Here is a 57,671-nt window from a genome sequence, read left to right on the forward strand (position 1 = left end):
TAGAAATCCAGCGAATAGCTTTTCGGAATCTTCTTTTCCAAGCGTCAGCCTTCGAATAAGCATTCAACTCTTCTTCGCTCAGTTTGTTCCAGCTAATCGTTGTTCCTTTATCATATTGATCTAATCTGGTTAAATATTTTTTTAATATACTTCTTCTTATTCATCTAATCCCTCCTTTTCTAGTATAATAGTCTTCGTATGTATTTTTTCGTTACCTTGTATCATTTTCCGCAAAAAAAGCTGACCATTATCTGGTCAGCTTTGGTTTTTTATTCAATTTCATGGTAAGCCGCGTAAACTTCACGTTTTGGCAGATTGCGTTCCTTGGCCACTTGTTTGATTGCATCTTTCGAACTGATGCCATTACGCGTAATCAACTTTTCCACATGTTCTCGGGCAGAAAGTTCTTGCCACCAAGCCGCTTCTTCATCGACTTCTTCCACACCGCTTCCCGCAACAACAAGACAAAATTCGCCGCGAACATTCTCTTCCTTGCTCCACGCCAGCGCTTCTTCCACTGTCCCGCGCAAATACTCCTCATAAACCTTCGTAAGCTCGCGACAAAGCGTAATCCCGCGTTCTGGACCTACTGCCTTCAAAATCGCCTTGAGCGTTTCCTTCAGCCTGTGCGGTGATTCATACAAAACCCAAGTTTCTTTGCGCTTTCCAAGCTTTGCAAGAGTTTCGTCACGTTCCTTAGAACTGCGAGGTAAAAACCCATGGAAATAAAACGGTTGGGGAAGCTGACCTGATGCGATCAGGGCTGTAAGAGCCGCATTTGCCCCTGGCAACGCCACAACGGGTACCCTTTCTTGCAAGGCTTTTGCGACAAGTTCGTAACCGGGGTCCGAGATGGCTGGCATGCCTGCATCGCTCACAAGCGCAATCGTTTCTCCATTTTGCAGTTGTTCGACAAGCTCGTTTTCGCGTTCTCGCTCGCTATACTGGTGGTAACTCACCATCTTCGTATGAATTTCAAAGTGGTTGAGCAGCTTGATCGTATTTCGCGTATCTTCTGCGGCGATCAAATCCACTTCCTTGAGCATTCTGACAGCGCGAAACGTCATATCTTCCAGGTTACCAATCGGAGTTGGCACCAAATAAAGCGTCCCTGCATCTTGATTTTGGAAACTCTTTTGACTTTGCATCTTCACTCCGCCTTCCCTTTCAGATAACTTTCTTTCGCCCTGCGTGACAAGCTTTTAAATGCCGCTTCCGCCTTCATTGCTTCACTTCTCGTTTCAAACTTCTCAAAGTGAATCACATGAACCGGCCGGCGTGTCTTCGTATATTTGCAGCGGATCCCCGCATTGTGCTCCTCTTCGCGCCGTGATACATCCGTCGTATAACCCCCATAAAATGTGCCATCCGCGCACTTTAGCACATAGAAAAAATGTTCATTCGACTTTGCCATATAAAATCTCCTTCACCTCTGCTGTATACTCGCCGTCTTCTTGATGAACCACAATCGGCGGCAAATAGCGAACGCCAGGCCTGGCATCTTTTGTTCCCTCAACGAGCACCATATTGGCATCACGCCCTTCTAGTGGGTGCACGAACTGAATTCGCTTGGGTTCTAATCGGTACTTCTGCATCAACTGCGTTAATTCAAGCAAGCGTTCCGGCCTGTGAACAAAACTTGCTTTCCCACCCTGCTTAAGGAGCTCTGAACTGACCCGAACAGCATCTTCAAGCGTACACATCACTTCATGGCGCGCAATCCGAAAGTGCTCATTCTCATTAAATTTGCTCGTTTCAAGGCTCGCAAAATAAGGTGGATTACAAGTAACTAGCGAATGCTTCTCTTTTTGAAGCGCTGGCGCTGTATTCCGAATATCCGCTTCAAGTACCGTGATCTGGTCTTCTAATTTATTGTAGGCTACACTTCGTCGTGCCATATCTGCAAGTCGCGGCTGGATTTCAACCGCCGTAATCGGGGCTTCTGTATGTTTACTTAACAAAAGCGGAATAATCCCGTTTCCGCTACAAAGGTCAACAATACTCCCTTTGCGCACAGGTAGATAAGTAAAATGTGCCAATAAAACAGCATCTAGCGAAAACGAAAACACTGTTGGACTTTGAATGATCCGCATGTTTTCTGCCAGTAGATAATCCAGTCTTTCGTCACCCTTTAACATCTTTCTCTCACCTTTAAAAAAGCGCCTCTCTCCTTGAGCAAAACTTGAGAGAGGCGTTCTGTTTATTTTTTATTTAACAAAGATAAGCAAAACAAACAATCTTCATCATTTGTCCGCGGACTGCCAAAGTGAATATTGCAAACATGAAAACCTTCTTGGTAGAGCTTGACTAAATTATCGTGTCCTTCGCCCCGCTCAATCATTTGCTGCATGGCTTCCTTGCGTTCTTCTGCCATGACACCTTCGCTCTCGCCTTCCGTTCCCGCAACACTTTCCTCACCTAAACGCCGTCTTAAATAGTCATTTTCAATTTGCAAGCGGCTATTTTCTTCAAGCATACTCCCTAAATTGGTCTTTAATTCGCCAAGCTGCTGGTAAAGTTCTCCAATTTGTTCCTCCATATTGCTTACTGAATCAAACAATGCTTTTTTTATCCACTTTCTTCACCTCAAGACTTTACCTTCTCAGCTAGAAATTCATTATATGGACGCAATTCATCTAATTCGTATTCGAGTGCAAGTTCTTCATCTGGAAGACGCACTTGTAAAACACGCTTCAGCAAATTGATTCCTGTCACTTTTCCTTCTTCTCCGTCTGGTGTCATCACTTTTGTGCCAACATCTGGCATTTCACGTTTCGCCGCTTCGTATTCATCATTTTCATATTTCAAGCAGCACATCAGCCGCCCACAAAGTCCAGAAATCTTCGTTGGATTGAGCGACAAGTTTTGATCCTTCGCCATCTTAATCGAAACCGGCTCAAAATCTCCAAGAAACGTTGAACAGCAAAGCATCCGTCCGCAAGGTCCAATTCCGCCAAGCAGCTTCGCTTCATCACGCACACCAATTTGCCGAAGTTCAATTCGTGTCCGAAAAACGGACGCAAGATCCTTTACAAGCTCACGAAAATCGACACGACCTTCTGCTGTAAAGTAGAAAATAATTTTATTGCGGTCAAATGTATAATCGACATCCACCAAGTTCATCTCGATTTCATGTTCCCGAATTTTTTCGTCACAAAGCAAAAACGCTTTTTCGCAAGAAATATTGTTTTCCTTGACCGATTGATAATCCTCTTTTGTCGCGATACGAATAACATTTTTGAGTGGTAACACAACATCTTCTTCGTCTACCATACGCGGTTCGATAACCGCTCTTCCAAATTCAATTCCTTGTGCGTTTTCAACGATCACCCCTTGATCTTGTTCGATCTCTAGATCGCCAGGCGAAAAATAATATATTTTACCAGCATCCTTAAAACGGACGCCTACGACTTTAAGCAAATAAATGACCCCCTTTAAGCTTTAATACCAGCTCTTCCATCAAAAGCTGTTGATTCATATTGGAATCGAGTTTTCTCTTGGCTTCTAAAACTGTTTCCATATCTTGCGTGATCGCTTGAAGCGAAAATCGAAGCGCATCGCGCCGTAAAAGTTCGGCTTGTCCTGCTGAAATCGGCTCATAACTTTCCCCGAGCATCAAATGAAAGACATCCCGGTAAAGCAGTAACAGCAAATCAAGGCCTACAGCAAGAGCTACCTTATCTTTAAAAAAGCGGCATCCACGTTTCTTGTATAAAAATCAGTGGTTCCGGCCCGTCGTGGTGTAATCCTTCATATAATTTCACAGACGCATTTCGCGCTTCTTGAAAAAATTCATCTTCATTAAGCCGTTTTGCTTCCTGAATACTTCCTGTTAAGCTCGCAAAAATACGTGCTTTTTGCTGACTGATGCCAACTTGCTCTAACTTTTTCACGAGCTGCTCGAAAGGAAGTTCCCGAAAAGCAACCGGTTGAAGCCTTGAAGCAATCGTTGGCAAAATTTTCGCTGGATTAGTCGTTAAAAAAAGTAAGAGCGTTCCAGCATCCGGCTCTTCTATGAATTTGAGCAGACTGTTAGCCGATTGAACGGTCATTTTATCTGCTTCATCTATAATCAAAACTTTTTGATTGGATTCCATACCTTGCTTCATGAGTTCCGAACGTATTTCACGAACTTGATCAATCTTAATGCTCGCACCATCCGGCTTAAGCCAGTGAACGTCGGGGTGGTTGTCATTTGCAATTCGCGTGCAGTTTACACAATGTGAACAAACTTGAACTTCATCCGTTTGTTCTAAACAAAATAAACTTTGTGCAAGCCAAAGCGCCAAACGCTTTTTCCCAACGCCATTTGGGCCATGGAAAAGATAACCATGCGATAAGCGATTTTCGCGCTTACTGCGTTTGAACAGATTCATAACAACGGGTTGCAGTTCCTCTAATTCAGCTTGTAGTCCCACAAAAAACTTCCTTTCCCATTCATTCTTTCCTATTATAACACGACTTATAAATCTCGTCGGTATTTTTAGCAAAAAAACAAAATTGTTACTTTCTTGTCTTTTTTACGCTTAAAACGTAGACAGTTGCTCCATTTCAGCATAAAATGGTGAGGAGCGTAGTGGAAAAGCGAGAACAGAACAAGAAAGGTAGGGGCGTAAAATGAAAGAAATGCAAAAATATATTAGTCAACATTTATTAGAAAATATGGATGATATCATTGAAAAATGGCTAGATTCCATCTACTCTATGAAAACTCCGTATACTAGCCCAGTCTACGAGCCACTTTATAAGGCAGAATTACAAGCTGATAGCAAACAAACCGTGTGCCTAGTCACCTATTTTTTCTCGGATGACCAAGAAAAATTCAATACTGCTTTACACAACTGGCTAGAACATATGTATCAGCGTCGTATAAAAAATGATGTCCCATTGCCTGAAGTCATTATGACACTTGACAAATTGAGACAGCAGGTACTAAATGCTATCGCTGATTTAGCCATTAAACAAGCTGAGATCACAAAGGAAAATTTTGCCAAAACTATTCGTCAAGCTAATCGCGCTTTTGATAAAATCATCGGTGACTTCACGACGATGTATTATACACAAATCGTCGAGTACATTGAAAGCCAGCGTTCATTCATTGATGAAATCAGCGCACCTGTTATCTCCATCACGGATAACATTGCTATTTTACCTGTTGTGGGACGAGTAGATAGAGAGCGTGCTCAACATTTGATGGAAAGTGCGATCAAGCGTTGCAATGAACTTTCGATCGACAGCCTCTGCTTAGATCTTTCAGCGAGTACCACTTTTGATACCGCACTTGCTGAAATGCTCTTCCAATTAAGCAGCGTGACTAAGTTGTCTGGAATCGAACTGGTACTTTCTGGAATCAAGCCGAAGATGGCGCAAGAAATGATTCGCGTCAATATGGATGTCGATATTCCTGCCTATCACTCCTTAAAAGAATTTTTAAAAAATCAATTGTAAAAAAGCTCAACCACATAGGGTTGAGCTTTTTACTAATATCCATTATTTCCCGATCACTAATCTTCTTGTATAAACCGCTTGTCCAGAGTGCATCACTGCATCATCAATCGCCGAAACTAGACGAGCCTGACGTGTCACAGCAGGTGTCCAACTTCTATCAATAATTTCTTCAAGTGAAGATTCTTCTACATTTTCCAAGTATCCTTTTACAAATTGCACACTTGCTTCCAGATAATCAATCAACAAATTTTTATCCGAAACGACCACTTTAGCCGCTTCCTCCGGCGTATGTTGCCAGTCTTGCGTATCATCTGGTAAATCTAAAGAAAATTTATCCGTCCACCCTGCGCTCAGCCATAAGGGTTCCTGGTTTGCAAGAGCAGAAACTTGATAATCGAGCTCACGTGCTGTATGCCAAATCAACCAGGTGACCGATTTAATGAGTGGCTTTGGCATCGTGTTTGCTTCATCTATATTCATTTGTTCTAAAGTATCCAAAAAACGTTCTTGCGCCCGGTCTAAAGTTTCAATAGATAGTTGAGTGATTTTCATAATTGTTCTCCTCCTAGTTTGTTTTCTTTTACAATCTTTTACCACTCTTTATTCTTCCCTCTATTCTAAGAATGAATCATGATTTTCTAAACCCTAATCCGTTTTTTTTACGCTATTTTTCCCATTTAAAAAAACGCTTATCTCTACATCTTTATTTAGAGATAAGCGTTTTTTTGAGTTCTAAGTTACAGCTAAATGATTACAAATTATTTTTTCGATTAACCCACTCAGTCGATAAAGTCATTGCCGCGCGTGCAGCTTTTGTTTGATCTAACGAATTGACCATCACAAAATCGTGAATCATTCCTTGGAATCTTGTTTGAGTCACTTCTACACCCGCATCTCGCAATTTCCGAGCATATGCTTCCCCTTCATCACGTAAAACATCGGCTTCTCCATTTAAAATCATTGCAGCTGGTAAATCTTTCAATTCATCAATAGTAGCTCTTAGTGGAGAAGCTGTAATTTGTGCGCGTTCTTCCTCATTCGTTGTATACTGATTCCAAAACCATTGCATACCTTCTTTAGTGAGGAAATAATTTTCCGCAAATTCATTATACGATTCCGTATCAAAGTTAGCATCCGTTACCGGGTAGTAAAGTAGTTGTTGTTTAATAGGTAACCCCGCACGTTGTTTTGTCATAATAGTCATTACAGTAGCCATATTTCCTCCAACAGAATCTCCAGCAACTGTTAGACGACTAACATCCATTTTCTTAGATTCCGCAATGGCAGATAGTTGTTGTAAAATCGCATAATTTTGTTCAATCGCTGTTGGATATTTTGCTTCTGGAGACAAAGTATATTCTGGAAAAACAACAACGGAATTTGTTCTAACAGCAAGTTCTCGAACTAGCTTATCATGTGTTTTTGCACTACCAAATACCCAGCCAGCGCCGTGTATGTAAAATATAACTGGTAGTACCGCATAATTTCCAGCAGGACGAATGAATCGAACATTAATCGAACCATATTCCCCAGTGTCCATTAACTGATCTTCAATATCCACATTGTACTTATTTACCGGCGATTCTTGTACTTGTTCAAGCAATGCTCTTCCATCTTTTGGGTCTAATTCATAAATACGTGGATGAGGCGCATTTGCCTCACTGAATTCAATTGCCTCTTTTTCTAATGAAATTCTCTTTGTCATAATTAACCACTCCTTTAAATTTATAAACTTATTTTAATCGCACACGATTAAATCGTCAAGGATTTAAACTTGTGTGATTATTTTTTTTGTTCTACACTATAGAAAAATGCTAGAAATGGAGCCATATCTTATGAATTCTAAAAAGAAATTACCGCCTTTAAGCGACCATCTTTGTTTCTCACTTTACGCTACATCACGCGCTATTCAGCGTCTTTATCATCCTACTTTAGAAAAAAACGGCCTAACTTATCCTCAATATTTAATCCTTGTAACACTGTATGATTTGAAAACCGTCTCACTGAAAGAATTAGGAGAAAAATTGGACTTATCCAGCAATACTTTAACTCCTCTTTTAAAAAGAATGGAACAACATGGTTTGGTCGAACGTTTGCGGAGCAAGGAAGACGAGCGTGTTGTTAGGATTACTATTACAGACCTAGGTAAATCCAAGCGGGAAGAATCTTATAATCTCCCTGATATTCTTTTGAATCGCTCTAGTTTAACTCCTGAGGAAATGAATGAACTCATTCGACTGATCGGCCGTTTATATGAAGATACTCGAAAATGATTTATCTGTAGACTCATATATCCTTGTATTCATGTCATATTTAACCGTGAAGAAACAAGTTACAAACTATACCAACAAATATGAATCTTGGAGAGAACTCAAAAAAGAACAGAATTGCTATAGATTCCATTTTATATGTGGATTCACTAAGCGGTTTCTGTTCTTTTAATTTGATCAATTATTCTTATTCCAACTTTTCCCATATCCATAGAAAGCAAAACATTCTTTTAGCCATAAAAATCACAAAAAAGTTCAATCAAAACTTCCAGTTTCTCACTAAGTGCTTGTAATACCATTGTTTCGCTCATCTGTATTCCAGATTATAAGATCTATCTCTATGTACTAGCTTCCTAAAAGAAACAAGAAGTAAAAATCCTATTTTTTGTTTTTACAAGCAGTGTGCTTACGAAGAGTGTGGCGTAAGATAGCGAGTATTGCATTGAGGTTTTTTACTTGATAAATCACGAATTGAATTTCTACAGACTTTTTTTTCGCTGTATTTCTTGATGCTCTCTTCGCTCATAACGATGATACGAATGCTTACGATTCCGAAAAAGTTCTAAGGCTCTCCTTGTTAAAATAACAGAGTAAGGGACTCCTGCTCCATTGTAAACAACCGTTAAAAATCCGTGTCGATTCAAGCGTTTCAAATTATGGTAGTGCGCTTTTAGATAGCCTCGATCTTTTTCTACGTGACTTTCATAAAGATAAATCAATGTCTGATAATCTATTTCCTGTAATCTTTTCACCTTTCCATCTCCTGTGTATTTTTTCACGAAAAATTATACGCTTTTTATAAAAAAATATAATTTATTACATATATAGGTCATAATTTACAGAAAAAAGAAAGTTAATACAAAAAAAAGTCCAGAACTCTAAATTCCAGACCAAAAACTTTATCATTTATTAACTCTGCCCTTAAAAACCCCAAGTTCGAAGCGCATGTGCCACACCGTCTTCATTATTGGTTTTCGTAATGTAACGCGCCAAGCTTTTTATTTTCTCTGTCGCATTTCCCATCGCAACTGGCACTCCTGCAAATTCGAACATTGACACATCGTTTTCGGCATCGCCAAGACACATCACTTCGCTTGGCAAAATCTCCCATTTTTCACTAAGAGCTTGTAACGCCGCTCCTTTACTTACATTTTTATGCAGAAATTCCAAATTATAGGGCACACTGCGGACAATATAATAACGCTCCTTGAGCTCACCCGTAAGCGCCACCATCACTTCTTCAATTTTTTCCGGCTCATCAAGTAGCATCACTTTTGGAATTCGAATCGCCTCACTCGCTTCGCTTACGAGTTGCGAATAAAGCGGCATATTCAAAAGTAAAGAGTCACGCGCCGTCAATATTGAAATTTCGCGGTGTGGTACATACATTTTTTCCGCATCAAAATACGTCACATGGGCCGAATGCGCATCGCAAAACTCAAAAATTTCTTCTAACTCTGTTTTGTTAAGCGCTTGATCTGCCACAACTCGCTTCGTTTTCGTTTCAAGCGTCATCGCACCATTCATCGTGACCGCTACATCTCCTTCACGAAGCAAACCAAGTTCCGCAAGACTTTGGTGAATCCCGTCAAGCGGTCGCCCCGTGCAAAGCACAATCTTGATATCTCGTTTTTTTGCTTCTCCAATCGCCCGCTTTACTTCCTCCGTGATCTCATGCTGGTCGTTCAAAAGCGTTCCGTCAATATCAATTGCCACTAGTCTAATCATTCTTCTCCGCCTGCTCCTCTCCAGAAAAACCGTCCCCTAAAGTGTACGCGAAGTTCCAAAAGCGTGCAAGTTCCCGTTCTAAAACCTTTGGGCTAGAAACGGACTTCCAGTTTTGCCAGTGCCTCGGAAATTCGCTTACGTAGCGCGGCTCATTAAACCGCTGATCAATTAAAAGCACGATGCCGCGATCTTGTTCGCCTCGAATCACTCGCCCCGCCGCTTGAAGCACCTTGTTCATCCCAGGAATCTGATAAGCATAACGATACCCAGATGCCATCTCGCGTTCATCAAAATAAGCCTTCACAAGGTCAAGCGCTCGGTTTGGCTGCGCCAAACCGACACTCACAATGGCCGCCCCGATCAGCCTTGTGCCCTTTAAATCCACACCTTCCGAAAAAACACCGCCTAAAATGGCAAATCCTGCTACAGCGTGCCCTTCCTGAAAAGCCTCCACAAATTCTGTTCGCGCTTCTTCTGGCATGTTAGGCTCCTGGATACGTGTTTCCACATCTGGATGGGCATCCGAAAAGCGTCTGTAAACCTCATCCATGTAGGCATACGACGGGAAGAAAAATAAATAGTTGCCACGCTTAGCTTCAACCATCTTAAAAAGCGTTTCAGCAATTGAAGCGTAGCTTGATGCCCGTCCTTTAAAGCGGGTATCGATATAGGATAGCGTTAAAACTTGTAAGTGTTCCATCCGAAATGGCGAAGGGAAGCTCAATCGACTCGTATCCGTTTTTCCGCCAAGTAATTTTGTATAGTAGTCGAGCGGGGAAAAAAGTAGCCGAAAATAGGATGCTTCCCGTTCCAAGTTCCATTCGTTCCGCGAGCAACTTCGACGGATCCAAGCAAAGCTGTTTGATTTGGGTATCTTTTTTTGCTTCCACGAGTGTTTGATAGTGTTCATCGTAAAATTCAGCAATCTTGCCGTAAGACCGTGCTTCAAAAAACAATTCCAACACTGCTTGATGCGTATCAGTTGAGATTTCTTTTCCAAGCCATTCTTGCGCGACTTCCTGAAATGCATAAACTTTTTCATTAAATGATTTGAGCGCCTCTTTTTGCACCCATTCCCCTGTCTCTGATGTTACTTCTTTACTGATTTCTAGCATTTTTTTTATTCAGCTGATCAAGCGCCCGGTGAAGTTTTTTATCCTGTTTAGGGACTTTCCGCAACACATCCAAAACTTGCCGTTTAGAAAGCGCCGCCGAGTACATTTCTTTTGCTCGGTCAACGAGATTATGCGCTTCATCGATCAAAAACGTATAACGACCATTCGTATCTGCAAAAAAGCGTCGCAAATAAACGGTTGGATCGAAAACATAGTTGTAATCACAAATAATTAAATCTGAAAAAAGCGCAGCATCAAGCGATAATTCAAACGGACAAACTGTGTGCTTCCGCGCATACACTTCAATGACTTCTCTTGAAAGCGTATCTTCATGTTTTAACAAGTCAAATAAAGCTAAATTGATACGATCAAAATAGCCGCGCGCAAATTCGCAATCCTCAGGGTTACAGCGGCGTTCTGTTAAAAAGCAAATTTTATCTTTCGCCGTAATCGTCGTGCTTTTAAGACGCATTTTTTGTCGTTTCAATTCCTGCACGGCATCTTCTGCCACTTGACGGGTTGCCGTTTTGGCAGTCAAATAGAAGATTTTCTCAGTCTTCTCTTCACCAATCGCTTTAATGGCTGGAAAAAGTGTCGAGATAGTCTTTCCAATGCCTGTTGGTGCTTCACAAAAAAGTTTTTCTTCCGCAGCAATCGTTCTGTAAACTGCAATCGAAAGTTCGCGTTGCCCTTTGCGATAATCTGGATAGGGAAACTCAATGTGCTTAATCGTTTCCTTGCGCTCTTCCCGAAAATCATGCATCAATTTGGCAAATTCAGCAAATTCCTCAATTAGCTCCTTGAAAAATTGCTCCATTTCAGCAAGTGTCATCGTACGTTCAAATCGTGAAATAGCCTCTTCTTCAAGATGAAAATAAGTCAGCCGCAAGCGAATACTTTCTTTTTTTTCTTGGACTGCATAAAAATAGCCATATAAAATCACTTGCGCCCAGTGAACCTCGCCTCCTTCACCTTCAAAATCTATCGTCGCCACATGGGTTGTTTTGATTTCATCAATCAGTTCGCCGTCCACAATCCCGTCAGCACGACCATGGATGCAAAACTGGATCCCTTTTTCTTCACATTCAAAGGCAAGTGGAACTTCACTTTCATAGCCCTCACCCGCTTCTTTTTGAAGTTTTTTGTGGATTTTCGTTCCTAAAACCGCCCGGTCTGGCTCACTCATCCGACTATCAATGCTGCCAGATTTTTTCACAAACTCCACTAAATGCCGCACCGAAATTCGCACCTCTGCCACATTAACCACTCGTTCCGTTTTCTACAAGTTTATCACAAGAACATTCGTTCGTAAACTAGAAACGGGGAGTTTGGCTAGCCCACCTTAAGCGGCTTGACCGAACTCCCCGTTTCTTGCCTTACCAATTTATTTTCTCTTCTCCTAACTCCTCAAGCATGGCATTAATCTGGCTGAATGGCTTGCTGCCAAAAAAGCCACGATTCGCCGAAAGTGGGCTTGGATGGACGCCCATCAAAATTTTGTGCTGCGAGTTCGTTACAAGCGCAGCCTTTTTTTTCGCGTCATTTCCCCAAAACACAAAAATGACAGGTTGCGCTCGGTCGTTTAAACTGCTAATGATTTGATCGGTGAAGGTTTCCCAGCCTTTCTTGCGATGTGATCCTGCTTTTTTAACGCCATCAACGGTCAAAACGGTATTAAGTAACAAAACGCCTTGCTCTGCCCAATCCGTTAAATCGCGTTTCGTACGCTTAATGCCGAGGTCACTTTCAAGTTCTTTGAACATATTTCGAAGAGATGGCGGAAATTTGGCTTTGTCTGAGGCTACCGAAAAGCTCAAACCGTGTGCCTGTGATTCGCCGTGGTACGGGTCTTGCCCGAGCAAAACTACCTTTACGTCCTCATAAGGCGTTAGCTCAAGAGCCCTGTAAATATCCTCTTTCGCAGGATAAACCGTTTCTGTTTGATAAGCTTGCTCTACAAATGCCATTAGTTCCTGAAAATAAGGTTTTTGTTTTTCTGTATTTATCAGTTCTTGCCAGTTCATCACTCTTGCCTCCTCGTCTTTTCTAGTATAGCGAATCAAAAAGCTCACGCCAAATAAAAACAGATATTCACACATTGGACATTGTTTTCTTTGATAATCGTTACTTAGTTCCGGTTTAGTTAGGCGAATTTGTTCTAATCTCAAGTAGGTAGTCAATAAAGGAGGAAATATCATGCAATCATTAAACTGGCAAAGAATTATGCAAATCATCGTTGTCTTTCTATTTGGTTTTTTTGCGACATTTGTCTTTTTGGGGAATCTGATGGACTTCAATTCCAATTATGAATTTGTCCGCCACGTTCTTTCAATGGATACAACGTTCAAGGGGAACGATTTAATGTGGCGCTCAATCAATAATCACACAATCTGGCTCATCGCTTACTGGGGGATTATCATCGCAGAAGGTGTTGTCGCTTTCCTTGGTTGGTTCACAGCCATCAATCTCTTGCGGGCTTACAAAAAACCAGCAGCTGTATTCAAATCCCGAAAATGGTCTGGCTACTTGATGTTCATCCTCATTTTCCTAATCTGGTATGTTGGTTTTGTCGTAATCGGCTCCGAATGGTTCGCCATGTGGCAATCCGAGTCGTGGAATGGTAAAGAAACCGCAATGGGAATCACACAAGTCGCACTCGGAATGCTGATCGTGTTTATGTTTCCGGAAAAGGATTCCGCCGAATAAAAATCAAAAATAGAAACCGCAATGACTCGCCTAAATAAAAGGCAAATCATTGCGGTTTTTGTTTTTTTAGACTTTCTCCCACCTGAAGCAATCGTGTTTTTCGTAATAATGATATAGTCTTTTCCGGGAACCAAAATGAGCATGATAACTAAAAGTAAAAAACCATAATAATCGATCATTTGCACCCCCACTTTCTTGGTTGGTGTTTTCCTAGTAACATAATGATTTTACGGATTTAAATGCTTTTTTGTTTTCTTCTCTGAAAATCAAGCGAAGGCATTGACATTATGCCCGGTTACTGGAATAATGAAAGTATTTAAAACTTAAAAAGGAGTGTTTTGCTTTGGCATTTTATTTTAGTGAACCGTCTCGTACGTTTAGTGAATTTTTACTCGTTCCTGGGTATTCCTCTTCCGAATGTATTCCAACAAAGGTGGATCTTAAGACACCGATTGTAAAGTTTAAAAGAGGTGAAGAACCTGAGCTTACGATGAATATCCCGTTAGTCTCTGCAATCATGCAAGCTGTTTCGGGCGATGAGATGGGAATTGCACTTGCTAAAGAAGGCGGCGTTTCGTTCATTTATGGCTCGCAATCCATTGAAAGCGAAGCAAAAATGGTTGCACGTGTTAAAAATCATAAAGCTGGTTTTGTTGCGAGCGACTCCAATATCCGTCCTGATCAAACACTGCAAGATGTTCTTGACTTGAAAGAAAAGACAGGACACTCCACAATGGCTGTAACAGAAGACGGCAGCCCCAACGGAAAATTGCTCGGCGTTGTCACAAGCCGTGATTACCGCGTAACGCGCATGAGTCCAGACGAATTAGTTCGTGACTTCATGACACCGTTTGAAAAACTAATCACCGCACAAGCAACAACAACGCTAAAAGAAGCCAACAATATCATCTGGGACAACAAACTGAACGCACTCCCACTAGTAGATGAAAATGATCATTTAGCTTATTTCGTTTTCCGCAAAGACTACGATTCCAATAAAGAAAACCAGCTTGAACTGCTCGATAAAAACAAAAGTTACGTTGTTGGCGCAGGAATCAACACACGTGACTATGAGGAACGTGTGCCCGCACTCGTTGAAGCAGGTGCTGATATTCTTTGCATCGACTCGTCAGAAGGATTCACTGAGTGGCAAAAGCGCACGCTAGACTGGATTCGCGGCAAATACGGCGATACAGTAAAAGTTGGTGCAGGAAATGTTGTAGATCGTGATGGTTTCCGCTTCCTCGCTGAAGCAGGTGCCGATTTCGTAAAAGTTGGTGTTGGCGGCGGTTCAATCTGTATCACGCGTGAACAAAAAGGAATTGGACGTGGACAAGCAACTGCTGTCATTGATGTTGCTAAAGCGCGCGATGAGTACTTTGAAGAAACCGGTATCTACATTCCGATTTGTTCCGATGGCGGGATTGTTTATGATTACCACATGACGCTCGCACTTGCAATGGGTGCAGATTTCATCATGCTAGGACGTTACTTCTCAAGATTTGATGAAAGCCCAACAAACAAAGTCAACTTAAACGGCACGTACATGAAAGAATATTGGGGTGAAGGCGCTAATCGCGCACGCAACTGGCAACGTTATGACATGGGCGGCGATAAGAAGCTTTCATTTGAAGAAGGCGTGGATTCTTACGTTCCTTATGCCGGTTCGCTAAAAGACAATGTGGCCATCAGCTTAAATAAAGTTCGTTCCACAATGTGTAACTGCGGCGCGCTCACGATTCCTGAATTACAACAAAAAGCGAAAATCACACTCGTTTCGGCGACTTCAATCGTTGAAGGTGGCGCTCACGATGTTGTTGTAAAAGACGCTTCAAACCAAACTATGAATTAAACGCAAAAGAAGGCGAATCAACTGATTCGCCTTCTTTTTTATTCTGGCGCGTTAGCAAGCGACCAAGTGAGTGTACTTGTATAAGAACCTACTTTATTTCCTGCAGGAATCGTTAAGGAAACTGAGTTAGCTCCTTCACTCGTTTTAAATTTCCCCTTCCATGTCCCCATTCCTTCATCTACGCCCGACCGTAATAAGGTCTTAGCTGATGTATCACTCACACCGTAAGTTTGAGCAGAAGGGGTTGGCGCAGCTGATGTATTTGTTTCATCCGCTGCTTCTGGGGTGATTTGTCCGATGCTTAAAACAGTGCCCGATAGTTGTTTCGTTTCATCTTCATTATTTTTAAAAGGTGTCGCGCTAAGTTTAAGCGTCCAACCTGCACCGCTTCCTCGATTGTCCGTCACTTGAACAAGTGGATTAGAATTTAAATCTGGTAAAGTAAGGGTTGAACCAGAAATTTCAACTTCTCCAAACAGAAAATTAGGTACATAGTCGATACTTAGCGGCCCTGCATTACCTGTTTCTGTCCCGTCTTCCGGCTTTACTGTTTCTTCCGGATCTAACGGAGTTACTCCCCCTGTTGGGCTAATAAGTTTTACTGTTCCAGAAGTTGTTGCTCCCTCTACATCTTCCGCAAAGACCTGGACGCCTCCGCTTGTTAGTACCACACATCCTACTAAACTAGCTATCAATAATTCTTTTTTCAAATTCTTTCTCTCCTTTTTACTCGTTTTAAGGCGCTTCAATCAGCTGCCACTCAATTGTTGCTTGATATGTTTCAGCATGTAGCCAAGGAGCAAGTTCTAAATAAAATCCTGCCTCTCCTGCTTGATTTACCTGCGTTATTTCCTGCGAATCAGTCTGCAACAACTCTATCCCCACTTCATCAATCACACTTTGTTCATGAGCCCCATTCTGATATATAAAAGCATCACTAGGAAGCTTGTGTCCTGCGGCGCTATTAAATCCGGCCTTTGTTCCATCCGCCGAATCAATCAACCGGGCACGAAGCGCAATATTAGATTTTTGAATTCGCTTATCTTCAATTTGAATCGGACTAAGGGCTGTCTTTACTTTCATTTTTTTCTCAGGAAGAGCAGTTTCTAACGTAAAATCTTGTGGAGCCGCACTAAACGAAACTTTACCATCCACTAAAAAAGTAAGATGAGCTTTTTGAGACGTAATACCCTCGCTATCTATCGCATAAAGTACAACGTCGTGTTCACCAATCGCGAGTTCATTTGTACTTAAGCTCCATTCGAAATTTTGCGATGAACCCGGCGCTGAATTTTCTTTAGTACCAAGCTCAACAGGCTCGCCACCATCTAATTGATAGAAAAACTGTACATGATTGCTATCTTCATCCCGCCAAGTCACTTGGAAGTTTGCATCACCTCCTTTAAAAATCGTTTCTGCTTCATTGACAAGCGAAAAATTTTCGATAACGGGAACGTTTTTTTTTTGGTGAGGACAGACTGAATGGTTGCACTTTGGCTGACGAGATTCGTCGCTGTCACTTTAAACTCATGCTCGCCACTTGCTAGCGCTGCAATTTGCTCAGCTGAAAGCTCTAGGCTCCACGCCCCGCTCCCTGTCGAGCTGTCTACTTTTTCTTGATGAATTTGTTCCCCATCCAAGTAGTATTCCAAGTTTAAGCTTCCCTTGTTAAGATCCTCAAAGCTTCCCGAAATAGCTTTTGCTTTGTCCGTATCTAGCACTTGCCAGTCTTGATCCTCAGAAAAAGCAAGTTTCGGCGCGACATTTGTTACTGGAATCATTGTAAATTCTGGGGCAGAAACAAGTGCGTTTTCACCATTATATTGTGAAGTTAACGTAACCGGATCACCTGAGATATCAGACGTGAAATGCCCCTTATAAGAAATCACCATCTTGGAAGGTAAATCACCTCCAAGTCCTAAAGTCGGGCCAGTTGTCCCCTCTACCGGAAAGTTTAAAATGCCATCTACAAGTATTGAATCATCAAGCGAATAACTTTGAGCTTGTCCACCTATAAATGCAGTGGCAGTAATACTACCCGGTTCTAGTACAAAATTAGGATCCCCTGTGAAAATCGCCTTTACTTTTTCCCAGTTCTGCTTTCCACCGAGATATTCCACCGAATAGTCGAAACGTAAAGTTTCATTTGTATGGACCTCATCCCCATCCAAAACTTCTTGGGTACGCGATTCGTTATAAACTTCAATCTTCGGATCTACTTCGACTAAATTGGGGACCTCTTGAAAAACAACTTTCTGTGGTGCCGCATAGGTACCCGTTGAACCTGTAAATCCCCAGTATACTTGCGTATTTGTTGCTAACACACGATTATACAACTCTTCATAAGGTACGTTGACAACAGTTGAGTTATCGATAACATATTGAAATTGCTTGCTCTCTACATCCCAATCCACATCTAACCGAATCCATTTATCGTCTGTTAAAAGATAACTAAGCGGATCATGATGAGCAATCGCGCGCTGAGTGTTGAACCAAGCCCACCAGCTTGTATATTCTGTTAAGTCACCTGGCCAAGTATAAGCAATATGTTGTCCCTTATTTGTGGTCGGCAAATTTTGATCAAACCAGCCATCGTTATCAGTTATATTGCTAAATAAATCAAATTCAATCGCCAAACTATTTAAAATCCCAACAGAATTCTCATTGCGTTGCTCTCCTAAATAACCAATAGATGAAGCATTTGATGTAAACCAGGTCGGCGAATCTGTTACAGCTTGAAAAACGAGTGCCATCCCATCTCCAACATTCGCGACATTTTCGCCAAAATATAGATAGGTGGACAAATGAAAACTTTTGGTAAAATCCAACAAATTGTTATTCGTGCTCCAAATAGAACCGATGGAATTACTAGTATTCGGCGTGATAGTTACAATTCCGTTTTCATCAACAGAAGAAGTCGAACCTTCTTTTATTTCAAAGATTCCATCCATTTTCTTAATGTGCGCAGGTGGTTCAGCCGCTGCTTGCACTTTAATTCCAGATGCAGTCACACTCCCTAAAACAAAGCCTAAACAAGCCAACCATTTAACTGCCTTCTTCATTTTTCCTTCTCCTTTTCAGTAAGACAAAGATAAGGATGGCAAGAAGCAAGAGAACCGCAATACCAATAATCAAGACATTCAGAAAATTACTCTCGTGTTTTTCTTCATCTGTTTGCACCTGCTTAATTTGATCGCCTGAGATCGTGAAATCCTTTTTCAAATGCCAGACTTCATTTTCGCCTTTGACGGTCAAAGCATAGCTGTATTTTCCGCTTGGAAAGTCATCTAGACTAACCTTTTCAATTAATTGATAAACGGAATCTGGCGCCATTGAAAATGTCCGCTTCTTGATTTCTTGAATTTTCTTGCCCGAGTGATTTCGGATCTCTCCTTGCAATTCATATTGCGAGAGTATCCGCGAAGCCTCATTCGTTAGTCCAACACTTATAGCGGGGAGATCGTTCCATTTTGTTAATTTCGGCGTTTTTAAAGCGAATTGTTGCTCTTCTTCTTCTTCGTCCACACGCACTTTACAGCCAATAACATAGGCATATTGATTTTTTATCGAAACGCCTTCTTTTTTATCATCCACTTGCTTCGCTTGATTTTTTTCATGAATATAAAACCCACCAAGTAACACGCCACTAAATGCTTTTTTAGGAACTTTTAGCGTAAATGAAACAGTCCGTGTTTCATTTGGCTTAAGCGTTACTTGCTCCTCACCTTCCAGCAATTCTTCTATTGAATAAGGTAAACTTGTGGCAAGCGAACTCTTATCGTCTCCACTGTAATCAATGTCCCCACCTGTCCCAGTCCGAGCAGTATGCGGCTTAATTTCAAGCGTTAGCTCCTCACTTCTAGCATTATGCACCCGAAGTTGCAAGGTTTGCCATTCCCCCGGTTTCACCAAAAGATCAAAGTAAGTTTTCGCTTGATCTATTTGGTTATCTGGAATGATAGCTTCAACGTAATAGGCCATATCGGAACTTGTATTTTTCGCTAACGTTTGTGCTGGATATATTAAACAGAATGCTATTAAACAAACTACGATATAAAATATTTTTTTCATTCGATTCTTTATCCCCTTATACTAAATACTAATTTGCATGCGTTATTTAAAAATCAGAAAAATATACATATATGTTTTATGCAACTTTCAATTGTACAGGTTTGCTAAAGCCTTGTAATTAATTTGCCATGGCATATTTTCTTGTGTAATAATATCTTTATCTTTCAAATTTTGGATGCTCCTTGAGGCCATATTGCGTGAACAACCACTTAATTTGGCAAGCGTAACGATTTTAATCCATTTAGGTAAAATAACTATTCCTTGTGCAATTTCCTTTCCAAACTGTTCAACCAGTTCTTGTAAAACGGAAATCACTCGCTCTTCTGCTGAAATTAATACTCGCTTCGTTTGCCTGTACGACCATTTTTGCGCCTTGCCTAGCTCCTGCAAAAAGAAGTTACTAAGAAGATGTTTTTGCTCCAAGTAATTTAGAAATTCACGTGCATCATATTCACGCAAAGTTGTTTGTTCTGCTGCTTCAAGTGCCATTTCTCCTATTTGATTATCCTGCGGATCAATCGCATAGATATAATCATCCATTTTAAAACAGCGAAGAAAAGTACTTTCATTACATAAGATGAGAGCACCCCGATCAATCAGTAAAATTCGATCTTTTTCAAGAGGCATTCGATCACCTTTTTGAAAGTGACGTTTTTTACCAGTCAATTCTTGGCGCACCATATTTTCGATAAACTTGTCTTTTTTCAGTATCCGATAGTAATCCAAATATTCCATTTTTACACCCCAATACTTTTTTTTCAATTTTATTGTGGGTTAGCACTTGGATAGTATTGTTTTCGAAGAATTTCTTTGTTATATTAAAGTATAATTGTAATTTTCCTACGTGTTTATATGCAACAAAGTAAACTTTTGTGCAAAACCCTAGTCATTTATGGCGATTTTATGTCAAAATATAAATAAAATATTTTACATTTCTTATTTTAATGATAGTATGTTTTTTATCTCGCTGAAGAACATTGCAACCATGATTTTGCACTTATTGTCATTTTTTGAGGTGATCAAATTGAGGCTATTCATCATAGAAGATAATTTTTTACAAAAAGACTATTTGGAAAAGACACTTACTACATTTTTAGAAAAGCGACCGATTACAGTTGAAATCGAATCGTTCTTAAATGCAGATGAATTTCTGAAAGTGCACAAAATTGACAGTATTAAACGCACAGATGCTTTTTTGCTTGATATTGATTTTAAAACGCGGATGGATGGAATTGATTTGGCTGAAGCGATTCGTGACAAAAATGCTTATTGCTCCATTTATTTTGTCACTGGGGATGAGCGTAAAGCAGAAGAAATTATCAATCGCGGAATCCTCCCTTCAGGTTATGTCATTAAAAATCCAGAGCGGATTGAAACAGTGGAAGAACAACTGATTGAAATTGCTCAAAAGCTGATTTCGGATGCTCAGTCACATTCAAGCGTTTTTGAAATCAAACAAGGGAATTTGTCACGTTTTATTGATATGAATGAAATCATTCTAGTTGAAAGCATTCCACACCAACGAGGTTACCTGAGACTACACACGCTAAAGGAAAATATTATTTTTCGATCGTCCATTAGTCAGCTAGCCCCTCAACTAAATACACCTTTTATGATGACTAATCTAAAGTCCTACATTCTTAATCTCAACCAAATTCAATCAATCGATAAAAAATCGGGTTATGTGCAGTTTCGTTCTGGCTATGAAATTGTCGTCAGTAAACGGATCATAAAAAAAAATCCTAGATGCTTTCGATGAGCTCTATTAATGTTCATCGTTCTAGAAAAAGGGAGTGGTTTGCTTGTTTATTATTGCAATTAATTACTCGTTGAATCTACTCTTCATTATCTTTTTTCTAAGTTACAAACTTCTTTTGAATAAACGGCAGACAACGATAATGCTTTTTTCCATTGTTGTCCTTTTTGCTATTCTCTATTTTTTCGGTGACTTTTTCTCGATCAGCTTCGATCTTGCATTTATGTTTTTACTTATCTTCACATACTTCTATCTATTTACCAAAAAATGGCTATTATCTGCTATTTTATTGATCACTGTATACACTCTAAACGGTTTTGTTTGGTTTTTAACTTTTGATTTTTCACGTTTGTTTTGGACAGAGCCTCCACTGGTTTTAGCGGTGATTAACTTTCTTCTCACCGTGCTGTTTGCATTCATTCTTCGCCAACTACTCAAAAAATTTAACTTTTATGCGATGTTTGATCATCTTGTAAAAAAATACTATTTGTTTTCATTTATTTTAATCACGGGGCTTTTCATCGTAAACGCTATTCACTTTTTCTATCCTTGGCCAACTACTTTTGGAAATCTCTATAGTTCTCTTATTATTTTTCTTTATTCAACAAACGGTATCATCTTTACCGCTTTTTTCATTCGAAGTGAACTAAGCCAAGAAAAATTAAATCATTTAGCTAGCCAATCGGATTACTATAATATACAATCCGAAAACTTGCATGACTTTAAACATGATTACAACAACATTTTGCTTTCGCTTGCGCTCCACATTAAAAAAAAATGAAAACGAGGAAGCTCTGCGCCTGATTAAAGATCAAACACGCTATTTTAATGATAATATTTTCGATCAAAATGAAACGGCACTACTCAAAATTGGTGTTCCACCCGTCCAAGGTTTATTGAAACTTTATACAGATAAATTAACGCAAGAAAGCGTCCCTTATTCGCTCGTCGTTCCTGATACGATTAATTACGTTGGGATTGATTTAATCGACTTTATTCGGAGCTTTACAATTCTTTTAGACAATGCGTTCGAGGCTTCAAAAAGCGCTCCAAGCCCCTTTATTGAAATCAAATTGGTGCATTCGGATGGAAATTTGGTAGTTACTGTCGAGAATCAAATTGACCCAAATGTTTCGATTGATACGGATAAGATTACGAAAAAAAAGTTTTACGACGAAGCCTAATCACAAAGGACGCGGTCTCGGCATTTTGTTTAAAATTATGGATCGTTATGATTATACGGAAGCGTCTATTCAAGTGGACAAGACAACATTTATTGCTAGATTTCACATTTATTCGTTGTAGGCTTTTTAACAGTTTCTTGAAAAAGGTTTAATCTTATTTACGTAACTTTCACTTGTTTCTTGTTGTTATTCCCTTTCGGCTTTGCTAAAATGTAGCTGAACGTTTGTTGTTAAGCGTTTACAAAAAGGGGAAAGGGAGAGTATGCTTGTGAAAAACTGGAAGAAAAAAAATGGCACATTTAGTACTCGCAACAAGTTTGATTTTGGGAATGGCTTTACCATTTAACGGGGGTAAAGCAGTTGCAGCTGAACCGCTTGTTCCGGTTCAATTTTTAGGGATTAATGATTTTCACGGAGCGCTTGATACGGCTTCTAAGGATGCTTCTGGAAATGCGATTGGTGGAGCGGACTTTCTTTCTGCTAACTTAGATCTTGCGCAAGCTGACTTTTTGGCTCAAAATCCGGGGGCTGATGCGGGAAACTCAATTCGTGTTCAAGCTGGAGATATGGTTGGCGCAAGCCCCGCTGTTTCAGGGCTACTTCAAGATGAGCCCACGATGAAGGCACTTGATGCGATGGACTTTAAAGTTGGGACTCTCGGAAACCATGAATTCGATGAAGGGCTGCCTGAATACAAACGAATTTTAGACGGGGTTGCAACAGACAAGTTCGGACCAATTGTTGAGAATTATCCACGTGTACAAAGCAAGATGGAAATTGTCGCAGCAAATGTTGTTGATAAAGGGACAACGAATGTTGCCGAGGGCTTTAAGCCTTATACCATTCAAAATGTCGGCGGGGAGAAAATTGGCTTTATCGGAATTGTGACGACTGAAATTCCAAATCTTGTGCTTGCAAACCATATTAAGGATTATGATTTTCTTGATGAGGCGGAAACGGTTGCGAAGTATGCGAAAATTTTGCGTGATCAAGGGGTCAATGCGATTGTGGTGCTTTCGCATGTTCCAGCGCTTTCGGATGGGAATCCGAATTCAGGAACGGGGAAAGATGTAAACGGCGAGGCCGCTAATATGATAATGAAAGTCAATCAGCTCGATCCAGAAAACTCGGTCGATCTTGTTCTTGCCGGACATAATCACCAATATACGAATGGCATTGTGGGGTCTACGCGGATTGTGCAAAGCTACAACAACGGAAAGGCTTTTTCAAATGTTACGGGAGAAATTGATCCAGAAACAGGAGATTTCGTGAAAACGCCGGATGCGAAAATTACATATAATACGCGTTCGGTCACACCGGATGGCGCTATCACGGCGATCACAAAAGATGCAGCTGCACGGATCGCGGATACGATTAATGAACCGATTGGAAAAACAGAGAATGGAACGATTACTCGGGAAACAAACCAAAGCGGTGCGGCGATTGATGCGAAAGAGTCTGCCCTTGGCAATTTGATTACGGATGCGCAACTTGAGATGGCAGAAAAAGCGGGCGTGAAGGCTGATTTTGCGATGACCAATAACGGTGGTATCCGCGCTGATCTTGTGACGGATGCGAATCATCAAATTACTTGGGGGGCTGCTCAAGCGGTTCAGCCATTCGGGAATATTTTACAGGTGGTCGAACTGGACGGGGCTACGATTCTCGAAGCGCTTAATCAGCAATATTTAAGTGATGAGCGGTATTTCTTACAGATTTCGGGATTGAAATATGAGTTTACGGATACAGATGACCTCGAGCATGCTTACAAAGTAGCGAATGTGACCACTAAAGATGGGGAGCCGCTTGATTTAAGCAAAACTTATAAAGTTGTGATTAACGATTTTCTTTACGGGGGCGGGGATGGTTTCTCGGCGTTTACCAAAGGAAAACTCGTTTCAGCGATTGATCCTGACACGGAAACGTTTATTAATTACATTAAAGACCAAACGGCGCAAGGAAAACTCATTTCAGCGAAAGAAGAGGGTCGTAAAACTTATAAATCCGCAGAACAGTTAGCAGAGGAAGCGGTAAAAGCGATTCGGGATGCGACTCGTTTTGATAAGTTGACCGACAAGGATTCTTTTTTGACCGGTGTTACACTTGGCGGGGCTTCGCTCACTGTTGAAAAAGCGGATATAGCGAAAGCTGAACGAAGCTTAAAAGTCTCACCTGCTGTTTCTAGTACAGCTGGTCCATCTGGCGCATTTAAGTTGGCGGTCTCTTCGCTCAAGCTTGCTGCGGGCGACGAACTGACGGTGCACGTGACGGACAAGGCTGGTAATAGTGCGGCTTTCACAGTTCAAGTTGAAGCGAGCGATACCGAAGTGAAGCCGGAAGTCCCAGATTCTAGCGACGATCCTGTCACGAGCACGGAATCGAAGCCCCAAGAAAAACCTTCTTCAACTACTCCTGCAGGAAACAAAGGCGTCCTCCCTGCAACAGGCGATTCTGCGGGTCTTGCTTCGCTTGCAGGAATCTTCCTTACCAGCCTAGCTCTATATCGACTTAGAAAACAATAATCATTTTCTTTGCACAACTTGCTTCTTTTTGAAGAAGCAGGTTGTGTTTTTTTTATGAACACTTTTCGTTGAATGCCTTCAAAAACGGGTATAAGAAAATAAAAGAAAGGAGCAAAGTTATGAAGAAAATGACATTAAGTGAACGGCTCAACGTCTTGCGGGCAGGCGTTCTCGGAGCAAATGACGGGATTGTTTCGGTGGCTGGGATTGTTATCGGGGTAGCCGGTGCCAGAACATCAACGTTCACAATTTTGATTTCCGGTATTGCAGGTCTTCTTGCTGGTGCACTTTCGATGGCAGGCGGAGAATATGTTTCAGTGAGCACTCAAAAGGATACTGAAAAGTCGCTTGTCAAAAAAGAGCGGGAATCCTTGAAAACAGATTATGAAGGCGAATTACAAAAACTAATTGAAATTTATAAAGCGAAAGGTCTGTCTGATGAATCGGCGCATCAAGTGGCTTCTGAACTGATGAAAAAAGACGCACTTGGCGTGCAAGCTCAAGAAGTTCTTGGTTTTAAGTTGAACGATTATGCTAATCCATTCAGTGCAGCGCTTTCCTCCCTGTTTTCATTTTCAGTAGGAGCTATTTTGCCACTGCTTACGATTACTCTTCTTCCAGCTTCCATTCGAATCTGGTTTACATTTGTTGCTGTGCTAGTGGCGCTTGCCATTACTGGATATACAAGCGCTTATCTTGGAAATGCTCCAACAAGACCAGCTGTCCTTCGAAATTGTTTCGTGGGCATGCTAACCATGGTTATTACATATATTGTCGGACATTATGTGGGCATTTAACAAAATCCAAACGAAAAGCGAAGGAGCACTAGCTCCTTCGCTTTTTAACGAACCATTTCTGTTTCCCGGAAAACTTTCCGCCAAGTCGTTGCCAAAATGATCGCACAAACCGAAAAGGCCAGAAGGTCAGCAATCGGGAAGGCATACCATACGCCTGATAAACCAAAGAAGTTTGGCAAAATGAGGAGTAGCGGCACAAGACAAATAATTTGCCGCATCAGAGAAATAATAAAGGAAATCCGCGCTTTTCCGAGGGCCTGATAAAGACCACCACAAACAATTTGGAACCCAATCGTCGGCGCTGCCAGTAGCATGATTCGGAGCGCTTCTTCACTTTCTGCAATCAAAACTGGGTCAGATGAGAAAACTCGCGCTAGTTCTGCTGGGAATATCTCTGCAACCGCAAACGCGATGAGTGACAAAATCGTCGCAACGAGCATCCCTAGTTTCACCGAATGACTCACGCGCCCAAACTGCTTCGAACCATAGTTAAAGCCAACAATCGGCTGCATTCCTTGTGTTACCCCATTAATTGGCATGATCGCGAACGATGCAATTCGGTTGGCTACACCGAACGCCGCAATCGCCATCGTCCCTCCATAAATTTGTAGCATCCAGTTAACCGCAATCGTAACAACACTTCCAGACGCCATCATGACAAACGATGGGAAGCCAATTGCCACAATCCGCAAACCAATTTTCATATCCATTCGCAAACTAAAACCTTTAAGGGATAACGTGCTTTTACCCGATAAAAAAATAAAAATAATAGCCAAGCTGCTCCAATCGCTTGCGCAATAAGCGTCGCAAGCGCTGAACCGCGGACGCCCATATGAAGTCCCATAATAAAAATTGGATTCAAAATCATGTTGATGACTGCTGAAATAATCATTGTAAGCATGGCTGTTTTCGCATTTCCTTCTGAACGAACAATGTTATTCATTCCCATCCCGAATGATTGGAATACAGCACCAAGTAAGATGATTTCTAGAAACTCTTTTGTCATTTGATGAATTTCGGCTGGTGCACCAAACATGGTAATCAGTGGATCAATAAAAATAAAAGTTAAAATAGCAATAAGTATACTTGAAAAAATGACTAGCCAAATAACCTGGTGGAATACCGTGTTCGCTGTTTTTTGTTCGCCAGCACCGAGCGATCTAGAAATAATTGATGCGCCCCCGATACCAAACATCGCTGCCATCGCCATCAAAATCATCTGAACTGGGAAGGCAATCGAAAGCGCCGCAACCCCATTCGGTCCGACACCATATGAGACGAAAATCGTGTCGACAATATTGTACATCCCCATAACGAACATCCCTACAAATGCAGGAATGGAAAGCCTCGCCATCAAAGAACCAATACTATCTTCACCGAGTCTTCTACTTTGTTCTTTCATACACTTTCCTCCTTTTTAGCCGCACAAGTTGCGTTTTCTGCCATTTGGACGACCAAACGAAAAAATTCCGACCTTTCTTGCTCCGAAAATCCTGCTGTTAAACAGTCGTTCCACTGTTCCGTTAGCCCCTCTATTAACGTTTTTTGCGCCAACCCCTTTTCTGTTAAAAAAATACGCTGGATACGCTTGTCTTTTTGATCTTGCTCACGTCGCACGAACCCGAGCTCCATTAGCCGTTTGATGTGTCTTGTCACGTTTGCCTTATCAACTGAAAATCGCTTCACAAACGCTTCTTGAGCAAGTCCGTCTTCCTTGTAAAGCGTGAACAAGTAGCGGAGTTGTCCAACACAAAGTCCCGTTTCCGCCAATCTGCTGTCTTTGAAAATATGTTCCGAGCGATGAATCATCGCCATTGATTTTACAATTGCTTCATGTCTTTCTGTCAATTAAGTCGCCTCAAATCTTACTATTTTCGCAATAAAGTTGCGCAGTCAACTAATCTAGTTTACTAGAAATCAGTTGGCCATGCAACCAATTTTTAAGAAAGCACAATCAAGGCATAAATAGGTGGATTGCGTTATAATGAATGAAAGCGTTTTAAACAAGGAGGAAGACTGATGAAATTTTTTATTGATACGGCAAATGTAGACGAAATAAAGAAAGCAAGTCGCATGGGATTTATTGATGGTGTCACAACCAATCCTTCTTTGATTGCAAAAGAAGGACGGGATTTTAAAGAAGTGGTAACAGAAATCACTTCGATTGTTAACGGACCGATCAGTGGGGAAGTGGTAAGTTTAGAAGCCGATAAAATGGTTGAAGAAGGTCGGCTTGTAGCGGCTATTCATCCAAATATGGTCGTTAAAATCCCTATGACAGGTGAGGGCATGGCTGCCGTCAAAACGTTACATGAAGAGGGAATTAAAACGAATGTCACACTCGTTTTCTCAGCTGCACAAGCGCTACTTGCTGCACGTGCTGGCGCTTCTTACGTCTCTCCTTTCCTCGGTCGACTAGATGATATTGGTCAAGATGGATTAGAACTCATCAGTGACATCGCAGAAATTTTCGCTATCCATGACATCAAAACAGAAATCATTGCGGCAAGCATTCGCCATCCAATCCACGTAATCGAATCCGCCAAACTTGGTGCAGATATCGCAACCGTGCCGTTTAAAGTATTTGAACAAATGCTAAAACACCCACTGACGGATATTGGAATTGATAAATTCTTAGCGGATTATGAAGGGACTAAAAAATGAACAAACATTTCATTGTAAAAAAAGCCCATCATCCAGATGTTGCTAAGCCACTTTTCGCGAATAAAAATGAAGAAATCTGGGTGTTTGATGAAGATAAAACGTATCCTGGGTGGATGCTTTGTAAAATCAAATCAAGTGGCGCTGAAGGCTATATCCCAGAACAAATTATTGCCCGCGTTCCAGATAGCAAGTCGGGAACCGTTTTGGAAGATTATTCCGCACGCGAGCTTGATGTTAAGCCGGGTGATAAGCTTGAAAGCAACCGAGAATTAAACGGCTGGGCGTGGTGTATCGATGAAGATGAAACGGCTGGCTGGGTTCCACTTGAAAATTTGAAGGAAGAATAAAAAAGAGAGTTGTGCTTTTTGCACAACTCTCTTTTTTTTATTTACCTATAATTTACTCTCCCTTCAGCACTAAAAACTAATCCGCACTCCCTTCTTCCCAGCAAATTATTTTCAAACCTTTTCAAACTATGAAATAATAGAAGAGAAAATCGCAGGAAATCAGGTGAGAATTTTGAAAGATTGGAAGAAAAATCTCTATATTGTTTGGATTGGTTGCTTTTTAACGGGCACCGGACTTAACCTGATCATGCCTTTCCTGCCTCTATACGTAGAAGAACTTGGCATCCACGATCCCGACCAAGTCAGTCTTTATTCAGGTGTCGCGCTTAGCTCGACTTTTTTTTGTTTCTGCCATTATGGCACCGATTTGGGGGAACTTGGCCGATCGTAAAGGGCGCCGCTTAATGCTCCTTCGCGCTGCACTCGGAATGAGTATTGCGATGATTTTGATGGGGCTTGTCACAAACGTCTTTCAGTTCATCGGACTGAGACTCCTCATGGGAATCTTCTCAGGCTACATCTCGACAGCGAATGCGCTAATTGCCACACAGGTGCCGCGCCACAAGAGCGGCTATGCTCTAGGAACACTTTCAACAGCAGCCGTTTCTGGCGTTTTAATCGGGCCACTAATTGGGGGATTCTTGTCCGATATCTTTGGGGTTCGTCCCGTCTTTTTCATCACCGGAACACTAATCGCCGGAAGCTTCCTTTTGACGCTGTTTTTTGTAAAAGAGAATTTTACTCCGGTCGAGAAACAGGAAGTCCGCTCCTTCAAAGAAGTCTTTAGTGCCCTTCAAAACCCGAAACTCATTATCATTTTATTTTTCACTTCGATGATTATCCAAGTCTCAAATAACGCGATTAGTCCGATCTTAACGCTTTACGTCCGCGACCTTGCCGGAAACATCGCAAATATCGCTTTCATCAGCGGGATGATCGCCGCCGTCCCCGGCGTCGCTTCCTTACTTGCAGCCCCGCGCCTCGGCAAATGGGGCGACAAAATTGGCACTGAACGAGTCTTGCTCGGCGCTTTGATTGGCTCCATGCTCCTGCAAATCCCAATGGCGTTTGCCGAGACACCATTTCAATTTGGCGTTTTGCGCTTCTTGCTTGGAATTGCAGACGGCGCGCTTCTCCCAGCCGTTCAGTCTCTACTCTCAAAAAATGCACCGCGCGACCTCACTGGGCGGATTTTCGGGTACAACCAGTCCTTTCTTTACATTGGGAATGTCATCGGACCGCTAATTGGCTCAAGCATCGCCGCCCATTTCGGCTATAGTGACGTTTTCCTAGCTGTCGCCGTCTTCATTTTGCTAAACGTCTGCCTCGTGGCTATTTTTAACCGAACGACTCATCACAAGAAACAGGAGGAATGATTCAGATGGAACAAATCGATCAACTTCGCACGGCCGTGCGCGCCGCAAACCAAATTGTCTTTTTGACAGGCGCGGGGGTTTCCGTGCCTTCGGGGATCCCGGATTACCGCTCAAAAAATGGGCTTTATGCCGGAAAGCACAATCCAGAATACTTATTAAGTGAGGCTTGTCTCGCAAATGAACCGGATGTTTTTTATCAATTCGTCACAGAAAATATGTATTATCCAGATGCCAAACCGAATCCCATTCACTTAAAAATTGCTGAGATTGGCGAAGAAAAAAAACGTCACAGTGGTTACACAAAATATTGATGGCCTTCACGAAGCAGCTGGGTCAAAATCAGTTGTGGATTTCCATGGTAGTTTGTATCACTGTTACTGCACGAAATGCGGCCAAACCGTCCCAATCGAAACGTATTTAAAATCGGATAGCCATCAAAATTGCGGTGGTCGAGTTCGGCCGGATGTTGTGCTTTACGGGGAAGGCATCGCCGCTGATGCCATCCAAAATGCCATCCAGGCTCTGCAAACTGCGGATCTTGTCATTATTGCCGGGACGAGTTTCAAAGTCAGCCCGTTTTGTAATTTGATTGATTACAGGAATCCTAAGGCAAGCGTTTTTGCGGTGAATAAAGAAAATATTTTCTTGCCCTTCCCGCATACAATGATCAAGGCGGACGCCCTCCAGGTCTTCAAAAAACTCTGAAAATAAAGCATGCTTTTTTGACCAAATGGTTGATTGCATGGTAAAATTTGGATAGCTGGATCTAATTCTGGCTATCCAAATTTTCTTTTAAGGAGTGGTCGATTTTATGTCACCTGACCCCGAGAGTCAGCAGATTATCTTTCAATTAATTCTCATTTTAGTTCTTACGCTACTGAATGCCTTTTTCGCATCAGCTGAAATGGCGCTTGTTTCGCTTAACAAAGGACGCGTAAAAAACCAAGCCGAGCAAGGAGATAAAAAAGCAATCAAATTAGTAAAGCTGCTTGATGATCCTAGTAACTTCCTAGCGACCATCCAAGTGTGTATCACGCTAGCAGGTTTCTTCTCGAGTGCTTCGGCAGCAACAAGTATCGCAACGCGGATTGAACCGGTTTTTGGTGGAGGAGTCTTTGCGAAGGAACTCGCCATTATCGTTGTTACAGTTATTTTGTCGTATATTACCTTAGTTTTTGGTGAACTTTATCCGAAACGAGTCGCTTTACAGAAATCTGAGATGATTGCGCGGCTTGCAGTTACACCCATTCGTATCGTGGGGTTTCTACTTCGTCCGTTCGTCAGGTTCCTCTCGTTTTCAACAAATGTTCTTGTAAAGTTGACGCGGATGGACAAAACGGATGAAGAAGATAAGATGACGCGTGAAGAGATGCAGCTGCTTGTCGAAAATAGCGGGAAAGAAGGCGTAATTGAACAAGAAGAGCTCAGCATGCTTCGCGGTGTGTTTGAACTTGACGATAAATATGCGCGAGAAGCAATGGTGCCACGGACGGATGCGTTCATGCTCGATATTGATATGGCGCCGGATGAAATTTGTGACTTGCTACTGAATGAGAATTACTCGCGAATTCCGGTTTATAAAAATGACGCGGATTCGATTGTAGGTATTCTGCACTTGAAAGATTATTTCGCTGCAGCACGACAAGTCGGATTTGAAAAAGTAGATATTCATTCACTCATCAAAGACGCCTATTTTGCGCCTGAAACAATCTTCATTGATGATCTTCTGAAAAATATGCAGAGGACGCGAAATCAAATGACGGTGCTAATGGATGAATACGGCGGTGTGGCAGGTCTCATTACCATTGAAGACATGCTTGAAGAAATCGTTGGCGATATTGATGACGAATATGATGATTTAACTAATGAGTTTACTAAAATAGATGAAAACACCTATGAATTAGAAGGTATGTTTGCGCTTGATGACTTTAATCGCATGTTTGATGTCGAGCTTCCTTCCCGCGGTGTAGATACGATTGCAGGTTTCGTACTCACTCTGATCGGGAATATCCCGGAAGACGGCGAACAAGTTGTAGCTGAATATGAAGATTTCACATTCACAGCGCTCGAAATAAAAGAAGCGAGGCTAGTTTCCATCAGGGTCGAACGGGCAAAAAAGCCCGAAGCTGAACCTGTAAAGCTTGAACTTGCTTAACGTAAAGACAGAGCGGCGTTACCGCTCTGTCTTTATTTGCTAGGGGAGGTATCATAAAGTGACAAATATCAAAGAGATTGCAAAGCGTGCTGGGGTTTCTGTTACAACCGTATCGCGGGTTTTAAATCAACATCCTTACGTTGCAGCCGACAAACGCGAACGCGTCGAAGCTATCATCCATGAACTGGATTACATACCAAACCGCAGTGCGATGAATCTAGCGCGCGGAAAAACTAACACAGTTGGCGTCATTTTGCCGTATACGGATCATCCTTGGTTCGATAAAATCACAAGTGGAATTCTCGAAGCGGCTTTTCGTGAAAAATATTCTGTCACGCTCCTACCAACGGGTTACGACCCTAAACGAGAATTGAAACACCTCGAAATGCTGAAAACCAAACAAGTGGATGGCATCATCATCACTTCTCGGGCGAACCCTTTTCAATCCTTACTCGAAGTAGCTGAAGTCGAACAGCTTGTTTTTTGCGAAGAAACCGAGCAGCCTGAGCTTTCCTGTGCGTATATCAATCGTTTCCAAGCCTTCCAAGATGGCTTTCGCTTCATCCAAAACAAAGGCTATCAAAATGTCGCTTTCACAACAGGGCGAACAGATCGCATTAGTCCGAGCACGCAAAACAAAATTGCCGCGTTTGAGGAAGTTTTTGCGACCAAAGCGAATCGCGCCAATATGCTCAACAACTGTTATGACGTTTCGGACGGGGAAGCCGCCGCCGAGTATTTCTTGGAAAAAGCGCCTGTAAAGCCAGATGCGATCTATGCGACAGGAGATGAAGTCGCCGCGGGAATCTTCGCTTACGCACGGAAAAACGGTTTGCGAGTTCCTGAAGATCTGGCGATTTTAGGGCAAGAAAATTTGCCGGTCAGTGAGGTCTTGGAGATTTCGACGTTGGATCATCATTTGAAACGGCTTGGAACGGCTGCCTTTTCGATTTTCCATTCTGACAAAGTGCAGAAACAAAAAATCCATCATGAACTCGTTAAACGAAAATCTTTATAAATTTTCTTAAGGATCACGCTTGACATGAAACCCGTTTCATCATTTACAACTAAGATATAACATATGAAGAGGGTGAAAACAGTGCAACTTGAAGGAATCTGTAAAGTCCATTCTGGAATTGGCATGGAGTATCAATACGGGGAATTTTATATAGACCGAGATTATCTGGTATTTGAACAAAATTATGGTTACAAAATGGGAAAGCGACACACCTATCCTTTGCAAACCTTAGAGAACATTGCGCTGATACCAGAAAATGGCCAAGTTTATTTAACATTTAGCTGCGAAAAAACCTGTTTCGAGATTACGGGAACGGAAGAAAAACTATTTCCCTTCTATGAAGCGCTCCACACGAAGCAAGGGCTACCAAAAACTAGCACACCGCAACCGAAAAGAAGCCGCTACACAACACACCACCAATACTTTTTTTCAAAATGAGGAGGATCGAGATGTATCAAGCGATTGTTTTCGATGTGGATGGCACCATTTTAGATACCGAAAAAGCGGTTTTGCATTCCTTGCAATCGGTTTTAGCAGAAGAAGACCAATTTTATACACATGAAGAATTACGATTCGCGCTTGGCATTCCAGGTGAAAAAGCGATTCAGCGTTTAAATATTCAAAATGAGGAAGAAATCCTCACAAAATGGATGGAACGGGAAGTCCAGATGGCTAGCGAAGTTCAGCTTTTTGATGGAATCGAGGCTGTGCTAGCGCAAATCCCAGAAAGTGGTGTCGTCACTTCCAAAAATAGTTATGAGATGAAAAAAGGATTTTACCTATTTGGAATTGGTGACTATTTTCAAGCGATCGTTTGTGCAAGCGACACAGTGAATCACAAGCCACACCCTGATCCGCTACTTAAAGCAATAGAACTTCTTGCAAGAAACCCGCAGGAAGTGCTTTACGTCGGTGATTCGCCTTACGACATGGCTTGCGCCCATTCAGCCGGAGTCGATTTTGGTTTGGCGCTGTGGGGAGCAAAATCCGAAAAAGGCTTTGAAAAAGCCGAACATGTCTTTCGGCAGCCAAGCGAGATTTTAACACATGTCGCCATCCAAAATGAATAGCTAGACTAAAAAAAAGGAAGCCTCTTTACGAAGCTTCCTTTCTTGCTTAAACGCTTGTAAAACCGCCATCTACAATAATGTGTTGACTCGTCACATAAGTTGAAGCATCCGAAGATAAATAAATGATGGTGCCGTTAAGCTCTCCTTTTCTGCCGTGTCTTGAGGCCGGTGTCAATTGATTATAGAGCTTTATGAAATCTTCATGCTTAAATAGCGAATCGATCGTCATTTCTGATTCAAATAACCCAGGTCCTATAGAATTGACTGTAATATTCTCTTCCATATAAGTAGCAGCCATCCCCATTGTCAAACCGCGCACAGCCGCTTTTGAGGTATTATAAGCATGCCTTGCGAGCTCATAACCTTTATCTGCCACAACGGCATTAATGGACGCTAAATTCACGATTTTCCCATACCTTTGTTTTCGCATATGTGGAAGTACAAATTTAGACATTAAATACATCCCTTTCACGTTAACTTCCATCGATGTATCCCAGTCTGCCTCTGAAAGCTGATCGACCGTTCCCATAATCGCGACCCCAGCATTATTTAATAATATATCGATTTTTTAAAAAAATGTTCCACAACTTCTGCTACTGCTTTTTCAACACTATGTTCATCCGTAACATCGCATACAATCGGAATAGCTTTTCTTCCTTTTGCCGTAATTTCCCGCGCCACCTCATCTAACTTTTCTTTTCTACGCGCAAGAAGTGCCACATCAGCCCCGTAATCTGCATAACAAAGTGCCGCGTCTCTTCCTAAACCACTTGAAGCCCCAGTTACGACTGCCACTTTTCCCGTTAAATCAAACATATTGTTCATAATGATGCCTCCTTGATATGATTTATTGCACCATCATGGTAACAAATATATTTATACGGTTAAAGAATATGATACCCTGATTCCACCTAATTCCTCATTAGAAAAATGGCCATACTGGTCAAAACTCCAATCAAAAGGCTCCATTTTTCTAAAACACTAAATTTCCAAAGCTTTCCACCCGTTTCTTGGTTAAAAAATGCATTTAACGTGATATAAAAACGCGAAAAAGAACCATTTCCATCCACTATGGCACTAGTTTCGTTTGTCACTTGCTTTCATCCTTTCTTTCATTGTCTAACCCCCAAGCCCTTTTTAATTTAACTGAACCAACACTGTAATTTGCAGTAAATATTACTATCTTTAATTTTCTTTCAGTTATTTTCATTTACTAGCTTTCCCATATATTTTCATCTTTATTATTTAAAACTGCTTCTATATTATTATTTTTTAAAATAACCATATAATCATATGGAAGGGCTAGAAATTGAATGAATTCAGGTCTTTTCTTCAAAAGTTCATAAGCGTATATTGCATATAAATCTTCTTTTCTCTCGCCCTCTAATTTTTGTACAAAAGGATTTGACATGTAGTCATTTGTCTTTATTAAAAAGCAGTTTTGAGCCATCTCCTCCAAAAAATAAGTAGCCCATGCAACTTGAAATGAAAACCCATTAACTATCATGCTTGGTCAATCTTCTTTAAAGTTGAATTCGTTTTTTTTAAATTCTCTTGTTCACCCTCAGGATCTAGCAAAATAGCATGTCTACTTAAATTTCTTTTTATATTTCCACTACTCAGTTAAGTTCGCCAAAAACTCTTTAAAACTAGAAAATCCTTTCAAAAATACTGGCTCTAATTCAGAAGATTCTTCGTGTTTCCATACCCCAACAGCAGGAGACTGTTCTCTATCTTTAAAACTTAAACAAAGAAAATCCCCTCCAAACAAGCTTGCAATAGGCAATAATTCAACTCCGACTAAATCCTCATTATCAGTTAATCTATCTTCAATCTGGGATAGCACAACATCTATATCGTACATACCAAGCTCATTGTCCTCACTATCTTCTAAAACACATAAAAATCTTTCAATCACATACTCATGTGAAGAAACAGTAAAAACATTTGTAATTGGTACTGCTCCATTATATTTGGAAATAAATGTCACATATTCAATTGGCAACGTCACTTTCCAGTAATGTTCTTCTTTTTCTATATCTTTTTGAGTAGGTAAAGGTAAAATTATGGATGTTTCTTCAATTTTCATAAAACCATCTCCAAACTATTTTATTATCTTCCGCTATCTGCCCACATTCCTACAGTTCTGCCACCATTATGACTTGTAATGTTGTGTACGCCAAAATCTACAAGCTCCATTTTACCAGGAATTTCAGTATGGTGCCATGTTTTGCCAGGACGACTACCACCAATTTGTTCATTTAACCAATCGAACTGTTCCTTATCTGATTTAAGCCACAAATCTTTAGGTAAGTCAATAGTTTCTTCAACTACTCCTGCGCCTTTAAAATCCGCAAATCCATATTTCATGTTTTCTACAGGAGTCACTTTTACATCAGGTATTAAGCCCTCATTTACAGCCATTTCTTTTATCAGTTTTTTCTGCTTAATTGATAAATTTTCTCCTCCAGGAATAGATTTATTCCATGACCATTTTTCATTTTTAGATACTATTTCAGCATATTTCTGAGAGTAACTTTGTAAAGCATCATCAAATGATGCCTTACCATTAACAAAATCGTCAATTAAATTAACATTAGCCTCGCTGGCTTTCTCACTTGCCACTCCGCGTCTTCCGCTACTCAAATTCAAATCATACTTCCGCAAGACATCTTTCATTTTCTCCGTGGCATTTGTGACTTTCGAAGTCCCACCAGCCGGAAGCGCCCCAAATCCATCAGCGGCGAGTTGGCGTCTTGAGTTCAAATTCAAGTTATTCTTGAAGTTGTCTGCCACTTTTCCAACTTCGTCGAGCCCTTTGATACTCTTTTCAATCCCCGTATGTACTGCTTCTTTTACCGTTGTTTTTAAACTATTAATCCTTGTTAAGGCTTTGCTTTTCCCTAGTTTAATCAAGTCATCCGCTTTAGACGGAATACTTTTCACACCATGCAAAAGATTGTCGCTTAAACTCGCTAGCTTCGTGCCTGACCGAATGGCTTGCGTGCCTCCTGAAAAAGCTTTCATACCCGGTACAATATCCAACAGCGAAAAGGCTCCACGCATGACACGTTCTGAGGTATCCATTTCCCGACCCGTTAACCAATCTTTCCCACTCACTGCCGCACTCATTTCTAAACCACCATAAGCCAAACCTAGCGCAAGTCCTGCTGGCGGGCAGAAAATACTCACGCCCACAATGGCAACCGTCGCCACAACATTCACCCAGAACTCTTTCTTTTGTTGCTCATCTTTAATCGAGGTGTATTCAAAAGCACGGGAATTGATCATGGCTGAGCGAAAATCTTTTTGACTCACATCTTGATCTTTATTTTGCCGTTTCCATTCTTCATACTGGACTTTCATTTGATCCGCATAATAATTATCCCCACTAAACAAATCGTCTAAACTGACTTCCTTTTTGGGAACTTCAATCTGTTCTTGCGTATAACTATTCGCATAGCTCGTGACAGTTGTTGTCGCACCAATCCGATTTTTCGTTGTGAATTTTGAAGCATCTAAGTCCCGCATACCTTCCACAAATTCGTCTAATGCTTCATAAAAAGGTTGGTCAATCTTGTCTTCTACAAGGTTCCCCGCTTCTCCTGCAAAGTCGTGTAAAACTTCAAAATCTTCATAGAGTGCTTGGAGTTTGTGCTTGTTATCTGTGTGAGAAAAAGAGATCGCACCATCTGCATCCAATCTCGCAATATCTTTTTCCACTTCCTCTAAGTTTTTCGAGACGTCCTTTAAACTGTCTATAGCCCCTTTTCCCCAAGCTCCTTTTCCAATGAGGTTTCCGATGCTTTTTTCTGCTTTTTCAAAATCATCTTCCTGATAATGAACATCTTTCACCAAATGCATTCACCTGCCTGTCTCCTTTTTTCTACCCATTTAGTTTAGCATAGGAAAGGAAAAGAAGATGTGGACATTTTGTGAATTTTTCTAACGATTACACATAAAAAAAAGACCAACAAGTTATATCCTTGTTGGCATTGCCTTACACAGATTTTCAAATTATTCAAAATAACATACCTCTAAAACCCCCAGATCCCTTCTCAAGACTTCGTATCTCTTGTCATTTTAATGGTACTCATTTATTCAATAAGCATAACATGTCTTTCTCTTAAAACATGGGATATTTCGTGAATGTTTCTGGTATTCGAATATAAAAAAAGACTGCAAGCTTCTTCTTCCAAACGTTTAAAAACGCCGAAAAAGCTCCAGTCTCAAGGGTTTGGCACCCAATGGGTTATGAGGGTTCGAACCCCCGACCCGCTGATTAAGAGTCAGCTGCTCTACCAACTGAGCTAATAACCCGTGAAAAATTTGTCAACAGACTAATTCTACCACTTTCTTTATTTTTTGCAAGCATTTTTAATAAAAAAGCCCGAACCAATGGTTTCTTGCCCCCATTAGCTCAAGCTTTTCCTTTTTTATTCGCTTAATTCTTCGCGCTCGTTTTTGTGCACAATCCGCGATTTACGAATATAATAAACGATCAACACTCCAACAAACCAGAGTGGCGTAATAAACAACGCTACACGAGTATCTTCTGCTAGCGCTAGGACAACAAGGACAAATGCCAAGAATACTAAGATCGCATAATTCGAAAATGGATAGAGTGGCATCTTGAATTTATTTTTCTTCGCTAGCTCGGGACGCGTCTTCCGATATTTCAAATGTGCGAGTACAGTGATACCCCAAATGAAGATAAAGCATACTGTCGAAACACTCGTCACAAGTGTGAATACCCCTTCTGGCATGATATAGTTCAAAATAACCGCAATTAAAATAACAATCGACGAGAAGAATAGCGCATTGGATGGTACTTTGTGTGATGTTAATTTGGTCATTCTTTTCGGCGCATTTTTCTCTTTTGCAAGTGAATAAACCATTCGACTTGTACTAAACACTGCGCTATTGCAGGCAGACGCTGCCGATGTTAAAACAACAAAATTGACAATCCCTGCCGCCGCTGTAATTCCCACCGCTGAGAATACTTGTACGAACGGACTTTCTGCAGGATTGATTGAGTTCCACGGATAGATACTCATAATGATAAGTAGTGCCCCAATATAGAAAATCAAAATCCGGACGGGAATGTTGTTGATCGCTCTTGGGATAACGTGTTCCGGATCTTCTGTTTCCCCCGCCGTCAAGCCAACTAGTTCAATCCCCACAAAGGCAAATACAACCATTTGGAAGGATAAAATAAACCCATTAGCTCCGTTCGGGAACCAACCCCCGTGGCTCCATAAATTTGTGAACGTTGATGCTCCCGCATCTGTTGAGAAGCCTTTGATAATCATGAATATGCCAATTACGATAAGTGCCAAAATGGCAATGATTTTAATTAATGCAAACCAGAATTCCATTTCTCCGAATAATTTTACAGTCGCTAAGTTCATTACAAGTAGAAGGACAAGAGCAATTAGCCCTGGTACCCATTGTGCAACATTTGGGAACCAAAATTGTGTATAAAGCCCTACTGCTGTCAGATCGGCCATTGCAATCGAAATCCAACAGAACCAATACGTCCAGCCAGTTACAAATGCTGCCGCGTTTCCAAAATAATCTTGTACAAAATCTACAAACGAATGGTAATTTAAATTTGAGAGCAAAATTTCACCTAATGCTCGCATGATCAGAAAACAAATTGCTCCCGTAATCATATAAGCAAGTAAAATAGATGGACCAGCCAAATGAATGGATTTACCTGAACCAAGGAATAATCCTGTACCAATTGCTCCCCCAATCGCAATCAGCTGAACATGCCGGTTTTTCAAACCACGAGATAGTTCTTGTTTCTGTTCCATTATGTACTTCCCCCTCATTATTCTTGGGCCTTGCTTAAACTCTTTGCTGCCTTACCAATTTAAAAAAAAAGCTTTGTCAAAACAGTTTCTTCTCTACTTTTATCATAGCTTAAAATAGAGATTTTGCAAAATAACAAGAATGTAGTAAATTTCCCCTTTCACAATGTAAGCGCTATCAATAAAAGAATTTTACCATACTCTATTCTTTTAATGCAATAAAAACACTTGCGATTTTTTCGACTTTATTCCTTATGAACATGACAAAATAGCTATTTATTCAGGTTTTATAAGCAAAATTTACAATTTAATTGCAAAAATAAAACGGCTTCATTTTAATACTGATAGATTGTGAAATTTTTAATTAGCTATTATTGGGATTTATTTCCCGAGAAATAATGATAGATTCAGAGTGGAGATAGACCAATTTTCTTTGAACAAAAAAGCGCCCGCAAAATAGCTGCGGACGCATCTTTTTAAAGATCAAGCAAGACGCCACACGCTTTTTACGACATGCGTCTGGTTTCGATCCGGACCAACGGAAAACATCGAAACTTGCACGCCAGTAAGTTGCGCGATTCGTTCCATATAATGACGAGCGTTAGCAGGAAGCTCATCTAACGATTTAACATCTGTAATATCTTCTGTCCAGCCAGGTAATTCTTCGTAAACTGGCTCACAACGTGCAAGATCTTTTAAACTCGCAGGAAACTCTGTAATTGTTTTTCCGTCAAGTTTGTATGCTACACAAATTTTAAGCGTTTCGATTCCAGTTAATACATCGAGTAAAGTAAGTGACAAATCCGTTAGCCCACTCACGCGGCGAGCATGGCGAACGACAACACTGTCGAACCAGCCTACACGGCGGGCACGTCCAGTTGTTGTTCCGTATTCATGACCGACTTCACGGATCCGTTCACCCGTTTCATCGAATAACTCAGTTGGGAATGGGCCGTCACCAACGCGAGAAGTGTAGGCTTTTGCAACTCCAACAACATGATTGATTTTCGACGGGCCTACGCCGCTTCCGATCGTAACGCCACCAGCAATCGGGTTGCTTGAAGTTACAAACGGATAAGTTCCTTGGTCAATATCGAGCATAACGCCTTGCGCACCTTCAAATAAGACCCGTTTGCCTTCATCAAGCGCATCATTTAAAACAACCGAAGTATCGCAAACATATTCTTTAAATTCTTGACCATACTCGTAGTACTCATCCAAAATTTCTTCTAGCGAAAAACCTTCAAGTTCATAAAAACGTTCCAACAAGCGATTTTTCTCTTTCAAATTTTGCTCTAGCTTCTCTTTAAACGTTTCTTTATCTAGTAAATCAACTACGCGAATCCCAACACGAGCCGCTTTATCCATATAAGCCGGGCCAATGCCCTTTTTCGTTGTACCGATTTTATTTGCACCTTTTCGTTCTTCATCTGCTTCATCAATCCGAATGTGGTAAGGCAGAATCAAATGTGCACGGTTTGAAATCCGTAGATTCCCCGTATCGATCCCTTTATCATGTAAATACTTCAATTCCGTGACGAGTGCTTTTGGATCAACGACCATCCCGTTTCCGATTACACTAATCTTATCCTTATAGAAAATTCCTGATGGAATCAAGTGAAGCTTGTACGTTTCACCATCAAATTTAATCGTGTGACCCGCATTGTTCCCACCTTGATAACGCGCAATCGCTTCCGCATTCTCCGACAAGAAATCCGTAATCTTACCTTTTCCTTCATCGCCCCATTGTGTTCCGACAACAACAACTGAAGACATGCAAACACCTCTTTTAATAATTTAAGCCTGACTAAACAAGCTCCTTATTTCCATTCTCCATTGTACCGTCTCCCTTGCTATTCGTCAATCAATATCACGAACGATTTTTTTAGCAAGAAACTTAATGTTCGCATTTTATAATTTATCGCCCTCAGTGCGCTTCCGCAAGCCTACCATCTTCAATCCGAACTACGCGATCACACAAATCAAGAACCCGCTCATCATGAGTGACCATAACAGCCGCCTTATTTTCACGTTTGACTTCCCGTGCGATCATCTCCACCACTTTCCGACCACGCTCCGAATCAAGACTCGCCGTTGGCTCGTCCGCCAAAATCACCTCCGGATCATTCATCAGCGCACGTGCAATTGCTACGCGTTGCCGTTCGCCACCAGAAAGCCGATCTGGATACTGATTCTTCCGGTGCATAAGCCCGAGTTCCTCTAACAAACCAAGCGCACGTTTCTTCCCAACTTTTCGTTCGCCGTTTAAAACTGGAATTACAAGTAGCTGATCGAGCACCGTCAAATAGGGGACCAGATTGGCACCTTGAAAAATAAAGCCGATTTCTTTAAGCCTTGTTTCCGTTAATTTCTTCTTGGATAAATTTGTGACTTCCTTCGCATCAACGAATACTTGCCCCGAACTTGGCGTAAGCAGCGCTCCTGCGATGGAAAGAAATGTACTTTTGCCTGACCCAGATGGACCAACAATGGCGACAAATTCACCTTGTCCAACCTCTAAATTCACATTTCGCAACACTTCAACCGTCGTTTCCCCATCGTGATAAAATTTCGTTACATCTTTAAAACTCAATTTTGTCGTTTGCATATCAGTTTGCCCTCCCAATCGCTTCAAGCGCATCGACCCGAACAACGCGGCTTAATGATAATATTGAACCTAGCACAGCCATTAAAATGAATAGCCCCGAACAAAACAGTGCCGTAAGCGGACTTAAATTAAAAGGCATGCTATCAGGAAGTGCAAGCGCCATAAGAAAAGTGAGCGCATTACTAATCACTAGACTGACAAAAGCTAGAAAAACTACTTGAAAAACAATACTTCGTGCTAAATAGCTCGTTTTTGCTCCGACAGCCTTAAGCACACCTAATTGGTTCATTTTTTGAATCGTAATCACGTAGAAAAATGCAGCCAATACGAATGCGGCAATTACAAACAGAAATACAATCATCATAAGAAGCGAGCCTTGCTCCTCAGAGTAACCTGGAATATTTTCAAGCACTTCCTTTTCACTTGCATAAACCAGACCGTTTTGCGTAAACCCTTCACCGGACCCGTCTTGTAAAGCAACCGCATTATATGAATTTGCCCCGCTTTGTTGTAGCTTCTTAAAACTATCAAAATTAGTATAAAGAACAGGCGTATGGCTATACGTAGCATTTTTTGCGAAACCAGTAATTTCAAAAACCGCTCCACTCATCTGATCTTTCACTTTATCTCCAAGTTTGTAGCCACTTTCTTTGAGTTTCTCGTCTGCAATCACAACATTTCCTTGGTTTTCTGCAAGCGAACTTCCAGACACTTTTTCTGGCACCAAGAAACGGCTAGGATCAATACCAAAAAAAGTCACGTCTGTTTTTTTTCGCTGCACTCGGCTTTGTGACCGTAGTCATTTGAACACCCAGCGCCGTAGCGTTCTTCCCAAATTTTTCTTCCGCTCGTTGAACCTTCTCTTCCGAAAGGCTCGAACGCGTCAAACGATTATCCGAATCTTTCTCAACTAAAAACCCCGTTGCCTTACTCGACTCAATCGCTGAACCATTATCGCTAGCAAGTCCATTTGCAAGCCCCGTCACAAATAATACGAGCCAAGCGATTAAAACCATAATCAAAACGACTAGCGAAAATTTTAATTTTGCATGTTTCAATTCCTTTAATGCTAAAAACATTCCGTTCACTCCTTTATCTTACCCTCTTACTGTAAGATACCAGTGTGAACAGAATGTGAACTTCCGATTACAAATTTGCCTTTTTGAGCCAAACAATAAATTCCGTTCCAAGACCCGCTTCACTTCTGACCGCAATCGACCCGCTAAAAAGCTGGATGATCTTTTCGACAATAGATAAGCCTAATCCGCTTGATTCCCCGCTACGCAAGCGAGATTCATCTCCCCGATAAAACCGTTCAAAGACTTTTCCAAGTTTTTCATCCGGAATTGGCTCTCCGAAATTCCAAACGCGAATTTCGACCCAATCCCCTTGCTCTTTGCTTGAAATCTCAATTGAACCATGTTCCGGCGTATACTTCACCGCATTCGAAAGCAAGTTTTGCCAAACTTGTTCGATCAATTCCGCATCCCCTTGCACCTTAGCATCTGACAAGTCCATCGTCAGGCTAAGTTCCTTCTCCTGAATTTTCCACTCAAACATCCGGATGGCCTTCTGAATCGCTGGAGCTGGATCCACCGTTTCCTGCCCAACCATTTCCGTTTCCTTATCCAAAAACGCTAGTAAAAGCAGTTGTTTCGTTAGCCTCGAAAGCCGCGCCGTTTCCTGTGATAAAAGCGCCAAGTAAGATTTCCGTTCTTCTTCCGTAAGTTTATCCTGCGCAAGAAGTTCTGCAAAGCCGTGCATCGAAGTTAGCGGCGACTGCAATTCATGAGAAACGTTCGCCACAAATTCCTGGCGCGCCGCATCAACTGCCGCGAGTTCATCCGTCATCTTAGTAAAAGAAGCTCCCAGTTGCCCAATTTCATCTTTGCGCTTCGTATCAAGTTTGACATCAAAATCCCCCGCCGCGATTTTTTCCGTCGCCTTCGTCAATTTGCGAATCGGCTTTGCAACCATCCGCGTACTAATAAATACCAAAACAATGCTAATGAACGCCGTAAGCACCAAAATCAATGCAAAGAAAAATCGCAACTCGCCAAATTGCGCTTCTTGATCGGGACGCACAAACAACGCTTTCGTTCCATCTTTTGTCTCAATTGGAACGCCGATGGAATTTTTTAGCTGATTGTCAAAAAAGCCCGTCACAAATAAGCCTCCATCAAATTGATCGATCCCGTGATACGTTTTTCCATCCAGCACTTGCTTAATAATGGATGGATCGAGCTTTTTCACCCTGAAATCGCCACCAAAATAGCGCTCTTCTGCCTTCCCGTCCGTCAAAAGCAACTGATAACCCATATCCCCCACTTGTTCTAGGTAGCTTGCGAGATTAAGCTCTTCATTTTTTTGATAAAAATCCGTCACCCGCTCAGTCACTTGCGTTACCTTCGCATCATTGATCGGTTTCAACTTCCACTGATAATAAATATTTGCGAACAAGAAACCAAGGAAACTGCTTATAAACATTACTGCAAGCGTGACTGCAACGAACTTGCCATAAATCGACCTTGTCATTTAAGTTCCTCCAATTTATAACCCAAACCGCGCACAGTCGTGATTAAAATTCCGCTTTCTTGCTTAAAATGATCGCGCAACCGCTTAATATGTACATCTACTGTACGATCAGCCCCATCATAGGCTTTCCCCCCAAATTTGTTCAATCAATTCTTCCCGTGTGAAGATTCGTTCCGGGAAACTCGCAAGCTGATAGAGTAGCTCAAACTCCTTCACTGGAAGTAACCATTCTTTTCTGCCAGCTTTCACTGTATAACTTCCTTTATCAATCGTTAAATTTCCAACTTCAATCATTTTTGCACTCGCCTTCTGAAACCGGCGCAGCAACGCACGAATCCTGAAAATCAATTCCTCTGGTTCAAACGGCTTCGTCAAATAGTCATCTGTTCCCGCTTCAAATCCCTTTTCTTTGTCCAGCAACTGATTTTTAGCAGTCAACATAATAATCGGAATATCATAAAATGTGCGGATATGCTTCGCAAGTGAGTAACCATCTCGTTTTGGCATCATCAAATCCACGATTACAAGCTCTGCCGCATGTTCCTCAAGTAACTCCAAAGCTTCCTCTCCATCACTTGCAAGGATTGGTTCAAATCCCTCTGTGCGCACATAATGCCCCACAAGTTTTCGAATCGCCTCATCATCATCTGCAATCAACACCTTGACCATCTATGCCATACGCCCCTTTCTTGCCTATATCTCTTCCCATTATAAACGAAAAAGACAAGAAAGCTCGAGAACTCTTGTCTTTTCCTCCTATTATTTTTTTGAAATAGATTCCCGTTCCACTAAAACATCACAAGGTGCGTGGATGGTTACGTACGAAGCGACACTTCCTAAAAGCATCCGCGCAAGCCTTGACTGACCAACCGCCCCAACTACGATCAAGTCCGGGTGAAAATCCTCTTCAGCGATCTCTACGATCCGTGCTTTCGGCGAGCCATAAACCACTTCTGCGTTTACCTTGCTAAGTCCCATTTCCTCAGCTCGCTTTCGGTAATCCTCAAGTAATTGTTTCGAAGTTTCCGTAAATTGGTTAACCGTCGCGCCTCCGTCTGCTGCCGTAACATTTGCAAAATAAAGCGTATCGACCACATTGACAATCAAAAGTTCCGCGTGGTTGCGAAGCGCAACTTGAACTGCCTTGAAAAAAGCCGCTTCCCCGCTTTCCGACCCATCAACAGCCGTTAAAATTCGTCCATATTCTTTCATCATCAGCGTTCACCCCTTCAACTTTTGCATTCCCGCAAATCGAACTAAAAAAACCTATCTGTTTAAAGAGGATAAAATCGTCCTCCAGAAACAAATAGGTTTTTCGTTAAGCTCCCGGTGGCGCCATTGCATCATCATAACGCACTTCGAGATTAACAAATTTATTATATTCTTTCACAAAGGCCAGTTTCACGTCTCCAACCGGACCGTTACGCTGTTTCGCAATGATGATCTCAATCGTTCCATCATTTTCCCCTTCACGGTCATAGTAATCTTCACGATACAAAAACGCGACGATATCCGCATCTTGCTCGATCGAACCCGATTCCCGAATATCCGACATCATCGGCCGCTTATCTTGCCGTTGTTCCACACTCCGTGATAACTGCGAAAGCGCGATAACAGGAACCTCAAGTTCCCGTGCAAGCGCTTTGAGTGACCTTGAAATCTCAGAAACCTCTTGTTGTCTATTTTCGCCACTTCTACCACTACCTTGAATAAGTTGCAAATAGTCAATGACAATCATCCCGAGACCCGCTTCCTGTTTCAAACGGCGACACTTTGAACGAATTTCATTCACACGGACACCAGGTGTATCATCAATAAAGATCCCTGAATTCGAAAGCGTGCCCATCGCAATCGTAAGCTTCTGCCAATCATCATTCGTCAGTGACCCTGTCCGCAGATTCTGCGCATTGATATTTCCTTCCGCACAAAGCATCCGCATCACAAGCTGTTCAGCCCCCATTTCGAGACTGAAAATCGCCACATTCTCATCCGTTTTCGTCGCCACATTCTGCGCGATGTTTAACGCAAAAGCCGTTTTACCAACAGATGGTCGAGCTGCCACAATAATCAAGTCATTGCGCTGAAAACCCGCTGTCATATTGTCGAGCTCATGGAACCCCGTTGGAATCCCTGTGATATCGCCTTTACGATTATGCAGCATCTCGATATCATCATACGTCTTAACGAGAACATCTTTAATATTCTGGAACGCACCAACATTTTTCCGTTGTGACACTTCCAAAATACTTTTTTCCGCTTCATCCATGAGCGAATCCAGCTCATCCTCGCGCGAATAACCATCCGTTGCTATCTGCGTTGCCGTTCGAATCAAACGCCGTAAAAGCGCCTTGTCCTCGATAATATGCGCATAATATTCAAGGTTAGCCGCCGTCGGAACAGAACCCGCCAGTTCCGTCAAATAAGGCAATCCGCCTGCATCTTCAATCCGACCACTTGCAGAAAGCGTTTCATATACCGTAAGGACATCTACCGCTTTCCCGTGATCATTCAAATCGAGCATTGTCTCAAAAATCAATTGATGCGACTGCCGGTAAAAATCCTCCGGCATTAATATTTCAGAAGCCGTAATCAGGGCATTCGGTTCAAGAAAAATGGCACCGAGAACAGCTTTTTCTGCCTCCACATTTTGTGGCGGCGTACGATCTTGAAAAGTATCCACTGACACTACGCTCCCTTTCCAGCTAAATTATTCTTCTCCAACATGCACCTTGAGCGTCGCCATCACCTCATGATGCAATTTCACCGGAACATTCGTATACCCAAGTGAACGAATCGCATCAGGAAGCTCTAGTTTACGCTTATCAATTTTAATACCTTCTTCTTTTTGCAGAGCTTGAGCAATTTGTTTTGACGTAATCGAACCAAACAAGCGACCACCCTCACCAGATTTCGCTTTCAGTTCAACCGTTAGCCCTTCTAATTTCTCTTTAAGCGCCTTCGCTTCATCTAGCTCTTCTTGTGCTATCTTTTCTTCCTTTTTCTTCTGGCCGCGTAGGGCACTCATATTTTGTGAATTCGCCTCAGCCGCGTAACCATTTTTAATCAAAAAGTTTTGCGCATACCCATCCGCAACATCTTTTATTTCGCCTTTTTTCCCTTTACCTTTTACATCTTTCAAAAAAATAACTTTCATACCTCAAGTCTCTCCTTTCCAATAAGCGTCAATCGCCTCAATCAGTTCTTTCGTTGCTTCTTCAATTGTAACACCCTTAAGCTGCGTAGCGGCATTTGATAAATGTCCACCACCGCCAAGTTTTTCCATAATCACCTGAACATTAATTTCACCAAGTGATCTGGCGCTAATCCCAATCATCTTATCCGGTCTAAGCGTCACAACAAACGACGCCTCAACGCCTTCCATCGAAAGCATCGTATCCGCCGCTTGAGCAGCAATCACCGTGCCATAAACCTCATCCTCAGCACCTTTTGCGATCGCCATCCCATCATGATAGATCTCAAGCGCCTCAACTAAACTACTACGCTGTGCAAACGTCGCCAAATCTTCTTTCAAGAAATTTTGAACGAGCACCGTATCTGCTCCAAGCGAACGTAAATAACTAGCGGCATCAAACGTTCTCGATCCGGTCCGCAAAGTGAAATTTTTCGTATCCACAACGATTCCCGATAAGAGTGCCGTTGCTTCGATTTTGCCAACTTGTTCAAGATCTGGCTGATATTCAAACAGCTCCGTCACAAGCTCTGCAGTCGAAGAAGCATACGGTTCAATATAAACGAGTACAGGATTCTCGATAAACTCTTCAGAACGCCTGTGATGGTCGATCACGACCACATTCGAAGCTGACTCAAGCAATTCTTGATTGATTACCATTGACGGCTTATGCGTATCAACAATGACGAGCAAGCTTTTATTGGTAATATTTTCATTTGCTACTTGCGGCGTCACAATGTTTTTAATAACATTCGGATACTCTTCAATTTCGCTCATCAGCCGTTCAACATCCGGGCTCATCTTCCCTGGTTCCACAACCACATATGCACTGCGGTCGTTCATCTCAGCAATACGCATCACACCTAAGCTTGATCCGATGACATCCATATCTGGAAAGCGGTGCCCCATAACAAAAACTTGATCGCTTTGGCTAATCAGCTCTTGAAGCGCTTGCGAAATCACCCGCGCCCGAACCCGCGTCCGTTTTTCCATCGGATTGGTTTTCCCACCGTAGAAGCGCACGTGACCTTCTGGTTCCTTGATAACCACTTGGTCGCCGCCACGTCCTAATGCTAAATCAAGCCCAGATTGTGCAAGGTCAGCCAAATCAATCAAATCTTCTTCTCTGTGCCCGATACCAATACTCAGCGTTAATGGAATATTTTGTTTCGAAGTTCGCTCACGGATACGGTCAAGAATTTGAAATTTCTCTTCTTCTAATCTATCAAGCTTCTCTTCGTTCAAGAAAGCGATGAACCGATCAGCATTAATTCGCTTAAGGTAAATCCGCCTTTCTTGCGCCCAGTTTGTTAACATCGTCGTAACGAGACTATTCAAGCCACTTCTACGCCGATCATCCATCCCCTGCGCCCATTCATCGTAGTTATCCAGAAAAATAATCGCAAACACAGCTTTTTCTTCGCGATATTTGGTGTTGAGTTCATAATAATCCGTTCGGTCATAGAGATAAAGAATCCGCTCTTCTCGTTTAATGATCGTATCAAAGCGTCGATCTTTCCAACTGATTGTCTGGATACCTTCCTTGCCTTCTTCTTTAATGACAGAAAGGAATTCCGGTCCCACTTCTTCGAGGGAGTCGCCGATAACGCTTTTGTTATCAAAATACTTTGTCATGAACGGATTAACCCATTGAATATTATAATTTTCATCATACAGCATAATCCCCATCGGCATTTCAACGAGTGCATCTTCCTCACTTCGCTTAATCCGGTAGGTTAAATTAGAAACATAATTCTGCACATCCTGGTTCAAGCGGTGTTCAAAGTAAAACATCGCTGTAATCAGCACGATACCAGCTACAAAAATAACAATGGAGAGCCACCAAGCGTAAAAAAAAGGTGATGACACACAGAATAATGGTCGCAGCAATTAAGCCATATAATGGATATTTAAGCATTCTTTTTTTCAAAAAAAGCTCTGCATGTTCCATTCAGCTCCCTGTTCATTAATGAAATCTTTCATTCAGTCCAAAATTACAGTTACTCATCTTACCATTTTACCTTTTCTCTCCGCAAGATTCAAATAATGTAAAAAGAGCCGGTTCTATTTGAAAAAATAGATGCGGCCCTTTACTACAACTGAAGTCCCTTAATTAATTTATTTGACGCAATACATTCTTCACCATTTACCATCGTAATTGTCCCCGTTTTCATGTCCACCTCACTAATATTATCTTTATTGACAAGGAAAGACCGGTGACACCTATAAAAGGGTTCCCCCAAGCTATTTTCAATTTGCTTTAATTTGGCATAAAATTCAACTTGCCGATTCTTGCTATGCATAACAACCCTGTGAGTTTTAGGTGATGTTTCAAAAAAGAGAATATCCTCCATTTTTTCATGAATAACTTTTTTATCTGAAACATGAAATGTAAAATAGTTACTCGTATTCGAGTCATCCTCCAGCCTTTCCTGAACACTTTCCAAGCAAGCCCGAACACGTTCTTTCACATCCGAAAGATTATCCTTCACAATGTAGTCCATTGCTTCGATTTTATACGTAAAAGTCAAATAAGTCATTTCAGCATGCGTTGTAAAGAAAACAATAAAGCCACGTGGGTCCAACTTGCGAATTTCTTTGGCCAACTCAAATCCATTAAAGTCCAGATGATTCAAATCAATATCAAGGAAATAAAGCCCTAATCCCATTTTCTTTTGAACAGCTTCCAAAACTTCATCTGGATTTCCTGAGGCAATTTCAACTTCCATATCATAATGTTCAAACATAATTGCATCATTGATATATCCAACAAGCCGTTCTCGTTGAATCTTATTATCTTCACAAACAAAAATCGGAAGCATAATAATCTCCCCGCTTTTCTACATGATTTCTAGTTCCTGAATAAACTCTTGCTTCTCTTCATCCAATTTCGTATCAAGAGCAGCGTTTGAATATTCTTGTAATGTCCCTCTCAGACTAGACAAACCTATTCCTCGATTTGTCCCCTTAGTTGAAAATCCATCTTCAAAAATCTTATATACAGGCGGCATGTTCTTCGGAATACTATTCGCAAATATCATCGTCGTTGCCTCTTCTCTTTTAAAAATAGCAATCCGAATAACTGGCTTTTCACTACCGATCGCAGCTTCCACCGCATTATCTAATAAAATCCCTGCCACTTTACAAAGATCAACACTTGGCATATTAATGGAATCGATCTCTTCCGTCACTTCTACACCCACATCAATATTCAATTCTTGCGCCCGAATCAATTTGATAGCAAGCAAACCCTTTAGTTCTGTAACATGAATATTTTGCAATGCAGAGATCCGGTAATCATTGGTTTCAATCTGTTGGTTAATGGGCACGATATTTTTCTCAAAGTACTTTTTAAGACCTTCCATGTCATTTTCATCAATATAACCAGCCATGCTTGATAAAATATTAATATAATCGTGCCGAAAAACACGCATTTCATTGTGTAACTCTTCAAGCGTGGATGTATATTCTTGAAGTTGCGCGAATTGTTCTTGTTGATTTTTCATTTTAATTTCCTGAACAGCTGATTGTAGTACCAAATATAGCATACCAATCAAAATCGCAAAATAAGCTAGAAAAATAATGGTGTTTAAGCGAACAATTTCTTGGACAAAACCATCCGCTGCACTGAAGAAAATATTTAAATGATAAATTAACAGAGTCAGCAAAATGATCGCTACCGTTATAAAACCATATTTTTTCTGATTAATATAGGAATATAGATCCCATCTGTTTACAAATTTTCTAAGAATGAATGCCATTAAACAAGCTATTAACATCATGCTTATCGCATAACCAATTGTAGTGTACAAGCGCCTATACAATTCATCTCCAAAGAAATGGAAGATTATCAAAAAAACATTATTAAATAAATAATCACTTAAAATAGAAATAATAAATGTTAACGACGCAATCGTTACAGAAAGGAAAATCGTTTGCTTTTTGTACAGCAAGGCTAAAACATAGATGGCTATGGTAAGTAGATTAACCCAATATGAGATCACAAGAAATAGAGGGATTGCAACTATAGTAGTTACTAAAACTACAAAACCCTCTAGCCAACTAAATATACACCTAGTTAAGATTTGAACGACAATGAAAAAGCCGATTGTTTGAATTGAAATGGCTAATAATAAATTAAACGTAGTAGAATCCATCGATGGCCTCCGCATTCGAGATACTTCAATATCAAAACTATCTTAACACATTTTTTCCATTGTCGAAATCCTTTTAAATTATTTTATTTTTTCTTTTCAAGTTTGTTTACAAGTGGATTTTTCGGTTCATAGGTAACACCAAAACAAGATTTTTTCATAGAAGTATCTGCGATCTTAAATGCTTTATCTTCCAATTTTCCCCCTACAAGCTTCATTACTTTGTTATTCATAAATTTCATAGTTATTTCTCCTCCTATTGAGTAATTTATAAGTTATTGGGTGTATACACACCATTTGATAAAACGCTCCAAACATGATGAGTGTCTTTACTTCTGGAATTGGGACAAGGAGCGCTATAATCATCAAAAATAATGCACTTAGCACGGCTTTGTTTCTAAGCTGTTTCCTATTCCCTTCTCCTAAAAGCGGCAAACTCTCTGTATCAGCTGGCGCGTACCAAAACATATTGAGCGCAATAATTGCGAAAACAAGTACGACGATCCAATTTGAAGATGAAACGTGCTGCAAGAAAAATGGCGCCAGTACAAACGCAACTAAGCTAGCAAGCGTACAGTTTAAACTCTTAATCGCATGCAATCCAAATGAATAACGCCTCACAATCAAAAAAAGAAAAAATGAACAATCAGCGTTTCAAAAAACACGCCCATGAGAAGGGAAACTAAGTAAACTAAACCGATTTTCATCGTGTTAATTAAAATAACTTCCATTCCGTATTTTACTTTTTCGTAGCTTTCTTCATCTTCTTGAAAACGTTCTTTTGAGATGAGCTTCTCCGCAATTCTTTCTGTTAGAGGAACTTTGTTCACTAAACTGCTCAAATTTTTCACCTCCATCTCTATTTTACAACGAAATAAGCAATTATAACCAAAAATGTAGTGAAATGTCTATTTTTGGTCGCGAATGACCAAAAAATGCCATTTTTTCCAATTTTTTTACATAGTATTTTCAATATTCGATTTAAAATACAAACAAATTTACCTTCTAATAAAAAAACTGGCTTTGGATTTTCTGTAAATCCAAAGCCAGTTTGACTTGTATGCTTATTTTTCTTCCGCAACAAATGGAAGTAGTGCCATTTGACGAGCACGTTTAATAGCAACTGTTAATTTACGTTGGTATTTCGCACTTGTACCTGTTACACGACGAGGTAAAATTTTACCACGTTCTGAAACGAATTTTTTTAGTAATTCAACATCTTTATAATCGATGTGTGTGATTCCGTTAGCCGTAAAATAACAAACCTTTTTACGACGACGTCCGCCTCTGCGTCCTCCAGCCATGTTTTTCTCCTCCTATCTCTCAATAAAATCTATTTGCGCATTGTTTTGCCTCTTCTCAAATTAGAATGGAAGATCGTCATCCGAGATGTCGATCGGTTTCCCATCACTTGCGAATGGATCATTATTTGCGCGATCATAACTTTGAGATGAAGATTGCTGGTTCTGATTGTATCCACCGCCAGCGTTATTATTGCTATATCCACCACCGGAATTTCCTTGGTAGCCACCGTTTCCGCCATTATGCGTCGCGTTTTTAGGCTCTAGGAATTGAACACTTTCAGCAACCACTTCTGTTACATAGACACGTTTTCCATCTTGACCTTCATAATTCCGAGTTTGAACTCGACCATCAACGCCTGCTAAACTTCCTTTTTTAAGGAAATTCGCTACGTTTTCAGCTGGTTTTCGCCAAACTACGCAATTAATGAAATCGGCCTCCCGCTCTCCTTGCTGATTCGTAAAAGTACGGTTAACAGCAAGTGTAAACGTTGCAACAGCAACACCTGCTGGAGTATAACGAAGTTCAGGGTCTCTGGTTAAACGGCCTACTAACACCACACGATTCATCATACAGAACCAACCTCCTCTCGTTTAATGGAATCAAAGGGCAAGCCCTTCGAAAATAGGTCTTATTCTTCTTCTTTAACAACGATATGACGAATAATGTCATCCGTAATTTTAGCGATACGATCGAATTCGTTAATACCATCTGCATTTTCAGCAGAGATTTTCACGATGTGGTAAATTCCATCATTGAAGTCTTGGATTTCATAAGCCAAGCGACGTTTACCCCATTCTTTTGATTCGATGATCTCAGCTCCGTTCGAAGTTAAGATTCCGTCAAAACGTTCTACCAACGCTTTTTTCTCATCTTCCTCGATATTCGGACGAATGATGTAGTTAATCTCGTAATTTTTAGCCATCTACTTTACACCTCCTTGTGGTCTTAGCGGCTCTGATGCGAAAAATCGCATCCTCATCGTTTTAAAGTGTATCACTCCTCTGCGATAAGAACGAGCAAGGAATAATTTATAATTACTCACAATAACAAATTATACCACAGGAGTAGACTTGCTTCAAACATTTTCTTGAACATTTTCGGCCCAACAACCGTTCTCCTTTTTTAAGTATTCATTTAGCTTCTATTTGTGAACTTTTTGTGACAGTTTCTTGCATATAGCCGCATACAAAATAAGCTTTTTATGCAATAAATGTATAATTAGAATTCTCCCGTTTTTATATGCTAGTTTTTTCAGTACTTAGAACTATTTGTCTAATTATCTCATAATTGAATACTCCTCCGAAAACAGCAAATCACTCTCCTGCACTGAGAGTCAGATTATGTTAAAATTTGAAAGCAGCTTATTTTGCGGAGGTCTATACTTTTGAGAAATTTGTACTTATTAGCTATTTTATTTTCATTGCTTTTCTTTGTCGGCGCTCTTTGCTTACAAAAAAAAAGAAGATGTCGTGACACAGAAATCTTATGACGCTTTTTCTATTGATCGCCTTAAAAATATGTTATCAACAGATCATGTTAGCATTAGTCCTGCCTCTATTAATTTAACAGGCAATCAACTTTATTTTAATATTCCACTTTCTTTGAGCCCCAACCTCTATAAGCAGATGGCTTCTGTGGAACATTTCGGAATGCAAGTTGAGCTACCACATGATATTTATATACTTAGCACACTAGAGGAAGCCTCCCTATCCGTTGCCTCTCAAGATATTCGCTATACTGACAAACACTTTCTTGAGGTTTCTTTTAAAGTTCCCTTAAACCATTCTGTCCTTGCTTCAAAAGAATTCACTAGTTTACTACAAAATAATTTAAAACTCCATTTAAGCTTTACTAACGCCGAAAACAAACCTATTGCTTCATTTCGTGATATTGAAACAGAATTTACTTCCTAACAAAAAAGCCGAAAGGAGAAACTCCTTTCGGCTAGCTGAATCTTCAATTCCGAATCAAATAGTCAAATGCACCTAAACTTGCTGTTGCACCCGATCCCATTGAAATGATAATTTGTTTATAAGCGCTGTCTGTGCAATCTCCGGCCGCAAAAACGCCTGGAACATTCGTTGCACCGCGTTTATCAACAACGATTTCTCCTGTTTTGGCTCGCTCTACAGTGCCTTCAAGCCATTCTGTATTTGGTACAAGACCGATTAGAATGAATACACCTTCTAAATCGAGGTGAACTTCCTCATTTGTTTCACGGTCAACGTAAGTAAGTCCGTTTACTTTTTCAGTACCTGTAATTTCTTTTGTTTGAACATTCGTAAGTACAGTAACATTTGGAAGCGAATGAAGCCGCTCTTGTAGAATTTTATCTGCTTTTAATTCCGACATGAACTCAAGAACGGTAACATGGTTAACGAGTCCAGCAAGATCAATTGCTGCTTCAATTCCGGAATTCCCACCGCCTACTACGGCAACATTTTTTCCTGCAAAAAGTGGTCCATCACAGTGCGGACAATAAGCCACACCTTTGTTTTTGAATTCTTTTTCGCCTGGAACATTAATATTCCGCCATCTCGCACCAGTTGAAAGAATAACGGTTTTGCTTTTTAGCACGGCCCCATTGTTTAGCGTGATTTCAGCTAGCTCTTTTTTCTCAAGCTTCGCTGCACGAACGGTTTTCATTACATCTACGTCGTATTCATTGACGTGTTCTTCAACTGTCCGCATGAGTTCAGGACCTTCAATGTACTTCGTCCCAATCACATTTTCAATCCCCAAGGTTTCTAGAACTTGTCCGCCGAAGGTTTCTGCGACGATCCCTGTTCTAATGCCTTTACGGGCAGCATAAATAGCTGCACTTGCTCCAGCAGGTCCACCACCTACGACAAGAACGTCATAAGGATCTTTACCTTCAAATTCGGAAATATCAGCCACTCCAACTATTTTTTCAAGAATCTGTTCAATCGTCATGCGACCATTGCTAAATTCTTCTCCGTTAAGAAAAACGGTCGGAACGCCCATCACATTTTTGGCTTCGATTTCAGGTTGGAACATGCCACCTTCAATCATCGTATGTGAAATAGATGGGTTAAGTACGCTCATAATGTTTAAAGCTTGAACAACATCTGGACAATTATGGCAAGATAAGCTGACATAGGTTTCAAAATGAAGTTCTTCTTTAATTGATTTAATTTGTTTAACTACTTTTTCAGAAACTTTTGGTGCACGTCCACTCACTTGAAGTAAAGCGAGTACAAGTGATGTGAATTCGTGACCAAGTGGAATGCCTGAGAAGACAATTCCTGATTCCTGATCTTTTTGGTCTACGCTAAAACTTGGCTTGCGGCTAAATGCGCCTTCAGTCATTGTAATTTTAGGAGACATTGCTGTGATTTCTTCGACGAAATCGGATAACTTTTTCGAGTTTTCACTAGCATCCAAGCCGACACGTAAAACTAAATCGCCTTCTAGGAGCTCTAGATACCCAGCTAGTTGTTTTTTAATTTCTGCATCCAACATATTTTTGCGCTCCTTAAATTTTTCCTACAAGGTCAAGACTTGGCGTTAAAGTTTCTTCCCCTTCTTTCCATTTCGCAGGGCAAACTTCACCAGGATGTTTACGCACATATTGGGCAGCTTTTACTTTATCAATCAATGTACTTGCATCACGTCCGATTCCATCTGCATTGATTTCAACTGTCTGAACAATGCCATCTGGATCAATAATGAATGTTCCACGGTTAGATAGTCCTTCTTCTTCATCAAGCACATCAAAGATTTCGGAAATCTTATGCGACGGATCTCCTACCATAATGTAATTAATTTTATTAATGACATCTGAGGAATCGTGCCAAGCTTTATGTGTGAAGTGTGTATCTGTGGATACAGAATAAACTTCAACACCTAATGATTGAAGTGTTTCATATTGATCTTGCAAATCCCCAAGTTCTGTCGGGCAAACAAAAGAAAAATCAGCTGGATAGAAACAAACTACGCTCCATTTTCCTTTTAAATCTTCAG

The 57,671-nt window shown here is 41.0% G+C and carries 55 protein-coding genes, 1 tRNA gene and 8 pseudogenes (1 of these 64 running past the window's edge); 18 read left to right on the forward strand and 46 right to left on the reverse strand.

Features of this window, described 5'->3' with window-relative positions; genetic code table 11:
• Window positions 1-269: 269 nt before the first annotated feature.
• The 6 genes and pseudogenes from rsmI to holB all read right to left on the reverse strand — a co-directional run bounded on the left by rsmI (window position 270) and on the right by holB (window position 4,418).
• Entirely contained in the window at window positions 270-1,148 is an 879-nt protein-coding gene (rsmI, locus tag MAQA_RS10510) for a 16S rRNA (cytidine(1402)-2'-O)-methyltransferase (RefSeq protein WP_036073774.1), read from the reverse strand.
• Window positions 1,149-1,150: 2 nt separating this feature from the next.
• Window positions 1,151-1,414 carry a GIY-YIG nuclease family protein gene (locus tag MAQA_RS10515; RefSeq protein ID WP_036073776.1) on the reverse strand — a complete coding sequence of 88 codons (264 nt, stop codon included), beginning with the start codon at window positions 1,412-1,414 and terminating at the stop codon, window positions 1,151-1,153.
• Window positions 1,398-2,138 (reverse strand): tRNA1(Val) (adenine(37)-N6)-methyltransferase, encoded by a 741-nt coding sequence (locus MAQA_RS10520; RefSeq protein ID WP_036073778.1) that lies wholly within the window; start codon window positions 2,136-2,138, stop codon window positions 1,398-1,400. Before MAQA_RS10520 ends, MAQA_RS10515 begins: the two co-directional genes overlap by 17 nt.
• Window positions 2,139-2,200: 62 nt before the next feature.
• Window positions 2,201-2,539: an initiation-control protein YabA gene (locus MAQA_RS10525; RefSeq protein ID WP_052008580.1), complete on the reverse strand. Its 339-nt coding sequence runs from the start codon at window positions 2,537-2,539 to the stop codon at window positions 2,201-2,203.
• A 47-nt stretch (window positions 2,540-2,586) separates the two neighbouring features.
• Entirely contained in the window at window positions 2,587-3,420 is an 834-nt protein-coding gene (locus MAQA_RS10530) for a PSP1 domain-containing protein (protein ID WP_036073783.1), read from the reverse strand.
• A pseudogene (gene holB / locus MAQA_RS10535) lies at window positions 3,413-4,418 on the reverse strand (DNA polymerase III subunit delta'). Before holB ends, MAQA_RS10530 begins: the two are co-directional and overlap by 8 nt.
• Before the next feature lie 199 nt (window positions 4,419-4,617).
• On the opposite strand from holB, the gene MAQA_RS10540 reads away from it, so the two are divergent.
• Complete coding sequence (locus MAQA_RS10540; RefSeq protein WP_036073785.1) at window positions 4,618-5,448, forward strand: STAS domain-containing protein; 831 nt, start codon at window positions 4,618-4,620, stop codon at window positions 5,446-5,448.
• 42 nt (window positions 5,449-5,490) lie between these two features.
• Here the strand turns inward: MAQA_RS10540 and MAQA_RS10545 are convergent, their stop codons facing one another.
• Both MAQA_RS10545 and MAQA_RS10550 read right to left on the reverse strand, forming a co-directional pair.
• On the reverse strand, window positions 5,491-6,000 hold the full coding sequence (locus tag MAQA_RS10545; protein WP_036073787.1) for a DinB family protein: 510 nt from the start codon (window positions 5,998-6,000) through the stop codon (window positions 5,491-5,493).
• Between the two features lie 199 nt (window positions 6,001-6,199).
• Entirely contained in the window at window positions 6,200-7,153 is a 954-nt protein-coding gene (locus MAQA_RS10550) for an alpha/beta hydrolase (RefSeq protein ID WP_036073789.1), read from the reverse strand.
• 130 nt (window positions 7,154-7,283) lie between these two features.
• Between MAQA_RS10550 and MAQA_RS10555 the strand changes: the two genes are divergently transcribed.
• On the forward strand, window positions 7,284-7,721 hold the full coding sequence (locus MAQA_RS10555) for a MarR family winged helix-turn-helix transcriptional regulator (protein WP_036073792.1): 438 nt from the start codon (window positions 7,284-7,286) through the stop codon (window positions 7,719-7,721).
• Between the two features lie 476 nt (window positions 7,722-8,197).
• Here MAQA_RS10555 and MAQA_RS10560 read toward each other — a convergent pair whose 3' ends face one another.
• The 4 genes and pseudogenes from MAQA_RS10560 to MAQA_RS10575 form a co-directional block, all read right to left on the reverse strand.
• Window positions 8,198-8,470 carry a hypothetical protein gene (locus MAQA_RS10560; RefSeq protein ID WP_036073794.1) on the reverse strand — a complete coding sequence of 91 codons (273 nt, stop codon included), beginning with the start codon at window positions 8,468-8,470 and terminating at the stop codon, window positions 8,198-8,200.
• Between the two features lie 169 nt (window positions 8,471-8,639).
• Entirely contained in the window at window positions 8,640-9,446 is an 807-nt protein-coding gene (locus MAQA_RS10565; protein ID WP_036073797.1) for a Cof-type HAD-IIB family hydrolase, read from the reverse strand.
• Window positions 9,439-11,819 (reverse strand): annotated as a pseudogene (locus MAQA_RS10570) (helicase C-terminal domain-containing protein). The gene MAQA_RS10565 and the pseudogene MAQA_RS10570 overlap by 8 nt, the downstream one beginning before the upstream one ends.
• A 118-nt stretch (window positions 11,820-11,937) precedes the next feature.
• The gene (locus tag MAQA_RS10575; RefSeq protein ID WP_036073800.1) at window positions 11,938-12,585 is read right to left on the reverse strand and encodes a uracil-DNA glycosylase; all 648 of its coding nucleotides are present in this window, start codon (window positions 12,583-12,585) and stop codon (window positions 11,938-11,940) included.
• A 172-nt stretch (window positions 12,586-12,757) separates the two neighbouring features.
• On the opposite strand from MAQA_RS10575, the gene MAQA_RS10580 reads away from it, so the two are divergent.
• Both MAQA_RS10580 and MAQA_RS10585 read left to right on the forward strand, forming a co-directional pair.
• Entirely contained in the window at window positions 12,758-13,267 is a 510-nt protein-coding gene (locus MAQA_RS10580; RefSeq protein ID WP_036073803.1) for a DUF2165 family protein, read from the forward strand.
• Between the two features lie 343 nt (window positions 13,268-13,610).
• The gene (locus MAQA_RS10585) at window positions 13,611-15,119 is read left to right on the forward strand and encodes an IMP dehydrogenase (RefSeq protein ID WP_036073804.1); all 1,509 of its coding nucleotides are present in this window, start codon (window positions 13,611-13,613) and stop codon (window positions 15,117-15,119) included.
• 38 nt (window positions 15,120-15,157) lie between these two features.
• Here the strand turns inward: MAQA_RS10585 and MAQA_RS10590 are convergent, their stop codons facing one another.
• The 5 genes from MAQA_RS10590 to MAQA_RS10610 form a co-directional block, all read right to left on the reverse strand.
• On the reverse strand, window positions 15,158-15,829 hold the full coding sequence (locus MAQA_RS10590) for a WxL domain-containing protein (protein ID WP_036073806.1): 672 nt from the start codon (window positions 15,827-15,829) through the stop codon (window positions 15,158-15,160).
• 25 nt (window positions 15,830-15,854) lie between these two features.
• Entirely contained in the window at window positions 15,855-16,499 is a 645-nt protein-coding gene (locus MAQA_RS10595; RefSeq protein ID WP_036073808.1) for a hypothetical protein, read from the reverse strand.
• On the reverse strand, window positions 16,496-18,181 hold the full coding sequence (locus tag MAQA_RS10600; RefSeq protein ID WP_036073810.1) for an L-type lectin-domain containing protein: 1,686 nt from the start codon (window positions 18,179-18,181) through the stop codon (window positions 16,496-16,498). The genes MAQA_RS10595 and MAQA_RS10600 overlap by 4 nt, the downstream gene beginning before the upstream one ends.
• A complete protein-coding gene (locus MAQA_RS10605; protein WP_036073811.1) occupies window positions 18,165-19,190 on the reverse strand; it encodes a DUF916 domain-containing protein in 1,026 nt (341 codons plus the stop codon). Before MAQA_RS10605 ends, MAQA_RS10600 begins: the two co-directional genes overlap by 17 nt.
• 87 nt (window positions 19,191-19,277) lie before the next feature.
• Entirely contained in the window at window positions 19,278-19,925 is a 648-nt protein-coding gene (locus tag MAQA_RS10610; RefSeq protein ID WP_036073814.1) for a cyclic nucleotide-binding domain-containing protein, read from the reverse strand.
• Between the two features lie 289 nt (window positions 19,926-20,214).
• On the opposite strand from MAQA_RS10610, the gene MAQA_RS10615 reads away from it, so the two are divergent.
• The 5 genes from MAQA_RS10615 (at window position 20,215) to MAQA_RS10635 (ending at window position 25,449) form a co-directional block, all read left to right on the forward strand.
• Window positions 20,215-20,949, forward strand: coding sequence for a LytR/AlgR family response regulator transcription factor (locus MAQA_RS10615; RefSeq protein ID WP_159099972.1), 735 nt, complete (start codon window positions 20,215-20,217; stop codon window positions 20,947-20,949).
• 139 nt (window positions 20,950-21,088) lie between these two features.
• Entirely contained in the window at window positions 21,089-21,727 is a 639-nt protein-coding gene (locus MAQA_RS10620; protein ID WP_149023357.1) for a hypothetical protein, read from the forward strand.
• Window positions 21,675-22,130, forward strand: a complete 456-nt coding sequence (locus MAQA_RS10625) for a GHKL domain-containing protein (protein WP_036073823.1) — start codon at window positions 21,675-21,677, stop codon at window positions 22,128-22,130. The genes MAQA_RS10620 and MAQA_RS10625 overlap by 53 nt, the downstream gene beginning before the upstream one ends.
• Window positions 22,131-22,420: 290 nt before the next feature.
• Window positions 22,421-24,652 (forward strand): bifunctional metallophosphatase/5'-nucleotidase, encoded by a 2,232-nt coding sequence (locus MAQA_RS10630; protein WP_036073826.1) that lies wholly within the window; start codon window positions 22,421-22,423, stop codon window positions 24,650-24,652.
• 119 nt (window positions 24,653-24,771) lie between these two features.
• Entirely contained in the window at window positions 24,772-25,449 is a 678-nt protein-coding gene (locus MAQA_RS10635) for a VIT1/CCC1 transporter family protein (protein ID WP_036073828.1), read from the forward strand.
• A gap of 44 nt (window positions 25,450-25,493) precedes the next feature.
• Here MAQA_RS10635 and MAQA_RS10640 read toward each other — a convergent pair.
• A pseudogene (locus MAQA_RS10640) lies at window positions 25,494-26,851 on the reverse strand (MATE family efflux transporter).
• Complete coding sequence (locus MAQA_RS10645) at window positions 26,848-27,297, reverse strand: MarR family winged helix-turn-helix transcriptional regulator (RefSeq protein ID WP_036073830.1); 450 nt, start codon at window positions 27,295-27,297, stop codon at window positions 26,848-26,850. The pseudogene MAQA_RS10640 and the gene MAQA_RS10645 overlap by 4 nt, the downstream one beginning before the upstream one ends.
• A gap of 171 nt (window positions 27,298-27,468) precedes the next feature.
• On the opposite strand from MAQA_RS10645, the gene fsa reads away from it, so the two are divergent.
• The 8 genes and pseudogenes from fsa (at window position 27,469) to MAQA_RS10685 (ending at window position 34,079) form a co-directional block, all read left to right on the forward strand.
• A complete protein-coding gene (fsa, locus tag MAQA_RS10650) occupies window positions 27,469-28,113 on the forward strand; it encodes a fructose-6-phosphate aldolase (protein WP_036073833.1) in 645 nt (214 codons plus the stop codon).
• Window positions 28,110-28,460: an SH3 domain-containing protein gene (locus MAQA_RS10655; RefSeq protein ID WP_036073835.1), complete on the forward strand. Its 351-nt coding sequence runs from the start codon at window positions 28,110-28,112 to the stop codon at window positions 28,458-28,460. The genes fsa and MAQA_RS10655 overlap by 4 nt, the downstream gene beginning before the upstream one ends.
• Before the next feature lie 172 nt (window positions 28,461-28,632).
• Window positions 28,633-29,836 (forward strand): annotated as a pseudogene (locus tag MAQA_RS10660) (multidrug efflux MFS transporter).
• Window positions 29,837-29,850: 14 nt separating this feature from the next.
• Window positions 29,851-30,541: pseudogene (locus tag MAQA_RS10665) on the forward strand (NAD-dependent protein deacylase).
• Between the two features lie 106 nt (window positions 30,542-30,647).
• Window positions 30,648-31,991: a hemolysin family protein gene (locus MAQA_RS10670; RefSeq protein ID WP_036073837.1), complete on the forward strand. Its 1,344-nt coding sequence runs from the start codon at window positions 30,648-30,650 to the stop codon at window positions 31,989-31,991.
• A gap of 58 nt (window positions 31,992-32,049) precedes the next feature.
• Entirely contained in the window at window positions 32,050-33,009 is a 960-nt protein-coding gene (locus tag MAQA_RS10675; RefSeq protein ID WP_036073838.1) for a LacI family DNA-binding transcriptional regulator, read from the forward strand.
• Between the two features lie 81 nt (window positions 33,010-33,090).
• The gene (locus MAQA_RS10680; RefSeq protein ID WP_036073839.1) at window positions 33,091-33,447 is read left to right on the forward strand and encodes a hypothetical protein; all 357 of its coding nucleotides are present in this window, start codon (window positions 33,091-33,093) and stop codon (window positions 33,445-33,447) included.
• A gap of 11 nt (window positions 33,448-33,458) precedes the next feature.
• Window positions 33,459-34,079, forward strand: coding sequence for an HAD family hydrolase (locus MAQA_RS10685; protein ID WP_036073840.1), 621 nt, complete (start codon window positions 33,459-33,461; stop codon window positions 34,077-34,079).
• Between the two features lie 46 nt (window positions 34,080-34,125).
• Here MAQA_RS10685 and MAQA_RS16225 read toward each other — a convergent pair whose 3' ends face one another.
• The 25 genes and pseudogenes from MAQA_RS16225 to rpsF all read right to left on the reverse strand — a co-directional run bounded on the left by MAQA_RS16225 (window position 34,126) and on the right by rpsF (window position 54,609).
• Complete coding sequence (locus tag MAQA_RS16225; RefSeq protein WP_206537551.1) at window positions 34,126-34,608, reverse strand: SDR family NAD(P)-dependent oxidoreductase; 483 nt, start codon at window positions 34,606-34,608, stop codon at window positions 34,126-34,128.
• A 20-nt stretch (window positions 34,609-34,628) separates the two neighbouring features.
• A complete protein-coding gene (locus MAQA_RS16230; RefSeq protein WP_206537552.1) occupies window positions 34,629-34,904 on the reverse strand; it encodes an SDR family NAD(P)-dependent oxidoreductase in 276 nt (91 codons plus the stop codon).
• An 86-nt stretch (window positions 34,905-34,990) separates the two neighbouring features.
• The gene (locus MAQA_RS10695) at window positions 34,991-35,173 is read right to left on the reverse strand and encodes a hypothetical protein (protein ID WP_036073842.1); all 183 of its coding nucleotides are present in this window, start codon (window positions 35,171-35,173) and stop codon (window positions 34,991-34,993) included.
• A 119-nt stretch (window positions 35,174-35,292) separates the two neighbouring features.
• A complete protein-coding gene (locus MAQA_RS10700) occupies window positions 35,293-35,586 on the reverse strand; it encodes an immunity protein Imm33 domain-containing protein (RefSeq protein ID WP_036073845.1) in 294 nt (97 codons plus the stop codon).
• A 108-nt stretch (window positions 35,587-35,694) separates the two neighbouring features.
• On the reverse strand, window positions 35,695-36,168 hold the full coding sequence (locus MAQA_RS10705) for an SMI1/KNR4 family protein (RefSeq protein ID WP_036073848.1): 474 nt from the start codon (window positions 36,166-36,168) through the stop codon (window positions 35,695-35,697).
• Window positions 36,169-36,191: 23 nt separating this feature from the next.
• Window positions 36,192-37,943 carry an HNH endonuclease signature motif containing protein gene (locus MAQA_RS15755; protein WP_052008574.1) on the reverse strand — a complete coding sequence of 584 codons (1,752 nt, stop codon included), beginning with the start codon at window positions 37,941-37,943 and terminating at the stop codon, window positions 36,192-36,194.
• 384 nt (window positions 37,944-38,327) lie between these two features.
• Window positions 38,328-38,399 (reverse strand) — tRNA-Lys (locus MAQA_RS10715).
• A 116-nt stretch (window positions 38,400-38,515) separates the two neighbouring features.
• Window positions 38,516-39,916: an amino acid permease gene (locus tag MAQA_RS10720; RefSeq protein WP_173400316.1), complete on the reverse strand. Its 1,401-nt coding sequence runs from the start codon at window positions 39,914-39,916 to the stop codon at window positions 38,516-38,518.
• A gap of 462 nt (window positions 39,917-40,378) precedes the next feature.
• Entirely contained in the window at window positions 40,379-41,671 is a 1,293-nt protein-coding gene (locus MAQA_RS10725; RefSeq protein WP_036073852.1) for an adenylosuccinate synthase, read from the reverse strand.
• 151 nt (window positions 41,672-41,822) lie between these two features.
• Entirely contained in the window at window positions 41,823-42,503 is a 681-nt protein-coding gene (locus MAQA_RS10730; protein ID WP_036073854.1) for an ABC transporter ATP-binding protein, read from the reverse strand.
• A 1-nt stretch (window position 42,504) separates the two neighbouring features.
• Window positions 42,505-43,582: pseudogene (locus MAQA_RS10735) on the reverse strand (ABC transporter permease).
• A gap of 67 nt (window positions 43,583-43,649) precedes the next feature.
• Window positions 43,650-45,038 carry a sensor histidine kinase gene (locus MAQA_RS10740; RefSeq protein WP_036073857.1) on the reverse strand — a complete coding sequence of 463 codons (1,389 nt, stop codon included), beginning with the start codon at window positions 45,036-45,038 and terminating at the stop codon, window positions 43,650-43,652.
• Window positions 45,035-45,707 (reverse strand): annotated as a pseudogene (locus tag MAQA_RS10745) (response regulator). The gene MAQA_RS10740 and the pseudogene MAQA_RS10745 overlap by 4 nt, the downstream one beginning before the upstream one ends.
• 90 nt (window positions 45,708-45,797) lie before the next feature.
• Complete coding sequence (locus tag MAQA_RS10750; RefSeq protein WP_036073860.1) at window positions 45,798-46,253, reverse strand: universal stress protein; 456 nt, start codon at window positions 46,251-46,253, stop codon at window positions 45,798-45,800.
• 103 nt (window positions 46,254-46,356) lie between these two features.
• A complete protein-coding gene (gene dnaB / locus MAQA_RS10755) occupies window positions 46,357-47,718 on the reverse strand; it encodes a replicative DNA helicase (protein WP_036073862.1) in 1,362 nt (453 codons plus the stop codon).
• A gap of 27 nt (window positions 47,719-47,745) precedes the next feature.
• The gene (rplI, locus tag MAQA_RS10760; RefSeq protein ID WP_036073864.1) at window positions 47,746-48,192 is read right to left on the reverse strand and encodes a 50S ribosomal protein L9; all 447 of its coding nucleotides are present in this window, start codon (window positions 48,190-48,192) and stop codon (window positions 47,746-47,748) included.
• 3 nt (window positions 48,193-48,195) lie between these two features.
• A pseudogene (locus MAQA_RS10765) lies at window positions 48,196-50,179 on the reverse strand (DHH family phosphoesterase).
• A 142-nt stretch (window positions 50,180-50,321) separates the two neighbouring features.
• Window positions 50,322-51,050 (reverse strand): LytR/AlgR family response regulator transcription factor, encoded by a 729-nt coding sequence (locus tag MAQA_RS10770; RefSeq protein WP_036073870.1) that lies wholly within the window; start codon window positions 51,048-51,050, stop codon window positions 50,322-50,324.
• Between the two features lie 18 nt (window positions 51,051-51,068).
• Complete coding sequence (locus MAQA_RS10775) at window positions 51,069-52,385, reverse strand: sensor histidine kinase (RefSeq protein ID WP_036073873.1); 1,317 nt, start codon at window positions 52,383-52,385, stop codon at window positions 51,069-51,071.
• An 83-nt stretch (window positions 52,386-52,468) separates the two neighbouring features.
• On the reverse strand, window positions 52,469-52,624 hold the full coding sequence (locus tag MAQA_RS10780) for a hypothetical protein (protein WP_036073874.1): 156 nt from the start codon (window positions 52,622-52,624) through the stop codon (window positions 52,469-52,471).
• The gene (locus MAQA_RS16660) at window positions 52,608-52,982 is read right to left on the reverse strand and encodes an accessory gene regulator B family protein (RefSeq protein ID WP_241463209.1); all 375 of its coding nucleotides are present in this window, start codon (window positions 52,980-52,982) and stop codon (window positions 52,608-52,610) included. Before MAQA_RS16660 ends, MAQA_RS10780 begins: the two co-directional genes overlap by 17 nt.
• A 23-nt stretch (window positions 52,983-53,005) precedes the next feature.
• Entirely contained in the window at window positions 53,006-53,224 is a 219-nt protein-coding gene (locus MAQA_RS16665; RefSeq protein ID WP_241463210.1) for an accessory gene regulator B family protein, read from the reverse strand.
• Between the two features lie 222 nt (window positions 53,225-53,446).
• Entirely contained in the window at window positions 53,447-53,686 is a 240-nt protein-coding gene (gene rpsR / locus MAQA_RS10790) for a 30S ribosomal protein S18 (RefSeq protein ID WP_036073876.1), read from the reverse strand.
• A gap of 60 nt (window positions 53,687-53,746) precedes the next feature.
• Entirely contained in the window at window positions 53,747-54,256 is a 510-nt protein-coding gene (gene ssb, locus MAQA_RS10795) for a single-stranded DNA-binding protein (protein WP_036073878.1), read from the reverse strand.
• 59 nt (window positions 54,257-54,315) lie between these two features.
• Complete coding sequence (gene rpsF / locus MAQA_RS10800; protein ID WP_036073880.1) at window positions 54,316-54,609, reverse strand: 30S ribosomal protein S6; 294 nt, start codon at window positions 54,607-54,609, stop codon at window positions 54,316-54,318.
• 547 nt (window positions 54,610-55,156) lie between these two features.
• Between rpsF and MAQA_RS10805 the strand changes: the two genes are divergently transcribed.
• Entirely contained in the window at window positions 55,157-55,600 is a 444-nt protein-coding gene (locus tag MAQA_RS10805) for a hypothetical protein (protein WP_036073883.1), read from the forward strand.
• A gap of 43 nt (window positions 55,601-55,643) precedes the next feature.
• On the opposite strand, the gene ahpF is transcribed toward MAQA_RS10805, so the two are convergent.
• Window positions 55,644-57,170, reverse strand: coding sequence for an alkyl hydroperoxide reductase subunit F (gene ahpF / locus MAQA_RS10810; RefSeq protein ID WP_036073884.1), 1,527 nt, complete (start codon window positions 57,168-57,170; stop codon window positions 55,644-55,646).
• 13 nt (window positions 57,171-57,183) lie between these two features.
• Window positions 57,184-57,671 carry the 3' portion of an alkyl hydroperoxide reductase subunit C gene (gene ahpC / locus MAQA_RS10815; RefSeq protein ID WP_036073885.1) on the reverse strand. The gene runs 76 nt beyond the window's last position, so the window shows 488 of its 564 coding nt (coding positions 77-564); the start codon falls outside the window, past its right edge; the stop codon is at window positions 57,184-57,186.

Source organism: Listeria aquatica FSL S10-1188 (genome assembly GCF_000525795.1).
In the GTDB taxonomy this organism is placed as follows: Bacteria; Bacillota; Bacilli; order Lactobacillales; family Listeriaceae; genus Listeria; species Listeria aquatica.

Coding starts and splice junctions, on each gene's coding strand:
- rsmI (WP_036073774.1), bottom strand. CDS start 1,148: ATGCAAAGTCAAAAGAGTTTCCAAAATCAAGATGCAGGGACGCTTTAT.
- MAQA_RS10515 (WP_036073776.1), bottom strand. CDS start 1,414: ATGGCAAAGTCGAATGAACATTTTTTCTATGTGCTAAAGTGCGCGGAT.
- MAQA_RS10520 (WP_036073778.1), bottom strand. CDS start 2,138: ATGTTAAAGGGTGACGAAAGACTGGATTATCTACTGGCAGAAAACATG.
- MAQA_RS10525 (WP_052008580.1), bottom strand. CDS start 2,539: ATGGAGGAACAAATTGGAGAACTTTACCAGCAGCTTGGCGAATTAAAG.
- MAQA_RS10540 (WP_036073785.1), top strand. CDS start 4,618: ATGAAAGAAATGCAAAAATATATTAGTCAACATTTATTAGAAAATATG.
- MAQA_RS10545 (WP_036073787.1), bottom strand. CDS start 6,000: ATGAAAATCACTCAACTATCTATTGAAACTTTAGACCGGGCGCAAGAA.
- MAQA_RS10550 (WP_036073789.1), bottom strand. CDS start 7,153: ATGACAAAGAGAATTTCATTAGAAAAAGAGGCAATTGAATTCAGTGAG.
- MAQA_RS10555 (WP_036073792.1), top strand. CDS start 7,284: ATGAATTCTAAAAAGAAATTACCGCCTTTAAGCGACCATCTTTGTTTC.
- MAQA_RS10565 (WP_036073797.1), bottom strand. CDS start 9,446: ATGATTAGACTAGTGGCAATTGATATTGACGGAACGCTTTTGAACGAC.
- MAQA_RS10575 (WP_036073800.1), bottom strand. CDS start 12,585: ATGAACTGGCAAGAACTGATAAATACAGAAAAACAAAAACCTTATTTT.
- MAQA_RS10580 (WP_036073803.1), top strand. CDS start 12,758: ATGCAATCATTAAACTGGCAAAGAATTATGCAAATCATCGTTGTCTTT.
- MAQA_RS10600 (WP_036073810.1), bottom strand. CDS start 18,181: ATGAAGAAGGCAGTTAAATGGTTGGCTTGTTTAGGCTTTGTTTTAGGG.
- MAQA_RS10605 (WP_036073811.1), bottom strand. CDS start 19,190: ATGAAAAAAATATTTTATATCGTAGTTTGTTTAATAGCATTCTGTTTA.
- MAQA_RS10610 (WP_036073814.1), bottom strand. CDS start 19,925: ATGGAATATTTGGATTACTATCGGATACTGAAAAAAGACAAGTTTATC.
- MAQA_RS10620 (WP_149023357.1), top strand. CDS start 21,089: ATGCTTTTTTCCATTGTTGTCCTTTTTGCTATTCTCTATTTTTTCGGT.
- MAQA_RS10625 (WP_036073823.1), top strand. CDS start 21,675: ATGATTACAACAACATTTTGCTTTCGCTTGCGCTCCACATTAAAAAAA.
- MAQA_RS10630 (WP_036073826.1), top strand. CDS start 22,421: ATGGCACATTTAGTACTCGCAACAAGTTTGATTTTGGGAATGGCTTTA.
- MAQA_RS10635 (WP_036073828.1), top strand. CDS start 24,772: ATGAAGAAAATGACATTAAGTGAACGGCTCAACGTCTTGCGGGCAGGC.
- fsa (WP_036073833.1), top strand. CDS start 27,469: ATGAAATTTTTTATTGATACGGCAAATGTAGACGAAATAAAGAAAGCA.
- MAQA_RS10655 (WP_036073835.1), top strand. CDS start 28,110: ATGAACAAACATTTCATTGTAAAAAAAGCCCATCATCCAGATGTTGCT.
- MAQA_RS10670 (WP_036073837.1), top strand. CDS start 30,648: ATGTCACCTGACCCCGAGAGTCAGCAGATTATCTTTCAATTAATTCTC.
- MAQA_RS10685 (WP_036073840.1), top strand. CDS start 33,459: ATGTATCAAGCGATTGTTTTCGATGTGGATGGCACCATTTTAGATACC.
- MAQA_RS16225 (WP_206537551.1), bottom strand. CDS start 34,608: ATGGGAACGGTCGATCAGCTTTCAGAGGCAGACTGGGATACATCGATG.
- MAQA_RS16230 (WP_206537552.1), bottom strand. CDS start 34,904: ATGAACAATATGTTTGATTTAACGGGAAAAGTGGCAGTCGTAACTGGG.
- MAQA_RS10700 (WP_036073845.1), bottom strand. CDS start 35,586: ATGATAGTTAATGGGTTTTCATTTCAAGTTGCATGGGCTACTTATTTT.
- MAQA_RS10705 (WP_036073848.1), bottom strand. CDS start 36,168: ATGAAAATTGAAGAAACATCCATAATTTTACCTTTACCTACTCAAAAA.
- MAQA_RS15755 (WP_052008574.1), bottom strand. CDS start 37,943: ATGCATTTGGTGAAAGATGTTCATTATCAGGAAGATGATTTTGAAAAA.
- MAQA_RS10720 (WP_173400316.1), bottom strand. CDS start 39,916: ATGAGGGGGAAGTACATAATGGAACAGAAACAAGAACTATCTCGTGGT.
- MAQA_RS10725 (WP_036073852.1), bottom strand. CDS start 41,671: ATGTCTTCAGTTGTTGTTGTCGGAACACAATGGGGCGATGAAGGAAAA.
- MAQA_RS10730 (WP_036073854.1), bottom strand. CDS start 42,503: ATGCAAACGACAAAATTGAGTTTTAAAGATGTAACGAAATTTTATCAC.
- MAQA_RS10740 (WP_036073857.1), bottom strand. CDS start 45,038: ATGACAAGGTCGATTTATGGCAAGTTCGTTGCAGTCACGCTTGCAGTA.
- MAQA_RS10750 (WP_036073860.1), bottom strand. CDS start 46,253: ATGATGAAAGAATATGGACGAATTTTAACGGCTGTTGATGGGTCGGAA.
- rplI (WP_036073864.1), bottom strand. CDS start 48,192: ATGAAAGTTATTTTTTTGAAAGATGTAAAAGGTAAAGGGAAAAAAGGC.
- MAQA_RS10770 (WP_036073870.1), bottom strand. CDS start 51,050: ATGCTTCCGATTTTTGTTTGTGAAGATAATAAGATTCAACGAGAACGG.
- MAQA_RS10775 (WP_036073873.1), bottom strand. CDS start 52,385: ATGGATTCTACTACGTTTAATTTATTATTAGCCATTTCAATTCAAACA.
- MAQA_RS10780 (WP_036073874.1), bottom strand. CDS start 52,624: ATGAAATTTATGAATAACAAAGTAATGAAGCTTGTAGGGGGAAAATTG.
- rpsR (WP_036073876.1), bottom strand. CDS start 53,686: ATGGCTGGAGGACGCAGAGGCGGACGTCGTCGTAAAAAGGTTTGTTAT.
- ssb (WP_036073878.1), bottom strand. CDS start 54,256: ATGATGAATCGTGTGGTGTTAGTAGGCCGTTTAACCAGAGACCCTGAA.
- rpsF (WP_036073880.1), bottom strand. CDS start 54,609: ATGGCTAAAAATTACGAGATTAACTACATCATTCGTCCGAATATCGAG.
- ahpF (WP_036073884.1), bottom strand. CDS start 57,170: ATGTTGGATGCAGAAATTAAAAAACAACTAGCTGGGTATCTAGAGCTC.